Origin of the sequence: Collinsella sp. HCP3S3_D1 (genome assembly GCF_052064015.1) — a bacterium.
Classification (GTDB): Bacteria; Actinomycetota; Coriobacteriia; order Coriobacteriales; family Coriobacteriaceae; genus Collinsella.
The window spans coordinates 57,672-107,950 of sequence record NZ_JBQHWK010000008.1 but is presented as its reverse complement, the minus strand read 5'-3'; the positions used below and the strand labels follow the sequence as shown (position 1 = coordinate 107,950).

The 50,279-nt window shown below is 59.4% G+C and carries 48 protein-coding genes and 1 tRNA gene; 23 read left to right on the top strand and 26 right to left on the bottom strand.

Annotation, left to right across the window (positions count from 1 at the left end; translation table 11 throughout):
• Positions 1–303 precede the first annotated feature (303 nt).
• The 15 genes from ACTNDJ_RS04290 to hflX all read left to right on the top strand — a co-directional run bounded on the left by ACTNDJ_RS04290 (position 304) and on the right by hflX (position 18,399).
• Complete coding sequence (locus ACTNDJ_RS04290) at positions 304–1,974, top strand: ribonuclease J (RefSeq protein WP_117654800.1); 1,671 nt, start codon at positions 304–306, stop codon at positions 1,972–1,974.
• 1 nt (position 1,975) lies between these two features.
• Positions 1,976–4,756 carry a DNA translocase FtsK 4TM domain-containing protein gene (locus tag ACTNDJ_RS04285; protein WP_441063543.1) on the top strand — a complete coding sequence of 927 codons (2,781 nt, stop codon included), beginning with the start codon at positions 1,976–1,978 and terminating at the stop codon, positions 4,754–4,756.
• Positions 4,756–6,246, top strand: a complete 1,491-nt coding sequence (locus ACTNDJ_RS04280) for a RodZ domain-containing protein (RefSeq protein WP_441063544.1) — start codon at positions 4,756–4,758, stop codon at positions 6,244–6,246. Before ACTNDJ_RS04285 ends, ACTNDJ_RS04280 begins: the two co-directional genes overlap by 1 nt.
• Before the next feature lie 26 nt (positions 6,247–6,272).
• The gene (locus ACTNDJ_RS04275; protein WP_118079877.1) at positions 6,273–6,770 is read left to right on the top strand and encodes a YajQ family cyclic di-GMP-binding protein; all 498 of its coding nucleotides are present in this window, start codon (positions 6,273–6,275) and stop codon (positions 6,768–6,770) included.
• Between the two features lie 26 nt (positions 6,771–6,796).
• A complete protein-coding gene (gene rimO, locus ACTNDJ_RS04270) occupies positions 6,797–8,146 on the top strand; it encodes a 30S ribosomal protein S12 methylthiotransferase RimO (RefSeq protein WP_427748025.1) in 1,350 nt (449 codons plus the stop codon).
• A gap of 99 nt (positions 8,147–8,245) precedes the next feature.
• A complete protein-coding gene (pgsA, locus tag ACTNDJ_RS04265; protein WP_229770672.1) occupies positions 8,246–8,794 on the top strand; it encodes a CDP-diacylglycerol--glycerol-3-phosphate 3-phosphatidyltransferase in 549 nt (182 codons plus the stop codon).
• 27 nt (positions 8,795–8,821) lie between these two features.
• Positions 8,822–9,337, top strand: coding sequence for a CinA family protein (locus tag ACTNDJ_RS04260; protein ID WP_441063545.1), 516 nt, complete (start codon positions 8,822–8,824; stop codon positions 9,335–9,337).
• Positions 9,338–9,594: 257 nt separating this feature from the next.
• Positions 9,595–10,743, top strand: coding sequence for a recombinase RecA (gene recA, locus ACTNDJ_RS04255; RefSeq protein ID WP_154516331.1), 1,149 nt, complete (start codon positions 9,595–9,597; stop codon positions 10,741–10,743).
• Positions 10,744–10,754: 11 nt separating this feature from the next.
• Positions 10,755–11,447 carry a regulatory protein RecX gene (locus ACTNDJ_RS04250; protein WP_154516334.1) on the top strand — a complete coding sequence of 231 codons (693 nt, stop codon included), beginning with the start codon at positions 10,755–10,757 and terminating at the stop codon, positions 11,445–11,447.
• Between the two features lie 257 nt (positions 11,448–11,704).
• Positions 11,705–13,258, top strand: coding sequence for a ribonuclease Y (gene rny / locus ACTNDJ_RS04245; RefSeq protein ID WP_427726813.1), 1,554 nt, complete (start codon positions 11,705–11,707; stop codon positions 13,256–13,258).
• 1 nt (position 13,259) lies between these two features.
• Positions 13,260–14,345 carry an ATP-binding protein gene (locus ACTNDJ_RS04240; protein WP_441063548.1) on the top strand — a complete coding sequence of 362 codons (1,086 nt, stop codon included), beginning with the start codon at positions 13,260–13,262 and terminating at the stop codon, positions 14,343–14,345.
• Positions 14,346–14,419: 74 nt separating this feature from the next.
• On the top strand, positions 14,420–14,737 hold the full coding sequence (locus ACTNDJ_RS04235) for a stage V sporulation protein S (RefSeq protein WP_118079896.1): 318 nt from the start codon (positions 14,420–14,422) through the stop codon (positions 14,735–14,737).
• A gap of 64 nt (positions 14,738–14,801) precedes the next feature.
• Positions 14,802–16,172, top strand: a complete 1,371-nt coding sequence (miaB, locus tag ACTNDJ_RS04230; RefSeq protein WP_427717472.1) for a tRNA (N6-isopentenyl adenosine(37)-C2)-methylthiotransferase MiaB — start codon at positions 14,802–14,804, stop codon at positions 16,170–16,172.
• Entirely contained in the window at positions 16,172–17,110 is a 939-nt protein-coding gene (miaA, locus tag ACTNDJ_RS04225) for a tRNA (adenosine(37)-N6)-dimethylallyltransferase MiaA (RefSeq protein WP_441063549.1), read from the top strand. The genes miaB and miaA overlap by 1 nt, the downstream gene beginning before the upstream one ends.
• A complete protein-coding gene (gene hflX, locus ACTNDJ_RS04220; protein ID WP_427748031.1) occupies positions 17,110–18,399 on the top strand; it encodes a GTPase HflX in 1,290 nt (429 codons plus the stop codon). Before miaA ends, hflX begins: the two co-directional genes overlap by 1 nt.
• Here hflX and ACTNDJ_RS04215 read toward each other — a convergent pair.
• Both ACTNDJ_RS04215 and lexA read right to left on the bottom strand, forming a co-directional pair.
• Positions 18,384–19,088: a heparan-alpha-glucosaminide N-acetyltransferase gene (locus ACTNDJ_RS04215; protein ID WP_427748033.1), complete on the bottom strand. Its 705-nt coding sequence runs from the start codon at positions 19,086–19,088 to the stop codon at positions 18,384–18,386. The two genes, hflX and ACTNDJ_RS04215, sit on opposite strands and share 16 nt — an antisense overlap.
• Positions 19,088–19,732 carry a transcriptional repressor LexA gene (lexA, locus tag ACTNDJ_RS04210; RefSeq protein WP_427794759.1) on the bottom strand — a complete coding sequence of 215 codons (645 nt, stop codon included), beginning with the start codon at positions 19,730–19,732 and terminating at the stop codon, positions 19,088–19,090. The genes ACTNDJ_RS04215 and lexA overlap by 1 nt, the downstream gene beginning before the upstream one ends.
• A 163-nt stretch (positions 19,733–19,895) precedes the next feature.
• On the opposite strand from lexA, the gene ACTNDJ_RS04205 reads away from it, so the two are divergent.
• From ACTNDJ_RS04205 to dut, 3 genes are read left to right on the top strand one after another with little or no spacing between them, the layout of a single operon-like run.
• Positions 19,896–20,345, top strand: coding sequence for a LysM peptidoglycan-binding domain-containing protein (locus tag ACTNDJ_RS04205; RefSeq protein WP_427717462.1), 450 nt, complete (start codon positions 19,896–19,898; stop codon positions 20,343–20,345).
• A gap of 51 nt (positions 20,346–20,396) precedes the next feature.
• Positions 20,397–20,840 (top strand): transcriptional regulator NrdR, encoded by a 444-nt coding sequence (gene nrdR / locus ACTNDJ_RS04200; RefSeq protein ID WP_427717459.1) that lies wholly within the window; start codon positions 20,397–20,399, stop codon positions 20,838–20,840.
• A 4-nt stretch (positions 20,841–20,844) separates the two neighbouring features.
• On the top strand, positions 20,845–21,288 hold the full coding sequence (gene dut / locus ACTNDJ_RS04195; protein ID WP_427717456.1) for a dUTP diphosphatase: 444 nt from the start codon (positions 20,845–20,847) through the stop codon (positions 21,286–21,288).
• A 463-nt stretch (positions 21,289–21,751) separates the two neighbouring features.
• On the opposite strand, the gene ACTNDJ_RS04190 is transcribed toward dut, so the two are convergent.
• A complete protein-coding gene (locus ACTNDJ_RS04190) occupies positions 21,752–23,053 on the bottom strand; it encodes an MGDG synthase family glycosyltransferase (RefSeq protein ID WP_441063550.1) in 1,302 nt (433 codons plus the stop codon).
• A gap of 117 nt (positions 23,054–23,170) precedes the next feature.
• Here ACTNDJ_RS04190 and ACTNDJ_RS04185 point away from each other — a divergent pair, with 117 nt between their 5' ends.
• Together ACTNDJ_RS04185 and ACTNDJ_RS04180 are read left to right on the top strand one after the other, a co-directional pair.
• Positions 23,171–24,109, top strand: coding sequence for an NAD(P)/FAD-dependent oxidoreductase (locus tag ACTNDJ_RS04185; RefSeq protein WP_441063551.1), 939 nt, complete (start codon positions 23,171–23,173; stop codon positions 24,107–24,109).
• Positions 24,110–24,263: 154 nt separating this feature from the next.
• A complete protein-coding gene (locus ACTNDJ_RS04180; protein WP_441063552.1) occupies positions 24,264–24,875 on the top strand; it encodes a DUF1836 domain-containing protein in 612 nt (203 codons plus the stop codon).
• Between the two features lie 73 nt (positions 24,876–24,948).
• Here ACTNDJ_RS04180 and ACTNDJ_RS04175 read toward each other — a convergent pair whose 3' ends face one another.
• From ACTNDJ_RS04175 to ACTNDJ_RS04145, 7 genes are all read right to left on the bottom strand, one after another.
• Positions 24,949–25,815, bottom strand: coding sequence for a DegV family protein (locus tag ACTNDJ_RS04175; RefSeq protein ID WP_441063554.1), 867 nt, complete (start codon positions 25,813–25,815; stop codon positions 24,949–24,951).
• Between the two features lie 177 nt (positions 25,816–25,992).
• On the bottom strand, positions 25,993–27,114 hold the full coding sequence (locus ACTNDJ_RS04170) for a coiled-coil domain-containing protein (protein WP_441063555.1): 1,122 nt from the start codon (positions 27,112–27,114) through the stop codon (positions 25,993–25,995).
• 32 nt (positions 27,115–27,146) lie between these two features.
• A complete protein-coding gene (locus tag ACTNDJ_RS04165) occupies positions 27,147–27,677 on the bottom strand; it encodes an adenine phosphoribosyltransferase (protein ID WP_195838556.1) in 531 nt (176 codons plus the stop codon).
• Positions 27,678–27,715: 38 nt separating this feature from the next.
• Positions 27,716–28,600, bottom strand: coding sequence for a transcriptional regulator FtsR (gene ftsR, locus ACTNDJ_RS04160; RefSeq protein ID WP_154516382.1), 885 nt, complete (start codon positions 28,598–28,600; stop codon positions 27,716–27,718).
• 3 nt (positions 28,601–28,603) lie between these two features.
• A complete protein-coding gene (locus ACTNDJ_RS04155; RefSeq protein WP_195838557.1) occupies positions 28,604–29,038 on the bottom strand; it encodes an FHA domain-containing protein in 435 nt (144 codons plus the stop codon).
• Positions 29,039–29,104: 66 nt separating this feature from the next.
• On the bottom strand, positions 29,105–29,809 hold the full coding sequence (locus tag ACTNDJ_RS04150) for a CDP-alcohol phosphatidyltransferase family protein (RefSeq protein WP_441063557.1): 705 nt from the start codon (positions 29,807–29,809) through the stop codon (positions 29,105–29,107).
• A gap of 148 nt (positions 29,810–29,957) precedes the next feature.
• Positions 29,958–30,107, bottom strand: coding sequence for a hypothetical protein (locus tag ACTNDJ_RS04145; protein WP_441015440.1), 150 nt, complete (start codon positions 30,105–30,107; stop codon positions 29,958–29,960).
• Positions 30,108–30,448: 341 nt separating this feature from the next.
• Here ACTNDJ_RS04145 and ACTNDJ_RS04140 point away from each other — a divergent pair, with 341 nt between their 5' ends.
• The 3 genes from ACTNDJ_RS04140 (at position 30,449) to ACTNDJ_RS04130 (ending at position 35,265) form a co-directional block, all read left to right on the top strand.
• Entirely contained in the window at positions 30,449–31,240 is a 792-nt protein-coding gene (locus ACTNDJ_RS04140) for a 7beta-hydroxysteroid dehydrogenase (protein WP_154516391.1), read from the top strand.
• Between the two features lie 688 nt (positions 31,241–31,928).
• Entirely contained in the window at positions 31,929–32,894 is a 966-nt protein-coding gene (locus ACTNDJ_RS04135; protein WP_441063559.1) for a hypothetical protein, read from the top strand.
• A gap of 349 nt (positions 32,895–33,243) precedes the next feature.
• The gene (locus ACTNDJ_RS04130) at positions 33,244–35,265 is read left to right on the top strand and encodes a gamma-glutamylcyclotransferase family protein (RefSeq protein WP_441083409.1); all 2,022 of its coding nucleotides are present in this window, start codon (positions 33,244–33,246) and stop codon (positions 35,263–35,265) included.
• Between the two features lie 862 nt (positions 35,266–36,127).
• On the opposite strand, the gene ACTNDJ_RS04125 is transcribed toward ACTNDJ_RS04130, so the two are convergent.
• From ACTNDJ_RS04125 to ACTNDJ_RS04050, 16 genes are all read right to left on the bottom strand, one after another.
• Positions 36,128–36,204: transfer RNA gene (locus ACTNDJ_RS04125), tRNA-Pro, on the bottom strand.
• 80 nt (positions 36,205–36,284) lie between these two features.
• Positions 36,285–37,499, bottom strand: a complete 1,215-nt coding sequence (gene coaBC, locus ACTNDJ_RS04120; protein ID WP_441083408.1) for a bifunctional phosphopantothenoylcysteine decarboxylase/phosphopantothenate--cysteine ligase CoaBC — start codon at positions 37,497–37,499, stop codon at positions 36,285–36,287.
• 2 nt (positions 37,500–37,501) lie between these two features.
• On the bottom strand, positions 37,502–38,221 hold the full coding sequence (locus ACTNDJ_RS04115; RefSeq protein WP_427748044.1) for a zinc ribbon domain-containing protein: 720 nt from the start codon (positions 38,219–38,221) through the stop codon (positions 37,502–37,504).
• A complete protein-coding gene (locus ACTNDJ_RS04110) occupies positions 38,218–39,027 on the bottom strand; it encodes a Nif3-like dinuclear metal center hexameric protein (RefSeq protein WP_441083407.1) in 810 nt (269 codons plus the stop codon). Before ACTNDJ_RS04110 ends, ACTNDJ_RS04115 begins: the two co-directional genes overlap by 4 nt.
• Complete coding sequence (locus ACTNDJ_RS04105; RefSeq protein WP_441083406.1) at positions 39,024–40,202, bottom strand: cysteine desulfurase family protein; 1,179 nt, start codon at positions 40,200–40,202, stop codon at positions 39,024–39,026. The genes ACTNDJ_RS04110 and ACTNDJ_RS04105 overlap by 4 nt, the downstream gene beginning before the upstream one ends.
• 6 nt (positions 40,203–40,208) lie before the next feature.
• Entirely contained in the window at positions 40,209–40,880 is a 672-nt protein-coding gene (gene rpe / locus ACTNDJ_RS04100; protein WP_427748047.1) for a ribulose-phosphate 3-epimerase, read from the bottom strand.
• An 18-nt stretch (positions 40,881–40,898) separates the two neighbouring features.
• Positions 40,899–41,906: an NAD(P)H-dependent glycerol-3-phosphate dehydrogenase gene (locus ACTNDJ_RS04095; protein WP_441083405.1), complete on the bottom strand. Its 1,008-nt coding sequence runs from the start codon at positions 41,904–41,906 to the stop codon at positions 40,899–40,901.
• Positions 41,907–41,915: 9 nt separating this feature from the next.
• Entirely contained in the window at positions 41,916–42,599 is a 684-nt protein-coding gene (plsY, locus tag ACTNDJ_RS04090) for a glycerol-3-phosphate 1-O-acyltransferase PlsY (RefSeq protein ID WP_427748049.1), read from the bottom strand.
• Positions 42,592–43,926: a ribosome biogenesis GTPase Der gene (gene der, locus ACTNDJ_RS04085; RefSeq protein ID WP_427748050.1), complete on the bottom strand. Its 1,335-nt coding sequence runs from the start codon at positions 43,924–43,926 to the stop codon at positions 42,592–42,594. The genes plsY and der overlap by 8 nt, the downstream gene beginning before the upstream one ends.
• Before the next feature lie 10 nt (positions 43,927–43,936).
• Complete coding sequence (locus ACTNDJ_RS04080; protein ID WP_441083404.1) at positions 43,937–45,379, bottom strand: DUF512 domain-containing protein; 1,443 nt, start codon at positions 45,377–45,379, stop codon at positions 43,937–43,939.
• 2 nt (positions 45,380–45,381) lie between these two features.
• Positions 45,382–46,278 carry a 4-hydroxy-3-methylbut-2-enyl diphosphate reductase gene (locus ACTNDJ_RS04075; RefSeq protein ID WP_441083403.1) on the bottom strand — a complete coding sequence of 299 codons (897 nt, stop codon included), beginning with the start codon at positions 46,276–46,278 and terminating at the stop codon, positions 45,382–45,384.
• 2 nt (positions 46,279–46,280) lie between these two features.
• Complete coding sequence (locus ACTNDJ_RS04070; RefSeq protein WP_427748053.1) at positions 46,281–47,009, bottom strand: lysophospholipid acyltransferase family protein; 729 nt, start codon at positions 47,007–47,009, stop codon at positions 46,281–46,283.
• Between the two features lie 3 nt (positions 47,010–47,012).
• A complete protein-coding gene (gene cmk, locus ACTNDJ_RS04065) occupies positions 47,013–47,699 on the bottom strand; it encodes a (d)CMP kinase (RefSeq protein ID WP_441083402.1) in 687 nt (228 codons plus the stop codon).
• Between the two features lie 66 nt (positions 47,700–47,765).
• Entirely contained in the window at positions 47,766–48,731 is a 966-nt protein-coding gene (locus ACTNDJ_RS04060) for a pseudouridine synthase (RefSeq protein WP_441083401.1), read from the bottom strand.
• On the bottom strand, positions 48,718–49,446 hold the full coding sequence (gene scpB, locus ACTNDJ_RS04055; protein ID WP_441083400.1) for an SMC-Scp complex subunit ScpB: 729 nt from the start codon (positions 49,444–49,446) through the stop codon (positions 48,718–48,720). The genes ACTNDJ_RS04060 and scpB overlap by 14 nt, the downstream gene beginning before the upstream one ends.
• An 11-nt stretch (positions 49,447–49,457) precedes the next feature.
• Entirely contained in the window at positions 49,458–50,267 is an 810-nt protein-coding gene (locus ACTNDJ_RS04050; protein WP_441083399.1) for a segregation and condensation protein A, read from the bottom strand.
• Positions 50,268–50,279: the final 12 nt, after the last annotated feature.

Genomic DNA, 50,279 nt, shown 5'->3' with positions numbered 1-50,279 from the left:
GTTAAGTTTGTCGCGAGTTCCGCACGCAAAGGAAAGCACTTAATGTGCTTTCCGTCTTGCGCAGGACTGTAGAGCAGCAAACTTAACCCGCCCCGGCCCCCGATGGCCCCAGACCGGCGGGATAGACCGGTTTGGATGGGGCTTTGATGCATGGGTGGTCTGTTGGTGGGCAAATGGGTATCATAATGCGGTTACTGCATCGACTCCGTGATGCATGTTTGTACGTTCCCGGCGGTCGGTTTGCCAGAAGCGCCCCGTCGGTTGTTCCAGACCCGTTTCGAAGAAAGGAAACCGCACGAACCTATGGCAGCTAAAAAATCATCTCCCTTGAAGATCATTCCGCTCGGAGGCCTTGACGGCATCGGCAAGAATATGACGGTCTTCGAGTGCGGCGACGACATGGTGCTCGTCGACGCCGGCCTTATGTTCCCCGACGACTCCCAGCCCGGTATCGATTTGGTGCTCCCCGACTACACCTATGTTCTGGAGAACGAGGAGAAGCTCCGCGGCATCATCGTCACCCACGGCCACGAGGACCATACCGGTTCGCTTCCGTACCTGCTGCAGGACCTCAACAACAAGGTGCCCATCTTCTCGAGCAAGCTGACGCTTGGTTTCATCGAGGGCAAGCTTTCCGAGTTCCGCATCCGCGCGCCCAAGTTCCGCGAGGTCAAGGGCGGTAGCCATGTCAATCTTGGTGGCATTTCGCTCGACTTCTTCTCTATGACGCACTCAATTCCGGGCGCTTTGGGCGTATTCATTCGCACCAACCAGGGCACCGTTATGCACACGGGCGACTTTAAGCTCGACCAGACGCCCATCGATGGCGTCACGCCCGATTATGCCGCCATCAGTCGCTTTGCCAAGCAGGGCATCGACCTGTTGCTTTCCGACTCCACCAACGCCACGGTTCCGGGCTTTACCAAGTCCGAGGCCGAAGTCGGCCCCAACTTGCTGCACGCCATCAAGAATGCCCCGGGCCGCGTGTTCGTCGCGTCGTTCTCGAGCCATATCCATCGCCTGCAGCAGATTTGCGACGCCGCCCGCAAGTGCGGCCGCAAGGTCGTCGTGACCGGACGTTCCATGCTCACCAACACCCGCGTGGCGCGCGAGCTGGGCTACCTCAACATCGACGATGCCGATATCATCGATGCCTTCGATATCGATAACCTGCCTGACGACAAGATCGTCGTCATGTGCACCGGCTCTCAGGGCGAGCCGCTGTCGGCGCTGTCCCGCATGGCCAACGGCGAGCACAAGACGCTCTCCATCCACGAGGGCGATACCGTCATCCTCTCGGCGACCCCTGTTCCCGGCAACGAGAAGGCCGTCCAGCAGGTCGTCAACAGCCTGGCCAAGCTTGGCTGCGACGTGTGGGATAAGAATCGCGCCCTCGTCCATGTCTCGGGTCACGGCAGCCAAGAGGAGCTCAAGCTTCTGATGGCCATGGCCAAGCCCACCTACTTTATGCCGGTTCACGGCGAGGCCGTGCACCTGCGTGCCCATGCCCAGCTTGCCCGTAAGATGGGTATTAAGGATGATCACATCTTTATCCTCGATAACGGCGACACGCTCGAGATGCGCGGTGGTATTGTCAAGCGCGGCACGCCCGTCGAGTCCGGCGTCGTCTACGTCGACGGCCTGCGCATCGGTGATACCGACCCCATCGTCCTGCGCGATCGTCAGAAGCTCGCCAATGACGGTATGGTCACAGCCGTCGCCATCGTTTCGCTCAAGCATAAGAAGATCGAGGCTATTGAGTTCTCGGGCCGTGGCGTTTCATTTGCCATCGACGATCAGTTCTCCGAGGATGCCTCCGCATCCATCATGAAGACGATCGAGAAGGGCAAGTTTAGCTTTACGAGCAGTGGCTCCGATGCCATTCGCAAGGCCGTGCGCGATTCGCTCTCCAACTTCATTTGGAGCCGTACGCGCACCCGTCCGATGATCATCCCGGTCGTCATGGAGGTTTAGTTTGGCGCGCGGATCTGCACAAAACGCCAAAGGCAATAAAGCCAACAACCAACCGGCATCTGCTAAGGGTGCCGGTTCCCATCTTCGTGCCAATAAGGGCCACGAGGCCGAGTTCGACGATGTTGAGCCCCTGGTCGAGCCTTCGGCCAACCGCGATATCGCCGGCGTGGTTATTGCCGTTTTGGCGATTGCGTCTTTCATTGCCGTGATTTCTCCGGCAACGGCACCCGTGACGGCAGTGGTTGCCGGTTTCTACCATCTTGGCTTTGGCCTGGGCGCCTACGTGCTGCCGATCGTCATTTTGCTGTTTGCCGCCACGCTCTTTTTGGGTGAGGACTCGCCGCTCAACATTCGCTCGGTCGCGGGTGGCGCCGTTGTCTTTATCGCCGTCGTCTCCATTCTTTCGTTGATGGTGCCGGGCACGAGCGATTCGTGCGACCTCATGTTTGTGCCGCAAAACCTGTCCGCTTCGGGCGGCTACATCGGTGCGTTTATTGCGAGTGCGCTGCAGAATGCCCTGGGTAAACCTATCGCGATGGTGGTCCTGTTGGGTTTGGCCGTCGTTGGCTTTGTTATCATCGGCTTTTCGGTGGGTGGCGTTTTGCGCTCTGCGCGCGATCGCGCTGCCGATTTTGCCGAGCGCCGTCGTGCCGATGTCAATGCGAGCCCGTGGGGCGACGAAGAGGCCCTGTCGGTTCCCGGCGTCGCCCGTCCGCACCTGAGCATTCTTCGTCAGAAGGGCTCCGATATGGCCGTGACCACGGTCATGGGCAATGACGCGGACCCTGTTCTGGACGATGATGACGAGGACGATGATCCGTTTGTCGACGTGTCCGAGGCTGTGGAGGCCGAGCGCGCCAAGACCACGCTGCTGCCGCGTCGCCATGCCAACAAGGGCAAGGCCGCGCCCAAGCTCAACACGAGTGAGCCCGACCCGTCTTGGTCCGATAGCGAAATCGAACTCACCGCGGGCGATGACGAGGATGACGAGTGTCCGCTCGAGACCGCCAAGACAACTTTGCTGCCGCGTCGCCAAGACAGGCGAGGACAGGTCACCGGACAGCTTTCGATGGAAGACGACCCGGACAAGGTCGACGAGTCCGAGCCGCCGTTTGCCGTGAACCCCGTGTCTGCTGCCCCGCAGATCCCCGATTTCCTGAAGCATCCCAAGGTTGCCGACGCCTCCACCCCAACGGCTTCCGCTGCTCCTGTTGCAGCCGGCGATGGGGGAGCTGACGGCACTGCTGCCGATGTCGAGGGCGAGCAAGAGGATGGCCTCAAACTCCCGCCGCTCGAAATCCTGCACGCCAACCCGCAGTCGGCGTCCGCCGCGTCTTCTGACAAGGAGTTGGAGCAGACGGCCGAGTCGCTGCAGTCCACGTTGCTGGAGTTTGGCCGTAGCGCTCGCGTCGTCGGCTGGATTGCCGGTCCCACGGTGACGACCTTTAAGCTGCAGCCCGGCGAGGGCGAGCGCGTGAGCAAGATTTCGAGCCTCGAGGACGATATCGCGCTTTCGCTTGCCGCCCAGTCGGTGCGTATCTTTGCGCCGATTCCCGGCACCTCGCTTGTGGGTATCGAGATTCCCAATCGCAAGCGCCAGAACGTTAACCTGGGCGACGTGCTTCCCTATGTGAAGGGCGGTCCGCTCGAGCTGGCCATCGGCCGCGATGCCGAGGGTACGCCGGTTGTCGCCGACCTCGCCAAGATGCCCCACCTGCTTATTGCCGGTACCACCGGTTCCGGTAAGTCGGTCATGATCAACTCCATCATCACGACCCTGCTCATGCGCGCGCTTCCCGAGGACGTTCGCTTGATCATGGTCGACCCCAAGCGCGTTGAGCTTGCCGGCTATAACGGCCTGCCCCATCTCTATGTGCCCGTGGTGACCGAACCCAAGCAGGCTGCGAGTGCCTTGCAATGGGCTGTTTCCGAGATGGAGCGTCGCCTGAAGGTGTTCGAGCGCCTCAACGTTCGCAAGATCTCGACGTATAACGAAAAGCAGGCCGCCGGCGAGTTCGAACACTACGATAACCCGCCGCAAAAGATGCCCTATCTGGTCATTATCATCGACGAGCTATCGGACCTGATGATGGTTGCCGGCAAGGATGTCGAGGCCTCGATCGTTCGTATCGCCCAGCTGGGCCGTGCCGCCGGTATTCACCTTATCGTGGCTACGCAGCGCCCCAGCTCCAACGTGGTGACGGGCCTCATTAAGGCCAACATCACCAATCGTATCGCCTTTAACGTGGCCACGGGCATCGATTCCCGCGTCATTATCGACCAGATGGGCGCCGAAAAGCTCACCGGTTTGGGCGACATGCTGTTCTCCAAGGTCGACTGGGGCAAGCCCCGCCGTATCCAGGGCTGTTTTGTCTCGGATGATGAGATCAACGAGATCGTCGAGTTCGTTAAGTCGCAAAGCGAGCCCGACTACCACGAGGAGATTCTGTCTGCCGTGGCGCCTGCTTCCATGTCCATGGCTGGTGGCGGCATTGTTCGCACGGGCGTTGCCGAGCCGCAGGATGATGACCCGCTTATCTGGGAGGCCGCCCATATTGTGGTGGAATCGCAGCTGGGCTCCACATCTGGCCTGCAACGCCGCCTCAAGGTTGGCTATGCGCGCGCCGGGCGTATTATGGACATGCTGGAAGAAAAGGGCGTCGTCGGCCCGCCCGACGGTTCCAAGCCGCGCGAGGTCCTGCTGGATGACGAAGGGCTCGCCGCGCTGGAGTCTGTCGACGCCGAGATGGTACGTGAAGATCGTGAGTTTGGAGGATTCTGATGGCTGCACGCTTTGGTGACATGCTGCTCGAGCAGCGTCGCCGGATGGGCCTTTCCATCCAGCAGGTCGCCAACACCATCAAAATCAGGCCGCAGATCATCGAGTTTTTCGAGACTGGTAACTTTGCATCGATGCCCCCGCGTGGCTATGCGCAGGGCATGATTTCGAGCTACGCTCGCTTTTTGGGGCTTAACCCGCGCGAGGTCGTCAACGCTTATTTTGACGACCTCATGGCATATGAACGCGATACCTCGCAGCAGGGCGGTCGTTTTCAGGATGCTGCCGGCTACGTTAACTCGCGTTCTTCGGTCGATAACGGTCGTTTTTTGATGGTTCAGGGTGGTCGTACGACACGGTACGGCCAGCGCCCTCCGCAGGCGGGCTATATCACCGAGACGGGCTCCAGCGAGGAAATTCGTTCTCAGCGAGATCGTTTTCGCAGTACGCCCCTGCCAGATGACCGTGCGCTTCCCGCCGCTCGCGGGTTGAGTCGCGATCCTCGCGCCGGTTACGGCGACGGCGGATACTCCGGTCGTAGCTATCGCGGAGTATCCGCCGGGCGTTCCCGCGATGGCTATTCCGACGCCGATACCACGCAGGTGACGCCGCGCCTCCGTTCGCAATCCCAGCCCTATGGGCAGCGCTCTTCGGCGCCTCGCTCTGGCCAGCGCGGCTATCAGGGCCGTGGCGAGCTTGCGCCGCGTCCGGGCCGGCGGGGTTCGCAGCGCCAGAGTAGCTATCGTGGTCGTCCCGATAGCGGTCGCGGCCGCATACCGCAGGGTAATGGTCGTGGTAGCTCCAATCGCGGACGCGGCGTTGGGCGCGCCTCTCAATACAACACGATCGATCCGCGCATTATTTACGTCGGCATCGGTGCCGTGGTGCTACTGTTGATTTTGCTCATCGTGGTACTCCTGCGTGGTTGCGGCTCTGCTGCACCCGAGTCGACGCCCGAGACACCCGTGGCTACCAAGACGACGACTAAGAACTCTTCCAAGAAGACCGAATCCACTGACGAGGACGAAGACGCCGACGAGGCGACGGATGCGGCCGGTTCCGATGCCGCCAAGGCGACGGTGGAAACGGAAGAGGACGAGGTCACCAAGGTCAAGGTCTCTGTTGCCAAGGGCAAGACCGCCTGGATCGAGGTCAAGGTCGACGGTAAATCGGTCTATGGCGCTCAAGCGACCGGTCCTTTTGAGCAGGAGTACACGCCCGAGTCCTCGATTGAGATCACCACGTCCAAGCCCTCCGATGTCACGGTCACCAAGAATGGTGAAAAGGTTCGCTATGACACCAAGACATCGGGTGTGGCGCGCGTGACCATTACCGTTCCTAAGAAGGAGAACGCTGACTCCGCGAACGGCGATAATGCCGACGGTACCGATAATGCCGACGGCACCGATGCCCAGTCTACCGTCGGCACCGACACGGCATCCGACGGCCAGACAGTGAACGATTCAGATGACTATTCGTACGACAGCTACTAAGGCTCCCCGTACCGAAAGGAAGAACCATGGCTAAAGATTCCAGCTTCGACGTTGTGTCCGAGGTTAACATGCAGGAGGTCGATAACGCCTTCCAGCAGACCGCCCGCGAGATTTCCCAGCGCTATGACCTTAAAGACTCCGGCGCCACCATCGAGCTTTCGAAGGGCGACAAGCTCTTTACGATTAACGCTCCGGCCGATTTTGTCTCCAAGCAGATCATCGATGTTTTGAGCTCCAAGCTCATCAAGCGCGGTATCGACCTCAAGGCTGTCTCTTGGGACGCCCCGCAGGCGGCTTCGGGCGGTACCGTGCGCGTGCTCGGTCATATCGTCGAGGGCATCGACCAGGCGACCGCAAAGAAGATCAATAAAGACATCAAGGATCAAAAGCTTAAGGTCAAGGTGACCATCGAGGCCGATAAGCTGCGCGTTTCCTCGGCTTCTAAGGACGCTTTACAGACGGTGATTCAGTTCCTGCGCGACCAGGACTACGGCCAGCCGCTGCAGTTTACCAACTACCGCTAAATTACTCGAAAGGACCGCTCTCCAACATGGATACTCCGTTGGGTTCCGTACTCTATATCACGCTTGGCTGCGCCAAGAACGAGGTCGATACCGACCGCATGCGTTCGCTGCTGGCCGCTGCGGGCTACGAGGAGGCATTCGATCCTCAGGATGCCGATATCGCCATTGTCAATACGTGCTCGTTTCTTACCTCGGCGACGTCTGAGAGCATCGAGACCACGCTCGAGCTCGCTAACGAGGTGCAGGACGGCGTTCGCTCCTGCCCCATTGTCATGTGCGGTTGCGTGCCGTCTCGTTACGGCGACGACCTGCCCGACGAGCTGCCCGAGGTCGCGGCATTTGTGAAGGCCGATGAGGAAGACGGTATCGTCTCTGTCATCGATGGCGTTCTTGGTGTGGAGCGTGAAATCGCTGCCTATATCCCGCAGGTCAAGCGTACCGTCGAGGGCGCTGTCGCCTACGTCAAGATCTCCGATGGCTGCAATCGTTTTTGCAGCTTCTGCATGATTCCCTACATTCGCGGTCGCTATCATTCGCGCAATGCCGAAAGCATTATCTCCGAGGTGCGCGACCTGGTTGCCGGCGGTGTGCGCGAGATCGTGCTGATCGGCCAGGACACGGGCATTTGGGGCACCGACTTTGCCGATGAGGACGCCGCTGAGGCTTCACCGCGCAATCTGGCGCAGCTGCTGCGCGCCGTCGCCGAGGCTGTACGCCCGCACAACGTCTGGGTTCGTGTGCTCTATCTGCAGCCCGAGGGCATGACCGACGAGCTTATCGAGACGATTCGCGATACGCCCGAGGTATTGCCGTATATCGATATCCCCGTGCAGCACTGCGACGCGCGCATCCTCAAGGCCATGCGTCGCTCCGGTTCGCGTCAGGAGCTCGAGGAACTGTTCCGCGATCTCCGTGATCGTATTCCCGGCATCGTGATTCGCTCCACGGCCATGGTCGGCTTTCCGACCGAGACCGACGACGAGTTCCGTGATCTTATCGACTTTATGGACACCGTCGGCTTTGACTATACGAGCGTCTTTGCCTACTCGCGGGAGGAGGGCAGCCTGGCCGCCAATATGGAGGGCCAGGTCGATGAGGAGGTCAAGCTCGAGCGCGCCCAAGAGGCCATGGATCTGGCCGAGTCGCTGGGTTTTGCCGCCACGGCAGCCCATGTGGGCGAGCGCGCCCAGGTAATCGTCGACGGTATCGAGGAGACCGAGGACGGCGCCGAGCTGATCGGTCATGCCTGGTTCCAGGCGCCCGATTCCGATGGCGCGGTGCATCTGGACGCCAGCGAGGCGTCCGTGGGCGATATTTTGACCGTCGAGTTTACCGATAGCTTCTGCTATGAGCTTATCGGCCATGTTGTGGAGTAGGAGAGCGTCGTGGCAAACGAGAGCAATAAGGAACTGACGAGCGTTTGGACGCCCGCCAACATCGTGACGTGCGTTCGCATCGTCTTTATTCCGGTGTTCATGATCGTCTCGGCCCTGTCTCACGCGAGCGTTGCCGGTACGGACTGGAGCACCTTCGACGGCCCGCTCGCCGCCGCTGCCTTCATTCTGTATGTGATCCTGTCGTGCACCGATAAGGTCGACGGCTATCTGGCGCGCTCACGCAACGAGATCACCGATTTCGGCAAGTTCTTGGACCCCATCGCCGACAAGTTGCTGGTGTTCTCGGCCTTGCTGCTGTTCTTGGATTTTGGCGCGGTGACCGTGTGGTCCGTGTTCATTATCCTGTTCCGCGAGCTGTTGGTGAGCGCACTTCGCATGGTCGCGAGTGCTGCCGGTGTGGTCGTTGCCGCCGATAAGCTCGGCAAGTACAAGACGGCGACCACGATGGTCTCCATCTGTGGTTATCTGTGCGTCTTTGCGATGGCCGGTCTTCAGCTGGGGCCGGCATCGTTGCTGCTCGGTGTCTATTCGGTGTCGCGCTTCCTGTACGTCATCGCTGTCATTTTGACCATTATCTCGGGTGCCCAGTACTTCTGGAACTGCCGTAAGATCGTCTTTTCGGTCTAGGTCCTGGTGGGCATGACGGAGCCTTATTTGCAGATCGCCGCAAACAACGAGGAGCTGGCGCGCGATATTGTCGAGCGCGCGAGTGCCCGTGGCGTGACGGTGTCGACGGCGGAGTCGCTGACGGCGGGCATGATCGCCTCGACGATTGCCGATATCCCGGGTGCCTCGGCGGTGCTTCGTGGCGGTGCGGTGACCTACTGCGATGAGATCAAACATCGCGTGCTCGGCGTCGAGCAGGAAACGCTCGATCGGTTTAGCGCCGTGTCGCATCAGACGGCGCGTGAGATGGCCGCGGGCTCGCTGGACCTCTATCAGAGCGATGTCGCCGTGAGCGCAACGGGCTACGCTGGGCCCGGCGGCGGTACCGAGCAAGACCCCGCTGGCACGTTCTATATCGGCTGGGCGTATCGTGCGGCCGATGGGGGAGCGACGGTCGTTGAGTCTGCGCGCTGTCACTACGATAGTGATCGGTCGTGCGTCCGTGCCTATGCGGTCGCTGAGGCTTTGGAACGCATTGTCCGCGTGCTCAATTCCATGGAATAGACGTGTTTTAAGGGGCCTTAGGGCCCCTTAATTGTGGAGATAGGGACCTTTGGCAAGGAATGCGCTTGCGCTGGCACATGTCTTTAATTTGTACGAACACTCGTATTTGCGATTGGCATGGTCAAGCGTTTGGTCGGTGATTGGTCGGCGTTTGGTCGGGTTTTGGAATGGACGGGTGCATATGATGAACCTGAACGGTTGACCACGAACAGCCGTTCGTTTATCATCGATTCAGGTTGTTAAGAGGAGGGCTATTCATGGCCAAGAATTCAGGTCCCGTACGTACCGTTCATACGCGCACGACGGGTAAAGAGCGCGACGAGATGATCGCCACTACCAAGGCCGAGATCGAGAAGAAGTTCGGCCAGGGTTCTATTATGAGGTATGGCGACGGCGGTCCCGAGCTCGAGGTCGAGGCTATTCCGACGGGCTCTCTGGCGCTCGATGCCGCCTTGGGTATCGGCGGCGTGCCGCGCGGCCGTATCGTTGAGATTTATGGCCCCGAGTCCTCCGGTAAGACAACGCTTTCGCTCGAGATTCTTGCAGAGGCGCAGGCCATGGGCGGTGTCGTGGCTTTTATCGACGCTGAGCATGCGCTTGATCCCACCTACGCCGCGCGCATCGGCGTCGATATCGACGAGGTGCTGATTTCCCAGCCCGATACGGGTGAACAGGCGCTCGAGATCGTTGACATGCTTGTGCGTTCCGGTGCCATCGACGCCATCGTCGTCGACTCTGTTGCCGCTTTGACTCCGCGTGCCGAAATCGAGGGCGAGATCGGTGACACGACGGTGGGTCTGCAGGCTCGCTTGATGAGTCAGGCGCTCCGCAAGCTCGCCGGCTCGCTTGCCAAGTCCAACACAACCTGCATCTTCATTAACCAATTGCGCGAGAAGATCGGCGTCATGTTCGGCAACCCCGAGACCACCACAGGCGGCCGCGCACTCAAGTTTTTCTCTTCCGTGCGTATCGATATTCGCAAAATCGATACCATCAAGCTCAAGGACGAGGTTATCGGCAATCGCGTACGTGCCAAGGTCGTTAAGAACAAGGTGGCTGCTCCGTTCCGCTCGGCCGAATTTGACATCATGTATGGCACCGGCATTTCTAAAGAGGGCTCGATTCTGGATATGGCTGTCGAGTGCGGCATATGCAAAAAGATGGGGTCTTGGTTTGCCTATGGTGAGGACAAACTCGGCAACGGTCGCGAGGCCGCTAAGACGTTCCTGCGCGAGCATCCCGATTGCGCCGACGAGATCGAGCACAAGGTTCGCCTTGCCTGCGGTCTTGAATATGACGATGATGCCCCCTCCGAGGTTGAGTTGACCGATCAGCCCGCCCCCGAGGAGTTTGACGAGCTGTATGCCATCGATGGCTCCGCGATGCTCGACGATGACGACGAGTAACGGATGGCGACATGTCGTATACGGTGACCGAGGCTAGGGTCGTTTTTCCGGATAAGAAGACGGCCTCCTCGTTCTCGAGCGGTTATGCGTCTAAAAAGCCCTGTGCACATATCGATTGCGATCTGGAGGGCGGTTTTGAACGATCCATTTGGATTCCCGTGCGTGTGGCACGTGTGTACGTTCAGAACCGTCTCGATCTTCCCTGCGACTGGGATGACTTTCGCGAGGCGGTACAGCTTATCGAATGCAAATGTGCGCTCACCATGGTGACCGAGATGCTTTCGCGTCGCGATCATGCTACGGGCGAGGTGCGCGATAAGTTGGCGCGCTATGGCTTTCGTCAGCCCGCGATCGACTTTGCCGTCAATCGTGCCATCGAGTATCGTTTTTTAGATGAGAACCGCTTTTGCTCGTACTTTATCGAGGAGCGTAAGCGTCGTGGTTGGGGACAGCGCAAAATCGAGACTGAACTCAAGCGTCGCCATGTTGCACTTGATGAGATTCCAGGGTATCCCGAGGCTTATTTTGCCGAGGATGACGACTTGGCTCGCGCATCGGCTTTGCTCGCTAAGCGTCGCGTTCCCGAGGCACGTGCATTCGAAAAGCTCGTCAGATTTTTGATGGGCAAGGGCTTTTCCTATCACATTGCCGCGGATGCCGTTAAGGCGCGCCTCGATGCCTTAAGCGAGAAATGCGACGTTTAAGCATGCGCACGTTACGCTCCTGCCGTTCACCGCTCGATAGGCGCCGTGCTGGGTGCGTTGATTTGACAGTTGTTGCGGTTCAACGTAGGATAATTACTGTCATTTGCATTGTGATATGTGCTCATCTGCGATGAGTTTGTTTATATGTTTATCTGTATCCGACCCGCATAAGCTGCGCCCATATTACTCAAATGTCGCGAGCCGTTCGTATGGACGGTTCGCTTTGTTGTGTAACGATTCCATAAAAAGGAGTGAGCATGCCGCTTATCATTGCAGCGCTCGTTGGCATTGTTTTGGGTGCCATCGTCGCCATTGCCTACATGCGCACCGCCAAGCAGGGTAGTCTTCACGAGGCCGAAGAAAAGATTCAGTCGGCACACGCGCAGGCAGAGTCCCTGATCGGTGATGCTAAGCGTCAGGCCGAGACCCTCAAAAAAGAGGCTCTGCTCGAGGCTAAGGAAGAGATCATCAAGAACAAACAGGCCGCCGAGGCTGAGGACAAGCAGCGTAAGAGCGAGATTCGCGCGCTCGAAAATCGCGTGATGCAGCGCGAGGAATCGCTCGACCGACGCAACGATGCGCTCGATAAGCGCGAGCATCAGCTGTCCAGCCAGGCCGGTCAGGTCGAGAAGCGCTCTCGCGAACTTGAGGAGCTTTGCGCCAAGCAGACCTCCGAGCTCGAGCGTATTGCCGACCTTACGCGCGAGGATGCTCACAAGGAGCTGCTCGACAAGGTCCGCGGCGAGGTTACCCATGAGGCGGCCACCATTATCCGTGAGTCCGAGCAACAGGTCCGCGCCGAGTGCCACAAGACCGCTCAGGAGATTCTCTCCCTGGCGATCCAGCGCTGTGCTGCCGACCATACCGCCGAGGTCACCGTCACGTCCGTTCATATTCCCTCCGATGACCTTAAGGGCCGCATCATCGGTCGCGAGGGTCGTAACATCCGTACTTTCGAGCAGGTTTCCGGCGTCAACCTTGTGATCGACGACACCCCCGAGACTGTCGTGCTTTCGAGCTTTGATCCGGTCCGTCGTGAGACCGCCCGCGTGGCGCTCGAGAACCTCATTGCCGACGGTCGTATTCACCCCGCCCGCATCGAGGAGATGTACCACAAGGCCGCTGACTTGGTTCAGCAGCGTGTGCTCGAAGCCGGCGAGCAGGCCGCCTTCGATACCGGTATCCACGACCTGCATCCCGAGATCGTCAAAACCCTGGGTGCTCTGCGTTACCGCACCTCGTTTGGTCAGAACGTGCTACAGCACTCGCTTGAGGTCTCCGACCTGTGCGGCATCATGGCCTCCGAGCTTGGTCTGGATGTTGTGACCGCCAAGCGTGCGGGTCTTCTGCATGACCTGGGCAAGGCCATCGACCACGACGTTGAGGGTCCGCATGCTGTGATTGGCGCCGAGCTTGCCCGCCGTTATGGCGAGAAGCCCGTTATCGTCCACGCAATCGAGGCCCATCATGCCGATGTCGACCCCAACACGGTGCTCGACGTTCTGGTCCAGGCTGCCGATGCTGTTTCCGCTTCTCGTCCCGGCGCCCGTCGCGAGTCGGCCGAGAGCTACATCAAGCGCCTTGAGAAGCTCGAGGAGATCGCCAACTCTCATGACGGCGTCGAGCGTACCTATGCTATGCAGGCCGGTCGCGAGGTCCATGTCATGGTTCAGCCGGATAAGATTTCCGATGCCCAGTCCACGGTGCTTGCGCACGATATCGCCCATCAGATCGAGGAAGAGATGGAGTATCCCGGTCAGGTGCGCGTTGTCGTGATTCGCGAGAGCCGTGCCGTCGATATCGCTAAATAACATGAACGACGCGAACGAGCTCATCTCATTTATCGCGTCGATGTCGGGGGAGGGCAACCTTCGCGTCGAGGAAAACCTTGGCGAGGGGTATGTCCGCCTCCGCGTTTCGGAGGCCGAGCGCCGTCAGGCCAAGCATGACATTCAGCATGTAGAGGACATTGTCATCGAGATGCTGCGTAATGCTCGCGATGCCGGAGCCGATAAGGTCTATCTAGCCACGACCAAGGAGGAGGGTGTTCGTACCCTCCTTTTCCTGGATAACGGTTCGGGTGTGCCGCAGGATATGCAGGAGCGTATCTTTGATGCCCGTGTCACCTCCAAGCTCGAGAGCATGAAGATGGACCGTTGGGGTGTTCACGGTCGTGGTATGGCGCTGTTCTCTATCAAGCAGAACACCGATGAGGCACGCGTTGTTACATCGGGCGTCGATTTGGGCTCAGCGTTTAAGGTGTGCGTTGATACCGATCGCTTGGCTGAGCGCGCCGACCAGTCGAGCTGGCCTCAGGCGGTTAAAGACGAAGACGGCCGCTATGTATGCGCTCGTGGTCCTCACAATATCATTCGCGCAGCCTGCGAGTTTGCCCTTGAGGAGCTGCGCGACTGCGACGTGTATCTGGGCTCTCCGTCCGAGATCGCTGCGACCCTGTATGCCCAGGCTTCCAGTCGTCTCGATACGTCACGCCTGCTCTTTATCGATGACGAGTGTGAGCTTCCGGTTATCGATCGTTTAGGTCTTGCCTCGGATGCCGAGGATTTTATCCGGATTTGCTCCGGGCTGGGTCTCGAGATGTCCGAGCGTACTGCCCACCGTATTCTGTCAGGACAGATTAAGCCCGTTCGCGGCGTGTGTGCGCGTCTGCTGCGCGAGCGCGATTCCACCACGCATTTGCCAGCTCCAGTCGATCTTGCCAAGGACCGTCGAGGCCTTCGCATTGCCAAGGATGACATGGCGCAGTTTTCGCGTGCTGTTGAGCGCGACTTCAATGACCTCGCCGCCCGGTATTACCTCAATCTGTGCGGCGACCCTAAGATTCGCGTTTCACGTGATCGCATCACCGTGACGTTCGATCTTGCCAAAGAGGAGTAGCATCTTTACCGAGTCCGCTCGGTACGATACAGTTATTGCAGTTAAAACGTACTTTTAAACGCAGGAGTTTCTTCATGGATTGCCTGAAGGTATCAAGCAAATCATCGCCCGCGTCCGTTGCCGGCGCCATTGCCGGTATGGTCAAAGATGGCGTTCCCGTCAACATTCAGTGCGTCGGTGCCGGCGCCGTCAACCAGGCCATAAAGGCCGTTGCCATTGCGCGAGGTTTTCTGATTCCGACTGGCTTTGATGTCTCTTGTGCGCCGGTGTTCTCTGACATCCTCATTAACGGGGAGTCTCGCACGGCAATCCGTCTCTCTATCTACGTTCACCAGATTAATCGGGCTGCTATGGACAATGTCGTCATGGACGACGTTAAGCCTGTTGCGTAAGCGAGTTTTCGCACGTTTGTAGCACCTTTGTGCCCCGTCGATATCATCGTTAGGATGTAAGCTCATGGACCAGCGTTTCGTACGCGATATTCTTGCCGGTAAAACCTATTTTATCCGCACATTCGGCTGCCAGATGAATCAGCACGACTCCGAGCGCGTGAGCGGTTTGCTCGATTCCTATGGCTGTCTTATGGCGCTCGATCCGGAGCATGCCGATATTGTCGTATTCATGACGTGCTGTGTGCGCGAGGCTGCCGATACGCGCCTGTACGGTCAGTGCAATTCCTGCAAGAGTCTTCCCCCTTCTCCTTCGGGCAAGCGTGTGGTCGCCGTGGGTGGCTGCATCGCTCAGCGCGATGGCGAGGGCTTGCTCACCAACGTCGATAACGTCAACGTTATTTTTGGTACGCATTCGATTGCGCACGTGGCGGAGCTTATCGCCGAGGCGTTTATGGATGGCAAGCGCCATATCCGCACGAATGAGCATGAAGATACGGACGCCATGAGTATGCCGTGGCATCGCGAGACGCAGTATCATGCATGGGTGCCCATCATGACGGGCTGCAACAACTTCTGCACGTACTGCATCGTGCCGTACGTCCGTGGTCGCGAGAAGAGCCGCCCCTTCGAGGAGATTGTCGACGAGGTGACGGGTCTGGTGCGTCAGGGTGTGCGCGAGATTACGCTGCTGGGGCAAAACGTAAACTCCTACGGTCGCGATCTCTTTGGCAAGCCGCGCTTTGCCGATCTGCTGCGCGCCGTGGGTGATACGGGCGTCGAGCGTATCTTCTTTACTTCTTCGCACCCCAAGGATTTGCTTCCCGAGACCATCGATGCTATGGCCGAGACACCTGCCGTTATGCCGCAGCTTCACCTAGCCGTTCAGTCGGGTTCCACGCGCATCCTTAAAGAGATGAATCGTCGGTACACGCGCGAGGATTATCTGGGGCTGGTCGATCGCATTCGTAACCGTATGCCCGAAATTGCGCTTTCGACCGACATCATTGTGGGCTTCCCGGGCGAGACCGAGGAAGACTTTGAGCAGACGCTCTCGCTTGCCGAGACGGTTCGCTATGCCCAGGCCTACACGTTTATTTACTCCAAGCGCGCCGGTACCCCGGCAGCTGAGATCTATGATCCCACCCCGCATGAGGTTATCCTTGAGCGTTTTAACCGTCTGGTTAAGGTTATCGAGACGACGGCATACGAGTATAACCAGGGCGAGCTTCACACCGTGGTGCCTGCGCTTATTGAGGGCACGAGCAAGAAAAACGACGCTGTCCTTCTTGGTAAAAGTCCTAAGAATCAGACAGTGCATGCGCCGATTCCCGCTGGCTATAGCATCGATCAGCTTATCGGCAAAATTGTCGACGTCGATGTGGATGTCGCCAAGACGTGGTATCTGTCTGGCTCCGTTGTGGGTGAGCCTCGCTAATGGTTTCCCCCGGCACAAACCTTTCTGCCGTAGCGATCGTCGGTCCGACGGCGGTCGGCAAGAGTGATGTTGCCGACCGCCTGGCCTCTCGTCTGTCGTCTGAAGTGTTATCGTGTGACGCGATGCAGATCTATCGCGGTATGGATATCGGTACGGCCAAGATGATGCCCGAGGAGTGCTCGGTGCCCCTGCGCCTTGTCGATATCGTGGACCCGGGCGTCGCGTATTCTGCTGCGCTCTATCAGTCTGATGCCCGGGCGCATATCGAGCGTTTGCTTGGTGAGCAACGGCTTCCGGTCTTTTGCGGCGGCACGGGCTTGTATCTTAAGGCTGCACTCGATGAAATGGATTTTCCTTCGGGAGAGCTCGAGGACGAACGTCGCACGGGTTATCAGGAGCTTGCCGAGCGTATTGGCGAGAAAGCTATGCATGCCCTGCTTGCCGAGCGTGATCCGGAATCGGCTGCCGTGATTCATCCTCATAACGTGCGTCGCGTGATCCGTGCGCTCGAGATGCACGATGACGGTGTGTCGTATGCCCAGCAGAAGTCCAAATTCAGCGTTCCACGTGAGCGTTATCATGCCTTGTGGTTTGGTCTGACGCGTAGCCGTGAAGTGCTGTATGAGCGCATTAACCTGCGTGTCGACCTTATGTTTGAGCAAGGGCTGGTTGATGAGGTCCGTGGCCTTATGGACCAGGGCCTGGGTGATGCACTCACGTCGATGCAGGCAATCGGTTACAAAGAGATTATTGATGCCTTGCGAGGCGCTATTACCATGGATGAGGCCCGCGAGCTTATTAAGATGCGCTCACGTCGCTATGCCAAGCGCCAACTTTCCTGGTTTAAGCGTGACGATCGCATCGTGTGGTTCGATATGGATGAGTTTACGATCGATGAGGTCGTCGATGATATCTACCGTCGTATCGAGGCTGCCTAATGGCACGTTTTCCCTTGGTTCCCACGGCACCTGAACCTGAGCGTGCCGTCTTGGTTGGTGTTGAGTGGCGCGATAACGCCTGGCCGCTCGACCGTTCGCTCGACGAGCTCGAGCGCTTGGCTCACACTGCTGGAGCCCAATGCGTGGCACGCTTGTCTCAGCGTCTGGTCAAACCTTATCCCAAATCGTTTATCGGCTCCGGTAAGGTCGAGGAGCTATGCGGTTTGGTGCATCGTATGGATGCGGATGTTGTAATCTTCGACGACGACTTGACTCCTTCACAGCAGTCCTATCTTGAGAAAGCCGTGGGCGAACCGGTCAAGATTATTGACCGTACGGCGTTGATTTTGGATATCTTTGGCCTGCATGCCCAGACGCGTGAGGGTCGCTTACAGGTGCAGCTGGCTCAGTTGCAGTATCTGCTGCCCCGTCTGCGAGGTATGTGGAGCCACCTTGCTAAGGAACAGACGCGTGGCGGCATTGGATCGCGTTTTGGCCAGGGCGAAAGCCAGCTCGAGGTCGACCGTCGCCTGATTCGCGATAAGATCGCAGCTCTTCGCCGCGAATTGAAACAGGTTGAACAACGTCGTGATGTGCAATCGAAAAGCCGTATTGAATCGCCGGCGTTTCGCGTAGCGTTGGCTGGCTACACCAATGCCGGTAAGTCGACGTTGCTTAATCGATTGACGGGATCCACGGTACTTTCGCAGGATAAGCTGTTTGCCACGCTCGATCCTACGACGCGCTCGTATCGTTTACCCGGTGGCCGTGGCATGACGATCACTGATACCGTTGGCTTTATTCAAAAGCTGCCCCATGGCCTGGTCGACGCGTTTAAATCTACGCTTTCCGAGGTGCTCGGCGCCGATTTAGTTCTTAAAGTTGTGGATGCTTCCGATGAGGATTACGAGCGTCAGCTTGAGGCGGTTGATCGTGTCCTTGACGAGATTGGTGCCGGTGAGCGCCTGACGCTTACCGTGTTCAATAAAATCGATCTGCTCGATAGCGTCGACCGCTTGAGCTTTCGCCGGCGCTATCCCGAGGCGGTATTGTTCTCGGCTCAGACGGGTGAGGGCCTTGATGACTTAGTCGATCGCATCGCTCGTGAAGCGGCCGCTACGGACGTGTTGCTCTCGGCCGATATCCCGTATCGAGAGGGCGCGTTAATCACGCTCGTGCACGAACAGGGAACCCTTCTGCACGAGGAATACCTCGAGGACGGCGTTCGTATTGTGGCAAAGCTTCCAGCCCGTATCGCACCGCGTCTCGAGCGTTATCGAACAGAGTAAATCAGCTCCAGTACACCCAAGATAACCGGTTGATGAAGCAGGTAGAACGGCAGCGCATGGCGCCCGAGACTTGCGAGCGCCGGGATGGGATTCGCATAGGCCCATCCCGGCGCCTCATAGTTTGCTTCCTGAGTCGTGTGGGCGGCAAAGAAGCCTGCAAGGTACATAAATAAGAATGGTATGACTGGATAGTAATCACCAGAGACAAAGTCTGGACTTGGGAAACCCAGCCAAGCTAAATAGGGGATAGGATAAACCGTTTTAGGAATGCTCCAGGTAAGGGTAAAAAGTGTGAGGCAAATTGCTATACCCCATACCGACGGCACTTTAACGATCACCGGACGAGCGAGCGCGACAATGGCGGTGCAGGCCGCCATGCAGAACATGATGCCGAAGTTCACCGAGTCATCGACTGAGACGAGCGTAGTCGCGACCCATACGACAAAAGCGGCAGCGGCATATTTGACGGCACGCTTGATGTTGTTGCGCGAGAGGGTGCACATCCAGCCGGCAATAAACAAAAATACCCAACTGATGCTGGCACGCCAGATGTCTTGGAAGATGGTCTGAGTAAACCAGGGCATATCCCAACCATAAAGATAGGCAAGATCGTAGCAAGCATGAAATCCTGCCATCGACAGCATGGTAAATCCGCGAATGGTATCAAAGACCGTGATGCGGTTTTGCATTACGAGAACCGGCGCATCAATCCAACGACCTTGCCCAGGATCGTCGGATTTGTCGCATAGATGGGCTCCATGGTGTCGTTTTCGGGCTGCAAGCGAACTCGTCCCTGCTCCTTGTAGAACGTTTTGACCGTTGCGGAGCCATCGATCATGGCCACAACGATCTCGCCATTCATGGCACTCTTCTGTTCGCGAACGATGATATAGTCGCCGTTAAGGATACCGACGTTAATCATCGAATTGCCGTGGACCTCGAGGATAAAAGACCCCTGGTCCGTTGCGATCTCGGTCGGGATGGTAAAGGTGTCCTCGATATTCTGCTCGGCAAGGATGGGGATCCCTGCGGCGACACGGCCCACGAGGGGTAGCGATACGGTTCCGCGGGGTGCCGCGGGCTCATCGGACTTTGAGATGGAGACGGAGGCTCCGTCCTCGTCAAAGAGTTCTAGGGCACGAGGTTTGGTGGCGTCACGTTTGAGCAGGCCGCGTGCTTCCAGTGCGGAGAGATGTGCATGTACGGTGCTAGGGGAGGAAAGACCCACAGCCGAAGCCATCTCACGCACGCTGGGCGGATAGCCCTTTTCCTGCTGATACTCCTTGATGAAGTCGTAAATCTGCTGCTGTCGCTTGGTAATTTTGCGAGCCATCAGGGATTCCTCTCTACCTAAACCAAACAAATGTTCTATGTTTGCTTGACAGGAACAACTGTTCGAAGATAATAATAACCGAACACTCGTTCCCGCGCTAGACTTTTTTGTCCTCGCGGCTTGATAAAACAGTTCTCGTCAAAAAACGCGAGAGGAGAACATGATGAATGCAACGGATATGGTCCAGGGAAACCTCGCCCTTAAGCTCGAGACGCCTGCGGCGCCGGCTTTCACGGTTGTCAAAGGCGGCCGATCTGGTTTTCAAACACTGCCTGGCAAGCCCGTCCGCAGCCAGTGCGTCGCCACGACTTCGGCCCCCGTTGCTCTGAAGGCCTCGACGATTGTCGCCCTGGCCGTTGCGCTCACGCTCTTCTTTGTACTTGCTACCTCGATCTTCAGCGCTCGTCACGCCGCATATGCCGAGTCGGCATCTAACGTTACCTATGAGACCGTCCGTGTTCAGTCTGGCGATTCCTTGTGGTCGCTTGCTCAGGAGCATTCTGTTGACGGTCTTTCTACGCAGGAGACTTCTGACATAATTCGCAGTGTCAATCATCTGGAGCATGGGTCACTCGATGCGGGTGACGTTCTTAAAGTTCCTGCGCGTTCGTAAGATTTAAACTCCGGCACATGGTACCCTTGTTATCGTTTTGGAGGTGGTACCATGCGCTGTCCCAGATGCGGCAATGCACATACCCGTGTTGTCGATTCCCGTATGCAGGAATCTAATAACACCATTAAACGCCGTCGTGAATGTTGTTCGTGCAACTATCGCTTCACAACATTCGAGCGATGCGAAGACCCCATCGAGGTCATCAAATCTGACGGGTCAAGGCAGCGGTTCGATCGCAATAAGCTGCTGGTCGGCCTAATGCGCGCTACGATTAAGCGCGACATCGACACGAAAAAGCTCAATGAGCTCATCGATGACATCGAGGTGGAGCTGCGTTCCCGTACGCTGACGGCTGTTACGTCCCACGACCTGGGCGACATGGTGCTTAAGCGCTTGGCCAAGATCGACAAGGTGGCCTACATTCGCTTTGCCTCGGTCTATCGCGATTTCAAAGACATCGATGAGTTTTTGCAAGAGCTCGACAAGCTAAGGTGATTTTATGTCCAACATTACAGTCAACATTAAGCGTCTCGACCCTACGATCGAGCTTCCCAAATACGCCCATCCCACAGATGCCGGTTTGGACCTCCGTGCCAATGAGGACTGTACCCTTAAGCCCTTCGAGCGACGCTTGGTCTCTACTGGCCTTGCGATCGCGCTGCCCGATGGATACGCTGGCTTCGTTCAGCCTCGCAGTGGCCTGGCTATTAAGCAGGGTCTGTCTATAGTCAACACGCCCGGTCTTATAGACGCCCACTATCGAGGTGAGCTTAAAGTCATCCTTATCAACCTGGATCCATCCAATGAAATCCAGATCAACAAGGGTGACCGAATCGCTCAACTCGTCATCCAAGAAGTTCCCACGGTCAATCTCGTGGAGGTAGACGAACTAGACGAAACCGACCGAGGAGCCGGCGGTTTCGGTTCTAGCGGCGTCGCTTAGTCGTTTACGTACTGTCCGCTGACCAGCCCGACCCGCCTATATATCATCCCATGCTCAAACATTCTCGCGGGGGCGCTCGTATCCCTCCCGCCCGCCTCTCACACATATCATTCCATGCTCAAACATTCTCGCTTCGCTTCGCTCGCTGCGAAACTGCGCGTGGAACGATATGTGTGAGAGGCGGGCGGGCGGCTACTCGCTTGAAAAATATTTACATTCTAGTAAGCCAATGCGACAAAGGAACAGTCCCTTTGTCGCATTGGCTTACTACATTTGAATTTTCCGGTTTCGCCTTTGCAGATTCTAATGGTGGGGAATCTGGCATAGCTGCTAGCACGTAAACGTAGCTGCTCGGCGGGAGCCGCCCATATATCGTTCCACGCGCAGTTTCGCAGCGCAGCGAGAATGTTTGAGCATGGAATGATATATGGGCGGCTCCCGCCGAGCAGCGGACGTTAAGACGCTAGCGGATGTGCGCAGGCTTATCGCCCCAGTAGAAGCGGCAGAAGGCTCGTTTGCGCTTTTGGGGCTTGCCTACAAGTTCCATGGTTGCGATGGCGATGTCCTCGGCCGCGTGTGGACGGCGTAGCACTTCGCCATTGATGAGCAGTGCCTTGAGCGACTCGGGATGATCGTGGAGATGGCGCAGCGTCACGATGAGCTCGCGTGCGGTGGTGACATGCATGCTGGCGCCCAAGTCGGTGAGCATGGTGGTGTTGGCCTTTTCCTGGCCATAGGACTTGCCCAGCAGAATCATCGGCAGGTGTGCACACAGGCATTCGGTAACAGTGAGTCCACCCGATTTGAGAATTGCCAGATCGCAGCCGTGCATGAGCGCTGCCATGTCATCGACATAGTCAAGGACCGTGACGTTTTCGAGTTTCATGGCTTCGAAGAGCGTTTTCAGGCGCGTGGCGTATTCCGTGTCCTTGCCCGGCAAAAAGACAAAGTGCATATCCTCGAAGCTACGGAGGAAGGGGAGGGTGTGGTCCATCGCCGCGCGAAAGCGAACGTACGGTTGAGGCAAACTGGCGCCGGCCATTACCAGCACAATGGTCTTGTCGATAGGGAGATTGAACTTCTCGAGTTCTTCCTCACGATTGTAATCCGTGTCAAATCCAGCGCGAATGGGGATGCCCGTAATGCGAATCTTTGCCTCGGGAACCTTGCGTGGGCGGAGCGTCTCGGCCATAAACTCGTTTGCCACGCAGAATAAGTCAGTGTCCTTATGGGGCCACCAGCCCTCGACTTCGTAATCGGTCGGCACGCAAATGACGGGATAGTCGATGCCCGTAATGACGCGCGCACCAACCGCAACGTTGGCTGCCGTGATATGTGTGGCGACCACGGCAATAGGCCTACGAGTGCGAACGTATTCGTTAAATGCGGGAAACATAATGCGCGACCATGCCGTGCCGCCGCCCCAAAGCAGGTGTCCGGTAAGGGTATATCGCCAGGTCAAGTCATAAATTGGGCGTGTGGCGCCGGTAAACGATGCGGCCGTTTTGTTGCCGTCGAATTTTATGCGTCCAAAATCGAGGATATCCAAGACCTCAATCTCGACATCCTGCGGTATGCCCTTGGTGCCGCGTATAAGCTCGAATGCTTGTGCGATAGCGTTTGCTGCCGCTTTGTGTCCCGAACCAACCGATGCGTGGACAATGGTCACTAAGGGCTTTTGTCCGGGTGACGGCTTCAATTGTTCCGATTGAGGGGCGCTTTGCGTGGGCAGGGGAGCGTCATTGCCCATCTGCGTTTGATCCATCGATAACTCCCCTTCATCGTTGTTTCGCAAAGAATCATTGTAGTGCATGACTGTCATGTTCTCCTAAATTTGGGTATGAGCGCAAAGAACGCCAATGTTTCGATGAGAGGACACTCCATGACTACCAATCAGCCGATCGATGTTGCGATTATCGGCGGCGGCCCAGCGGGCTATGCTGCAGCCATTTATGCGTCGCGCTCCAACCTAACGACGACCGTGATTGAGCAAGGCATGTCGGGAGGACAGATCGCCACAACCAATGAGGTCGAAAACTATCCGGGCATTCCGCTCTTGAGCGGTGCCGAACTCGGCGAGCGTTTTCAGCAGCATGCAGAGGGCCTGGGTGCGCAGGTCGTATGGAGCATGGTGACTGGTATCGATTACGATGCGGATGCGGCGCTGTTTACGGTGCATCACGATACGGGCGACACGGTGGCCTCAAGCGTTATTGCTTGCATGGGTGCCACGCCGCGATCTGCTGGTTTTGTTGGCGAGGATACGTATCGCGGTCGCGGCGTTTCGTATTGCGCCACGTGCGACGGCATGTTCTTTCGTGGCAAACAGGTCTTTGTCATTGGCGGCGGTAATGCTGCCTGCGAGGAAGCCCTGTTCTTATCAGAAATTGCCAGCAGCGTGACCATCGTCTTGCGCCGCGATCAGTTCCGTGCTCCCGATGGCGTGGTTCAAAAGGTGCTCTCTAAAGATAATATTTCTGTTAGGTACCAAACTAGTATTGTGGAGCTATCGGGCGAGGCCATGCCTACAACTATCACGTTTAAGGACAACGCCACTGGTGATACCTATTCCGAGTCCTTCGATCCTGGCTCGTTTGGCATCTTTGTCTTTGCCGGAACACAGCCCCATACTGAGCTTGTACAGCATCTGGTGGATCTGGCGCCTGACGGCGGTATCGTTACCGACGACTCGATGGCCACGCGCACGCCGGGCTTGTTTGCTGCCGGCGATATCCGTTCCAAGCGTTTACGCCAGGTTGTGACTGCCGTTTCGGACGGAGCCATAGCGGCTACCAGCGCATACGCCTTCTTACGAGGATAAGTACGATAATATATCTTATGTAAGGTTGCTATCTTTTTGCAAAGTGGTTGGACGGTGCGCCAATGTGCTGTCCAACCACTTTTACTTAGCGGCTATGTGGTATGCAAAACTAGATAATCTAGAATACAATATAGAAAACGAACGGAGGCCTCTTATGAACCACGTCAAACATGTTATCCCGATGTCCGATACATCGGTCAGCATTAAGCCGGAGGATATTCAGCCGACGGTGCTGCCGGATGCATTTATTCAGTCCGATATGGCGGGTAAACTCAATGCGTTGAGCCTGCCACGCTATGACCAGCTGCCCAACGTAACGCTCTATCGCGATCAGGTTATTGAATATGTTGCACTGTGGATGGAGCCGCTTTCGATTTGCGTAGAGCAGCCCGTTATTACGCCTTCGATGATCAATAACTACGTAAAGGTCGGCCTCGTTCCTGCTCCGGTTAAAAAGCAGTATGGCCGTGAGCAGATTGCGCGTCTCATCGCCATTTGTATCTTTAAGCAGGTGCTGCCCATCGCTGCGGTTCAGGCGCTCTTTAATATTCAGCGCTTGAGCTACGACGCTCCGACGGCCTTCGATTATGTAGTCGATCAACTTGAGGCATCGATTCGTGCGGCTTTTTCCCTTGAGCAGACTCCCGTGCCCGATACCGCACATCAGGTTACGCGCGAGTCATTGCTCGTACGCAGTGCGGTTTCGTCCTTTGTATCGAAGGCGTACCTGATGAGCTACCTCAAGTTCAATGGGTTTAATAGCTAGGCGACGTATAACGCGGGCGGGACAAAGAGCCATCAGTCACTTTGTCCCGCCCGCGTTTTTGCTTGGTTGAGCTTTATTGGCCCGAAGCCACGCCCATGCCGTAGCCGATGATGAGACCATGCATCTCGGCGTAATAGGAATCTAGGCCGTTGCAGGGCATGATGATAGTCTTGGAGCCCGGCCAGTGCTCCACAATGCGGTCGGCAAGCGCCTGGGCTCCAGCTTCGTTCTCAACGTGATCGATGATGACCTCGCCGCCCGTGAAACCCTCGGCCTCCATGGTGTCGACAATCTTGGTGAGCATCTTCTTTTCGCCACGCGTATGCCCAACGAGTTCAATTTCGCCCGCTTCGCTCGCCGTGCCCAAAATGCGGATGTTGAGCTTGTTGGCAATAACACCGGCCGCCTTAGGGATACGTCCGGCCTTCGCAAGGTTTTCGTAATTGCATAAACTAAAGAGGATCTTGCTGTTCTGCTCCAAGCTATCGAAGTAGGCGCAGGCTTCCTCAAAGGAGGCATCCGGTTTACTTGCAAGATAGCGATCAAACAGTAAGAAGATCAGGTCCATCTTGCCGCCTGCTGCGCGCGAATTAACCAGGTGAATCTTACGATTGGGCTCTTCGGCAAGCACCATGTCACGCGCAGTGGCCGCGGCATTGTAGCTTCCCGAGACGCCCTCGGAGATGGGCATGCAGATCGTCTTGTCGGCGAGCTTAAAGAGCTCAGCCCACTCCCCTACGCTTGGGCAGGAGCTCGATGATGCGCTGGATTCCGATTGAATGGCAACATTAAGCTCGTGAACATCGAGCGAGTGATCGTCGACAAATTCACGCTCCCCCACTCGGATCTTAAGGGGTGCAAATGCAAAGGTGGTATGAGGTGCGGTTGGTTGCCAATCGCGAAGATTGCAGCTCGAATCTGAGATGAGTGCCCAGCTCATTGAGGGTCCTTTCTAGTTGTTCCTCAACAATTATAGCTATCTTTTGGACAGATGCTGCGCATATCTAGTATTCAAAACTAGATTGTAGTTTACACACAAAATGGGCGGTCGAGATAAAACAATGGACCTCGCTCCCAAAGGATACGAGGTCCACTTTCGTTAGCTGAGTTAAAACACTTAATAGCGAACGAAAATATAATTGTTGTTCATGCCAGCGGCAACGGAGCTGATGATAACGCCCGTGCTGTAGTCGGAAGCATGGATCATCTGGCCGTTACCAATGTAGATGCCGGTGTGGTAAGAGTTAACAACGACGTCGCCCGGCTGAGGATCAGAAACACGGGGCCAACCCATGAAGGTGCCGGTAGTGCCCAGGCGGCAGTAGCGACCGGTGAGGCAGTAGCTTACAAAGCCGGAGCAGTCAAAGCTGTTCGGGCCAATACCGCCCCAGGAATAAGCGCAACCAAGCTTGCTATAAGCGCGAGAGACAACGCTGCCGCCGTCAACGGACTGGCTCGGCGCGGAAGGGGCCGGTGCCGGGGCGGGCGTCGAGGGCTGCGGCGTGGGAGCAGGAGCGGGCGCGGGCGCAGGTGTGTTACCGCCGCCATTGTTGGTCGTACCGCCACTATTGTTGGTGTTCTCGGTCGTACCGGCGGTGTCGTTGCTCACCGTGGCCTTTTCGGCGGTGCTGGCATTTATGCCAGCCTGCAGCGCGGCGTTCGCCTCGGCCTCGGCAGCAAGCTCGGCTTGCAGCTGTGAATCCAGGGAGTTTACGACACTCTGGGCCTCAGCCTGCTGGGCGTTGAGTTCGTCGACCTTCTTCTGCGTCGCGGCGACGTTCTTCTCCTGCTCGGCCTGCTTATCGGTGAGCTGCTGCTTAAGGTCCTTGACCTCCTGAATGGTCTGGGCCTGCTTGTCGGAGACCTTGCCGTAGTAGAACAAACGGTTGAGCATATCGCCCAGATCGTCGACGCCCGTCAGAACCTGAAGGAGACTCAGACCGCCGGTCTTGTACTCACCGGCAACGTAGCTCGAAAGCTTTGCCTGGCCCTCGGCAATCTCTTGCTGCTTTTGCGTGATCTCGCCTGCAGTCTGATCAAGCTCCTGCGTCTGAGCGGAGAGTTCTTCATGAATTTGCTGGGTTTGCGTACCGATCTGCTCGAGTTTGGTACGAGCGGCGGCAAGATCGGACGCGGTATCGGCATAGGCAGGAGCCGCGAGGCCCAAGCCCAAAACACAAGCGAGGGTTGCCGTAGCTGCGCAGCGTGCCATGTTTTTGTGCGTGTTTGCTGTGCGCATGGAGCTTCCTTTCCGGTATCTAAGGGTAGCGGCTAGTCCACCGTTACCAGGCTAAAGAGCTCAACGTCCTCGTTAGAAGGCGTGAGCTTCTTGCGCGGATTAAGAAACGCAAGCTCAAGGATACAACCATAACCTACGAGCTTTGCGCCCATATCTCGCACCAGTTTACCTGTTGCCTCGACGGTTCCGCCCGTCGCGACCAAGTCGTCCAGAATCAACACGGTATCTTTAGAGCTGATGGCATCGACGTGAATCTCAATCGAATCGGTTCCATACTCGAGCTCGTATTCCTGGCTAACGGTCTTACGTGGCAGTTTTCCCGGTTTACGTGCAGGAACAAAGCCCGCGCCGAGTGCCACGGCAACAGGCACGCCTACCATAAAACCGCGAGCCTCGGGTCCTACAACCTTAGTGATGCCCATACCGGAGAAATGCTCCGCTAGCGCGTCGACCATGGCTTTAAGTGCTTCGGGATTGCTAAAGAGCGGCGTGATGTCCTTAAAGACGACTCCGGGCTCGGGATAGTCGGGGATGTCGACGATGTGAGATTCGAAGTCGTACATGGTGTGACCTTTCATGGGAGGCTGGTTTGTAGAAGCATTTATTTGTCCGCGCTGGCGGTGCCGGTGTGCGAGGGGGCGACAACCTTAAGCGGCTGCACGAGGGATTCCTCGCGCACGGGGACCGCGGAGGCAGATGCCTCTTCGCTTTTGGCCTTGGTTGATTCGGAGCGTGCGATCTCCTCATCGAGGGCATCGATATCGGCGTCCTCGACTACGGCGTTGAGTGACTCAAATACGCGGTTCTTGAGCAGCGCAGTATGCACGCCCTCGGTGAGGTCATGTAACTTCTTAAACGCGCGTTCGAGCTTGGCATCACGTTCGTCATCTGAGGTGTCCATGCCAAGCATACTCACGAGCACTTGCTCGAACATCGAAGACTCGCGGTTGGCGGATGATACGTACTGACGAAGGTTTCGCGGCTCGATATGAAAGCGTGACAGCTCAGAACAGTAGCGGATAATCGGAAAATCGCGCCCGTCGACGAGCTCACGGTTTTGCGGACTCTTGATAATGCGAATAAGGTCGTTTTCGGCCAAGGAGCGAATAAACGAGATCTCGACGCCCAACATATCCGGAATGGTCTCGATGGGGTGCAGTTTCTGCTTGGTTTCCTTTGGTTCCGTCTTGAGCGGAACATCGGACAGCAGACCCACCTCGTAGGCAAGCGTGGAGAGATCTGTAGCGTTTTCCAGACGTTGCTTAATCACGTTGAGCGGCATGTAGCGCGTCTTCTGCAGGTGCAGAATGACCTCTAGACGGTCAACGTCCTCCTTGGAGTATTGGCGATACCCCTTAGGCGTACGATGAGGGGTGATGAGCCCCTCATCTTCTAGAAATCTAATTTTTGAGTTCGAAAGATCGGGGTATGCGCCTCGAAGTAAATTGACGACCTGGCCGATACTCAGATAGTTGCGTTCGGCCATGCCCTACTCACCGGTTTCGATGCGCTCCGGCGTGCTCTCGTGGTAGATGAGCGTGAACGTACCGATCTGGACGGAAGATCCGTCGTGCAGCGGGGCGGCATTGACGATGGCGCCATCAACCCACGTGCCGTTGAGCGAGCCTAAGTCCTCGATGCGAGCAGCCAGACCCTCGCGAATAATGCGTGCGTGGCTACGCGATACGGTCATGTCATTGAGGAAAATGCCGTTTGCCGGATCGCGGCCAATGGTGGTCACATCATCCTCGAGTTCAAAGGCAGCACCGGTCTGCGGCCCCTTGACAATAGACAGAACGGGGGCAGTGATGCGAACGTTCGCCATAAGATCGGGAACGGTAACGTCGCTCGAAGGCACACGGAAGACGCAGGTTGCGTCGGCAGTCTTATCGTTTTGAGGCATATTGTTAACCATGTTGTCCATGACAACCCCTAACTTAACGCGGACATGCCGCAAAGAATGAACTGTACGTAATAATACCCCAATGGCTTAGTCTTCGATTTCGGGGTTAAGAAAGTCGACGTCTTCGTCCTCTGGATGCGCAACAGCCTGTTTAATGGCCGCTCCACCCTTAATGGAATAGATTACAGCGGTGAGCATGGAGAAGATGACGCCGCCATACACAAAGAAGATGCCGAGCGGTACCGGGCTGCCGTTGAGGCCCGGGAAGGCCGTGAACGTGGCGGGCAGCAGATGCCAGCCGTCCACGGTGGGAAAGCCCAGCAGCATGAGCGAGAAGCCGGTCATGAGCAGCGCCGTGGCAATCTTGCCGGGAAATACTACGTCGATGGGGCGGCGGTGGTAGTGGCGCACGATGAGCGTGCCGATGCCTAGGTAGATATCGCGCCCAATGATGAGCACGCAGACCCAGATGGGAAGCTCGCCGCGAACCACGAGACCTAAAACGCCTGTAAATAGCAGCGCACGGTCGCAGATGGGATCCATAACCTTGCCGAGCCACGAGACCGTTTTAGTCATACGGGCAATCTGACCGTCCATCCAGTCGGTGGAGGCCGCGATGGCATAGATGACAATGGCGACGACACGGTTGTTGTCCGTCACAAACAGGTACAGGAAGACCAGCGTGAGGACCAGGCGCGTGAAGGTAATGAAATTGGAGATCGTGAAAATCTTATTCGACGGGTAATCGGAGGTGCCGATAAGCTCCTTTTTGATCTTCTTTTTGATGCCCACAGGACTCCCCCGCTGGTAAACGACAAAACTCTCGATACTATACCCGTTCTGGCGATGTCTATCCAGCGTAAGCATAGAGAGTCCAGACATGTGGAGGACGCTGCTGGGTGCCACGAGGACTCTCGCGCAGTTGCTTTAACAAAAACTCTCACAGGAAGTAGCCGCGAGGGCTATGTTGGTAGTTGCAGCTACAGTTATTGTTGAGGGTGAGCAGCGCGTCGCGCACGCCGTAGAGGTAGCCGCTGATGAGCGCCCAGCGCACGCGCTCGTCGAGCACCGGCGCAGAATAGCGATGCATCCCTTTGTACATGGGCACACAAGTGGATACAGCAAAGGCGACCGGAGGTCGCAATGCCCTCCTGGTGAATAGCTACCAAGGTGGGTAAAACCACATCGAACGCCGCTCACGCCAGGGCGGCGTTCACCTTTTGGTTCCACCCGCCAGCACCTCCCCTCTTGATACTGCAAGGGTTTCATTGTGGTGATAGACCGACACCGTTCATCGTTGTTTCGGGCTCGTTCGCAAAGTCGTGAACGCACTCCCCTCTTGTTCAGCGCATAATGGCGCACCGTATGCGGCTGAGCGGCCGCACGCTAAAGGAGAGGTGCCCGCATGGGCATCGAGAGAGAGGATGCAGTATGAACCTGAGGGAAAAGTACGGTGAGTGGGGCCTGATCCTGGGCGCGACCGAGGGCGTCGGCAAGGCGTTCTGCGAGAAGATCGCCGCCGGCGGCATGAATGTCGTCATGGTCGGCCGTCGCGAGGAGAAGCTGAACGTGCTCGCCGGCGAGATCCGTGAGACCTACGGCGTGGAGACCAAGGTCGTGCGCGCCGACTTTAGCCAGCCCGACGCTGCCGAGACCGTCTTCGCCGCGACCGAGGGCCTGGACATGGGCTTCATGAGCTACGTGGCCTGCCTGCACAGCTTCGGCAAGATCCAGGACACTCCCTGGGAGAAGCACGAGGCCATGATCAACGTCAACGTCGTGACCTTCCTCAAGTGCTTCCACCACTACATGCGGATCTTTGCCGCCCAGGACCGCGGCGCCGTGATCAACGTCTCGTCGATGACCGGCATCAGCTCCAGCCCCTGGAACGGCCAGTACGGCGCGGGCAAGGCCTTCATCCTCAAGATGACCGAGGCCGTGGCCTGCGAGTGCGAGGGCACCGGTGTCGACGTCGAGGTCATCACCCTCGGCACCACCCTAACCCCCAGCCTGCTGTCCAACCTCCCCGGCGGCCCGCAGGGCGAGGCCGTCATGAAGATCGCCCTCACCCCCGAGGAGTGCGTCGACGAGGCCTTTGAGAAGCTGGGTAAGGAGCTCTCCGTCATCGCCGGCCAGCGCAACAAGGACTCCGTCCACGACTGGAAGGCCAACCACACCGAGGACGAGTACATCCGCTACATGGGCTCGTTCTACCGCGACTAGCAGCTGCCGCGGCGCGTGCGCGAGGGCGCGTGCGGGTTCGCAGGTAGAGATGCGAGTGCGAGGGTTTCTTTGCGGGGGCGTGCGGATGCGGCGCCCGCAAAGAAACCCTCTTTTCATGGGTGGGCGCGACGGCACCTCGGCGCTCACCGTCTAGGGCGACCTGCCCGGCTCCCCCGCGATCTCCCTGCACGGGACCCTGCGCTCCGGCATCCTCTGGACCGTGTCCCGCTCGTGCCTAGTGGGCCGGCCGATCCGGCCCTCAGGGTATCGGATTCCCGCATTCATCCGTACATGTTCGTGTGAATGCGGGAGGTGTTCGGATGAGGTTGATATTCAAGGTGTAGACCGTTTTCTTGGTACTCCTCAAATGCGGCAGGGTTTTTCGAGTTTGTAGATGCTAATATAACCCTGCTCTCGAAAGAGGGCTCAGTCCCGGCTGGTAAACCTGACGTTTGGCGTGGTGTGCGTGACACGCATAGCGGGCATGGCCGCGATAGAATTTTCCATGCGGAGGGGCTCGACCCCATAGCGCCCCGAGGGTTTCGGGGAGGGCGAACTGGCAGGCAGGGAACCGGGATACAGGCTGTCCGGAAGGAGGGGTGTAATGCCTCTTCTTCTTTTTTGCCACATCAATCTTCTGGCTTGATAGGTTTTTCGTGCGTGTGATTGGGTTGCGGAAGGGATTGGCATGAGAGTTGCGGAAATTGCGGAAAGGGTCGGTTGCGATCCTGAGTCTGCGTATGCGAAATTCGCCGACACACGTGAAGGCACACGCTTTCACAACATGCAGTGGCCCACTTTCGTCACTGACGAAAACTATCGCTCGTTTTGCAAGGCGCTGGCAGATTATGCCAACTCAGAGGAAGGCCCCCAAAGCAACGGCCGCCATGAATTGTTCCTGAGCGTGCACGAGCTGTTCGAAAAGGGCAACGAGATTGGCGGCGCCCCAAAAAAGCGCCACTACAACTTGGACAAATCGTTCATAGGCACGGACGAGGCAAATCTCATGCTGCTCAAAGCGGCGCATAAGGGAATGACCCAGCAAGCGATCGCCGCGTACCTGGGCTGCTCGCGCACGGCGGTGCAAAAACGCCTGAGCGCCCTGGCAGGCGGCGTGCGTTTTGGCGACTCCTACATCAAGGCCGAGCCGACAAGCCGCGGCGGCCTGAAGTCGACGGCTCACCCGATCTTCCTGCCGCTGCGATTGCATGAGGTGTACCTGATGCTGTCGGCATTAGGCGAGTTTCGAGCGGAACGGTCAGGCGGGGACCCAGAGCGCGTCTTGGCCGATGATCTCGCTGGCAGAATCTATTCCCAGCTGAGCGACTACGCAAAGGGCGGGATCGACAGGGCATTGACTGAACGAGGGATTCGCCGCGGTGGGCAAAGGCCCGACTTCGACTCAAGCAAGGGCGTGGACGATTCGGATCGTATCGTTATGTATGAGAAGATGGGTCTCAATCTTGAAGTCGTGCTTGTAAATGGAGATAAGCTCGACGGCCGCTACGCGCGCCACGCCGATCTTCAGAAATGCGTAAACGCCGCCGAAATAAGCAAAGACGGCAGCTATATCGTGTTTAAACTTTTGGATGGCAGATACTGGGCGGTCGACGATTCTCAAGTAGTGAGCGTAGCAGCCGCACCCGGGGATTAGGTTGCGGCCAAGTCCCTCGTCCGCCCTCCCAGGCGGTACCGCTGCGGCCGATTTCATGTTTGCTTACAGGCGAAACAGCCGCCCTTGCGTTTTTCTAAACGCAACCTCTTCGTGCGCTCGTAAAAAATCGAATCGATAAAAACTGGCAACAACCCTTCTGAACGGGTATCCTTTCGCAGGATGCGCCTCGAACAGCACTTTCTGCCTGCGCGATTTCGTGCATGGCCGTCCTTTTCGTTCTATTTCTTAAAATGACAATCTCAGGTTTTCACGCCTTTTCGGCTTCAGACTGTATGCTGCAATCAGCTCGAGCGACCGAAGCCCATCACAACACCGAAAGGCGTGAACCATGAAGTACAACGAGAAGCGCAACAACGCCTCAGCCCGTCACCCCGAGACTGCACCCTCGATCATCAACTTCGCGTACGGTAGCAACCTTGATATCCATCAAGTTGAAACCCGCTGCCCCGGCGCGGTGCTGCTGGGCAAAGCGACCCTGAACGGCTATGAGCTGGCGTTCGATACCGCCGGATACCTCACCATCACCAAGCGCGAGGGGTCGCATGTGCAAGGCGCGCTGTGGGCGCTCGATAGCTCTCACGTGGCGTCTCTCGACCGCTACGAAGGCGTTGCATCTGGTTGCTACCGCAAGGAAACCGTGACCGTCGGGCGCGAAGGCGATGTGGTTCCCGCAACCCTTGAGGCGATGGTCTACATCTCTGAGCGCACCCCGCTGCGCAGGTACACCGAAAAGTACGATTACATCGACCGCGTGGTCGAAGCCGGCCGCGTGATGCAGCTTGATGAGGCAACCTTGGCGCAGATGTCCGACATGCGCGCCGACAGCCTGGACCGCTTGCGCGCGCAAGAAGAGTCGGCGGCGTATGGCGCAGCCAAGATCGACCTCCCCGCTGCACGCGAATACGCCGACTTCGTGTGCGGTGAAGGTCACCAGATCGCCGATTGCACATGCCGTTACACCGGTTACTACGCATGCCGTTTCCCCCGTGGCCTTCAGCAGCATGGACGCATCCTGCGCTCTAAGCGCTACCAGGTGATGGAAGCGAGTGAGGCCACCTTCTGCGGGTCGCACCGCATCTACTTGGCAATCAAGACCCCAGGCGAGTTCGGTTACAAGATTGACGTCCCCGAAGGGTTCCGCGCAGTGCGCAGCAGCGACCCTGCGCTGCAGGCAGACCTTAGTTACTCCCTTACGCTGGATGAGTTCGAAAAGCAGCGCAAGGCCCTGCTGCGCACCCTGCTCGGCTGGTGCAACAGCCTGCCTGAGTTTGACGTGCACAACTTTAATCGTCCCTCTGTCCCGGTGTTCAGCGCGCGCGAACACTCCGCCGACACCCGCGAGTATGCGGAAACCCCGTACTTCGCATATGGATTTGACATCAGCCATGACCGCATTGCCAAAAAGCTCGAGGGCGGTCACCATGTTTATGCAACCAAGGCGAAGCTCTATGGCTACACGCTGGCGTGCGACGCGAAGGGCCGTCCCACCATCATGCGCATGGAAGGATCGTTTGTGGAAGGCGTGCTGTGGCATGGTCTCACGCGGGGCGAGGTCCAGACGCTGGACAAAGCGAATGGCGTGCAGTACGGCACCTATGCAAAAGCCGGCGTCACGGTGAAGATTGAGGGCGAACCCGCTGCGAGGGAAAAGAACGCATTCGTGTACATCTCTCGGCGAACCCCGCTTTCTGCAGTTACGAAAGACATCGAAGCGTTTGGCGCGATGCGCGACGAAGCCATCGCCCTGAAAATGGAGCGCACCACCGTGGCTCGCATCGACGCAATTCTGCGCGCAAGCGGCTGCCCCTGCGTGCAGCCCGAAGCCCCTGCGGCAGAAATCGCAGCCCTGGGAATCAGGGAGCTCACGCCCGAGCAAACCATGAAGTGCATGCTGTTCGTGTGCCCGAAGTGCTTTAAGCCCTTGAGCGAATGCGAATGCGGCAAGCGCCCTGATCACCTGGTAGCGATCGACCACGAGCTGCAGCCCCATGTGCGCATACTGAACGATAAGGGTTATAAAACGCAGACCTGTTGTGCCGGGCATGCAGACGAGGGCTGCCACGGTTACCTGAGATTTAGGCGCCGCTTCCGCGCACTAGAGGAGGTATGCGGCGGTCAGCTGCCCAACGAGTCTCTTACGGAGGCGCCGCAACGCATTCGCAGCACGCGCCATGTAGCGCTGAACCTGCCCGGCGCCCCCGAAAGCTATGACGTATACCTGGACAACAGGGGTTACGTCATTCGCTTTGAGCCGCGCCGCGGTGTGAGGCGTGAACAGTTCGTGCAAGACAAGCCCGCTATGTTGAGCGCATTGCTGCAGTGGTGCGAGTCTCTCCCGCAGCGCGAATAGCCTGCAAGCCGTCTGAACTGGTAAGAATCGCCAAGCGCGTGGGTCGATGTTCGAATCCTGACCCGCGACTTCCGAGCCCCCTTCTAGTCCCAAGCCCCGATCCTCAAGCCCTCAGCCCTGCCCCTCAATGCGCCCTTGAGCGTGCGCATGCGGCGTCTATGAAGTTCCTCCAGCGCTTCGGGGCGTTCTCGACGATGAAGTCGATGACGGTGGCGAGCTCGCCCTAGTCGAGCCCGCGCCGACGCACTCTCTTGAGGTCGCACGAGAATGACGGCGCGAACGCCGCCCTGAGCCGCACGCTCACGCCGTCGCCTAGGACTTCGCCGGCATGGCGGCCCAGATGGCGGACTCTGGGGCGATTACGCCGCAGGTGCCCGCAGCGATGGCCGGTGGCACCGTAGCGGTGTCGGCTTAATACCCGCGGCGTTAGCTTTTTGGAGCGCAGTGCCTTGTTTCGGCAGGCACGGAAGCCTTCCTCTCGCTGCCGAAAGAAATCGAAAAAGTATCGCGGCCCTTGGGCGGTGTCGGGGTTCCGTGCGAACGTGCGGGGAATTAGTGAAGCAGGGCGGGACAGTTGGCTTGGATGTCGTAGCCGCAGTAGCTAGGCACAGGTAGGTGATTTTCGCGTATGTAGAAAAATTTAGGCTAGATAGACTACAAATGTGGAATCAAAACGAATCAGTGAATTCAACAAATATGGAAAGAAAGTGAAGGGGGGATCCATTAAAACCGAGATTCTACAAAAGTGCAGGTAGAAGGGCGTGTCTTTATTGGCTAAAAAACAGCCGGTGATTCTCCGGTGATTCCCTGATGATTCCTGATAAAAAAAGGTCAGGCACTAGGTGCCTGACCTGCAAACTTCTGGTCGGGACGACTGGATTCGAACCAGCGACCCCTTGACCCCCAGTCAAGTGCGCTACCAAGCTGCGCCACGTCCCGAAGCATTTGTTTGTTGCTCTGCTCTCGCTCGCAACAGGGAGTATAGTAACCCGAAACTTTGTCCTTGTGCAAGAACTTTTTTACAAATTTTGAAGCAAGTCTAAAATTGTATCTGCGAGCTGGGGTTTTGTTAGTACGGGAAGTTCTTGCGTGCCCGCTGTGCTCACTATCCAGGCCTTGTTGGTATCGGTCCCAAAGCCCGAATCGGCGCGCGAGACATCGTTGGCGATAATGGCATCGCAACCCTTGCGCACGAGTTTGCGCTGCGCGTACTCCACGACGTTATCGGTCTCGGCCGCAAAGCCGATCACACGGCGATCGCCCTTTTGGCGTGAGAGTTCGGCCAGGATGTCAACGGTCTCGACGAGCTCAATTCGATCCAGGCGCTCGTTGGCCTTTTTGAGTTTATGGTTCGCCGGGGCTGCAGGCGTGTAGTCGGCAACGGCGGCGGCACAAATGGCCGCGTCGGCCGTCTGGAAGGCGCTCAGCGCAGCCTGGAGCATTTCCGCGGCGGTTTGTACGCGCACGCACTCTACGCCGCAGGGAACGTCGAGCGATGTCGGTCCCAGCACGAGCGTGACGGCGGCACCGCGGCGCGCGGCCTCCCCCGCCAGGGCGATGCCCATCTTGCCCGATGACCGGTTGCCAATGAAGCGCACGGGGTCGATCGGTTCGTGCGTGGGGCCGGCGGTGATCACGATGCGCTTGCCCACAAGGTCCTGAGGAGCGGGGTCGAGCAGCTTGCAGACGGCCTCAACGATGTCCTCGGGCTCGCTCATGCGTCCCGTGTCCACATCGCCGCAGGCAAGGTAGCCGCTACCCGGACCCACAACGTGGACGCCGCGCTCGCGCAGCGTGGTCATGTTGGCCTGCGTGGCCGGCGCCTTCCACATGCCATTGTTCATGGCCGGCGCGACCACGATAGGACGCGGCGTGGCAAGCAGCGTGGTGGAGATGAGGTCATCGGCGATGCCGTTGGCCATCTTGGCGATGATATTGGCCGTCGCGGGCGCCACGACCACCAAGTCGGGCTCCTGCGCCAGCGAAATATGGTGGATGGGGTCGGAGGGGTCGTCGAACAGACCTACAGCGACCGGCTCGCCCGTGAGCGCGCGAAAGGTGAGCGGGCCTACAAACTCGGTGGCATGCTCGCTCATAACGACCTTGACGCGTGCGCCGCGCTTTTGCAGCAGGCGCACGATATTGCACGACTTATAGGCGGCGATCCCGCCGGTAATGCCCAACAGGATCGTTTTTCCCTCAAGTTGCATTGAATTGTCGGGTGCCGTCGTCATTGTTAGGCTTCCTTGTTGGGGAGCACGAGCAGGCGGTGGCAGTACGGGCAGTGCGTGATCTCACTACCGTCGTGGTTGAGGTCGCTCATGGACGATGCTTGCAGCGCGGTGTGGCAGACCGTGGGGATGTTGCCCTTGATGGTCTCGACGGCCAGGCCACGGAACTGCTTGAGCAAACGCTCGTAGTCGGTGAGCACGTCGGTCGGCAGCGTGGCGGCGAGCGCGGTGCGCTCCTTGGTGGCGGCATCAATCTGGGCCTGCAGGTCGGCGGCCTTGGCGCGGGCGGCCTTGGTGTCGGCCTTCACGCCCTCCTCGAATTTGGCGATGATGGCCTGCGCGCGAGCCTCACGGTCGAGCGCCTCCTTGTGGGCGACAACGACATCCTTGCGGGTGTGCTCAATCTTATCCAGGCGCTTGGCCAGGGTGGCGAGCTCGTTTTCCAGATCCTGTACCTCGCGGTAGTCTGAGCCGTCGACGTGGCGTTTCTTGGCGGCCTCGATGGCGTTGTTGGTCTGGATCTCGGTGGTGTTGAGATCGTCCAGCTCAATGTCGAGGTCCTTGCGCTGAGCATAGAGCTTGGTCATTTCGGACTTAAGCTTTACATAGGTTTTGCGCTTTGAAGCGAGCTCCTTGAGCTCCGGCATATTGGCAAGTTCGCTCTTGTTGCGGGCGAGCTCCAAATCGATCTGTTGCAGCTTGAGTAGCGTAGCGCCGGCGCTCATAAGTTCTCTCCTTTTGTCACAGTCCACCATTGGCAAGGGTTCAGTATTTTAATCGCATGACGGGGGTCGACCCCGGCGTCAACCGCAGAGTTCATCAAGATATCCACGAACGGCTCCTCGGAGCGGTCGTGGCCGAGCAAGATCACGCTCAGCCCGCGCAAGGCAAGGTCTTGCGCCACGTGATAGCCCGCCTCGCCCGTCACGATGACATCCGCACCGGCAGCGATGGCAAGCTCGCCAAAGTCGCCGAGGGAGCCGCCCAGAATGGCGACGGTGCGGCACGGGCGCTCGGCATCGCCCCATACGCGTGGGTCGCTGCCAAAGGCCGTGGCAGCACGGGCGGCAAGATCACGCAGCGTGCACGGGTCGTTGAGTGTTGCAAAAACTCCCAGGCCGCAGGCCTCGGGGTCGTCCACGTGCTCCAACGAGCTTGCAGGCGCCGCGTCCAACAGCTTACTTAGGCAGATGCGTGCCTCGTGCGAGCGGTCCAGGTTGGTGTGGAGCGAGATAATGCTCACCCCGCAGCGGGCCGCCTCGTAGAGCGCCGCGCTGCATTGGGGGCGCGTTGCGCTGGGCGGGCAAAACGACTCGGGCGCCTTGATGTAGACGGGATGATGCGTGAGCAACACGTTGGCTCCGGCTTCCAAGGCGCGCTGCACGTTGTCCCTGGTAGCGTCAAGCGCGCAGGCAACGCCGCGGATCTCGTCGTCAGGGTCGCCAACGGATAAGCCCACGTGGTCCCAGGGCTCGGCGTCCGTTTTGGGATAGCGTGCCAGCAGGGCGCGCTCGAGTTCGGCGACGATCATGCGGCACCTACGATCGTGAGCAGCGTCTGGGCAAAGTCGTCCAGATCGCTCGGATTCACGCGGTCATCGAAGGAGATGCGCAGTGCGCCCAGCGCCTGCTCGCGACCAATGCCCATGGCGCTGAGCACGTGGCTCGGGTCCATGCTGCCGCTCGAGCAAGCCGATCCGGCCGACACCTCAAAACCGGCGGCGTCGAGCTTGATGATGAGCTCCTCGGAGTCCATGCCGTCAATATAGATCGATACCATGCCGGGCAGACGGTCGGCCTGCGTGTAGTCGCCCATGGTGGCGTGAATGCGCGGATGGGCCGTGAGCGTGGCGTAGAGCTTGTCGGAAAGGGCTTGCAGCTTCTCGCGCTCCTGAGCCACATGGGGCGCCAGAGACGAGGCCGCAGCGGCAAAGGCCAGCTGCGTGCGCAGGTCCTGCGTGCCGGCACGACGTCCGGCTTCCTGTCCTCCGCCAAAGATGCGGGGGCGCAGCGGCGTGCGGCTTTTTAGGTATAACGCGCCGGAGGCTACGGGGCCGCCAATCTTGTGTGCTGCAACGGTCATAGCATCGACGCCCAGCTCGGTCACATCGAGCGGAATATGCAGATAGCCCTGGATGGCATCGGTGTGGAACAGGGCGCCCGCGGTATGCGCAGCCGCGGCAAGCTCGCGGATAGGCTGTACCACACCGGTCTCGTTGTTGGCGGCCATGATGCTCACGAGCGCGACGTCGTCGCCCAACAAGTCGCTCAGCTCGGCAGGCTCGATGTAGCCCGCACGGCAGGGCTGCACCAGGTCGACGGTAAAGCCGGCGGCACGCAGCAGCGGCAGGTTGTCCAGAATCGAATCGTGCTCGATCGCAGACACGATCACGCGCTCGCGCTTTCGATCGCGCTGACGAGCACCCTCGGCAAGTCCGAGGAGCGCCAGCTGGTTGGCCTCGGTACCGCCGTTGGTTAGGATGATCTCGGACGGGCGAACGCGCGCGCCAAAGCTGCGGGCGATCTCGCGGCGTGCAACCTCCAGACGTGCGGCAGCCTTGCGGCCGAGCGAGTGCAGCGAGTTGGGGTTGACGCCTGCAAGCTCGCTTTCGTCGTACTCGCGCTGCGCAAGGAGCGCCTCGGCGCGCATGGGCGTCGAGGCGGCATAGTCAAGATTCACGGGTATGCGGTTTTGACCTGCGGTCATAAGGGTTTATGCCTCCTGTGCGGCCTCGTTGCCCAGCTTCTGCAGCAGCGCAACCTCGGCGGCGGGATCTTCGGACTTAAATACGGCGGAGCCGGCTACCAGGACATCGGCACCGGCCTTGACGACCTCGGCGATGTTTTTGGAAGAGATGCCGCCGTCGACCTCGATCATGGGCGACACACCGTGGCGCTCGCACATGGCCTTGAGCTCGTGGAGCTTATGCAGCGTGCCCGGGATAAAGCTCTGGCCGCCAAAGCCGGGGTTCACGCTCATGAGCAGCACGATGTCGACGACCTCGATGATGCTCTCGAGCACGCAGACGGGCGTGGCGGGGTTGAGCACCACGCCGGCCTTGACGCCGCGTTGCTGCAGGTGCGTGAGCGTGCGGTGCAGGTGCGTGGAGGCCTCGTAGTGCACGGTGATCATATCGGCGCCGGCGTCGGCATACCAATCGACGGTCTCGTCGGGGTTCGACACCATCAGGTGCGCGTCGACCGGCACCTTGGTGGAGCGCTTGACGGCCTTGAGGATTTCGACGCCAAAGGTGAGGTTGCCGGTAAAGTGACCGTCCATGACGTCGAAGTGCACATAGTCGGCGCCGGCGATCTTGTCGAGCTCGCCCTTGAGGTTGGCCATGTCAGCCGAAAGGACGGACGGAGCGATTTTGATGGAACCCATGGTAGTAGCCTTTCTGCGCTAGTCGGTGAGTCCGTAGAACTCTTGAGAGGGGACGCGGTCGGTAAGGATCTCGAGCGCCCTATCCAAAGTAACACCGTTGTAGAGCGTTTGCTCCACGGCAAAGGTGAGCGGAATGTCTACGCCCAGCGAACGGGCGAGCTCGCTAACGCTGCGGGCGGCGACGGCGCCCTCGACCACCATATGCGTGCGCGCCTGATACTCGTCGAGCGATACGCCGTGGGCAAACTCGTAGCCGAAGGTGCGGTTGCGCGAATGCTCGGAGGTGCAGGTGGCGATGAGGTCGCCCATGCCGGCAAGACCCATGCAGGTCATGGCCTGGCCGCCGCAGGCGTGCACCAGTCGGCTGATTTCTGCCAGGCCGCGCGTCATGATAAGGGCGAGCGTGTTGTCGCCCGCGCCGGTACCGGCGGAGATACCGCACACGATGGCGATGACGTTTTTCATGGCGCCGCAAACCTCAACGCCGGTCATGTCCTGCGACAGGTAGATGCGGAAGGCCGTGGATAGGAGCAGGTCCTTAAAGGTCTCCCCTACCTGCGAGTCTTTGCTGGCGATGACGGCGGCGGAAAGTCCGCCGCGGCATATCTCCTCGGCATGGTTGGGACCCGAGAGCGCCGCCACACGTGCCTCGTTGCCGATCTCGCTGGCAATAACCTCGCTCATGAGCATGCCGGACTCGGGCTCGATGCCCTTGGTGAGGCACAGGACCGGCGTCTCGTCTGCGATGAACGGCGCCGCCTGGTGGCAGACGCCACGCAGGTGCTTCGAAGGCACGGCAAAGATGATCGAATCGGCACCGTCGAGCGCCTGGGCCAGGTCCGTCGTGGCGACAACGTTTTCCGGCAGCACGTAGTCCACCAGATAGCGCGGGTTGCGGTGCTCGCCGTTAATGCCGGCGGCCGTCTGCTCGCTGTGGGCCCACATGGTCACGCGCTCTGCTCGCGCGGCGGCAAGGCCGGCGACGGCGGTTCCCCAGGAGCCGGAGCCAATCAGCGCAACATTCATGACTCTCTCCTACTTATCGTCGGGCTCGGTGACGCGCTTGGTAAACGAGAGCTTGGATTCCTTACCCGTCATGAGCTTTTTGATGTTCGCGCGATGGGCCCACACCACGGTGATGCCGATCATCGCCATGCAAAACTTGAGGCCCAGGCTGCTGTACGGAAAGACCGCGCAGGCGGCGATGGGAAGACCGATGGCCGCGGCAAGCGAGCCCACCGACACATACTTGGTGATGGCGACGGCCACGATAAACATGCCCAGTAGCGAAAGTCCGATGGGCCAGTACCAGGCCAGTATGACGCCCAGCCCCACGGCAATGCCCTTGCCGCCACGGAAGTTGAGGTAGGGCGAGAATATGTGGCCCCACACGGCAGCCAGGCAAATGACGCCGAGCATCCAGTCGCCGGCGGCACCGGGAGCCATGATGCTCACCGGGAAGCCATAGCCCACGCTCGCGATGAGCGGACGCGCGATAAGGACGCAGATGGCGCCCTTCAAGCAGTCGAGCAGCAGCGTGAGCGCGGCGACCTTGGGGCCGGCTACGCGCAGGGCGTTGGTGGTGCCGATGTTGCCGGATCCCGCCTTGCGAATATCCGTGTGGTTGAACACGCGGCCCAGGATCAGGCCAAACGGAATCGCTCCGATAAAGAACGAGACCACGGCGCAGATGGCGGTCAGCAGAATCGGATTATGCATCCTTTTGCTCCTTCTTCCTAAAGAAGAGTCGAATGGGCGTGCCGGAAAAGTCGAAGGTCGAGCGCATACGGTTCTCCACGTAGCGCTGGTAGGTGTCGTTGACCAGGTCGCTGTGGTTGACGAAGAACGTAAACGTCGGCGGGTTGACGCCCGTCTGGGTCACGTAGTGCATGCGCAGGCGACGCTTGCCGTCCACCACGGTGTGGCCAAACTCGCGCAGGTCGGTGAGGAAGGTGTTGAGGCGCGAGGTGGTGATCTTTTGCGAGCGCGTCTTCTCGGCGGCGTCGACCATCGCCCAGATCTTCTCGACGCTACGGCCGGTCAGGGCCGAGATGCGCAGGTACTGGGCCCAGGGAGCCATGACGCCCAGACGGCGGTCGACGGTCTCCATGCAGGCCTCGCGTTTGCGGTCGTCGTCGAGCAGATCCCACTTGTTAAGCAGTACGACGATGGCGCAGCCGCGTTCGATGGCCAAGCCCATGACCTTCTGGTCCTGCTCGGTAACGCCCACGGAGGCGTCGACGACGAGCAGTGCCACGTCAGCACGGTCGATGGCGCGCAGGCCGCGGACCATGGAGTAGTACTCGATGTTCTCGTACACGGTGCTCTTCTTGCGAATACCCGCGGTGTCGACCATGCGGTAGTGCTTGCCGTTGCGCTCCACGACGGTGTCGATGGCGTCGCGCGTCGTGCCGGCAATGTTTGACACGATAGAGCGGTCGGCACCCAGGATGCGGTTGAACAACGAGGACTTACCGGCATTGGGGCGGCCGATGATGGCGACGTTCAGCGCGTCGGGGAACTCATCGGCGACCTCGTCCTCCTCCTCGGGCAACAGGGCAACGATGTCGTCGAGCAGGTCGCCCGTGCCGTGGCCGTGCAGGGCCGAGAGTGGCGTTGGCTCGCCGATGCCGAGCGAATAAAACTCCCAGATGCTGTCGTTTTCGCGATCGGGGTTGTCGAGCTTGTTCACCAGCAGAAAGACCGGCTTGTCGCAGCGCTTGAGCATGCGGGCGACCGACTCGTCCTCCTCGGTGACGCCGGTGCGGCCGTCGACCACAAACAGGATGACGGCGGCTTCCTCGGCGGCGGCGAGGGCCTGGTCGCGGATGGACGTGGCGAAGACGTCATCGCTCTTGAGCGGCTCGATGCCGCCCGTGTCGACGATGGTGAACTCGCGGCCGTTCCAATCGGCCGTGTGGTAGGAGCGGTCGCGCGTTACGCCGCGGGACTCATGGACGATGGCGTCCGAGGTCTGGGCCAGGCGGTTAACGAGCGTGGACTTGCCCACGTTGGGGCGTCCGACGACGGCGACGATAGGTTTCATCTGCACTCCTTTAATGGGTAGGGTCAGCGGAATTAGTAGAGCCTGCGGGCACAATGCCAAGGATATGCTCCAGGGTATCGAGCAGCTCATGCGGCATGGTCGATACCACATGAACCTCGGCGCCGCGAGCTTCAAGGCTTGCGAGTAAATCGTCACGATGATACTCGTCAAGCGTCATGCCGTCAGCGTTGAACATGACCTTAGGCACAAAGAGTATAACCCCCGAGAGGTCCTGCGGCAGCTGCTCCAGAATGTCGCAGGCGACGATGAGGCCGGTCACATCCACGTTGCCGCCAAAGTAGCGGTTTTCGATAGCGGTGACGGTGCCGGCAAGGCCCCGTGGCGACTCCACAAAGCGCGCCACGGTGTCGCGCGCGCTGGCGCCGGAGAGGCACAGGAGGCGCTGGTTGCGCCCGGCGATGCCAGCGCGGACGCGGGCCAGACGCTCGGCGTCGGCGGCAAGCACGTCGTCGGTCTCGTCCAAATAGGAGCGAATCATACCGATGCCGTCGTAATACTGCGGGTAGCCATCGTAAAAATCGGCCTGGGGTGGCTCGATGCCGGCGTCCAGATAGAACTCGTCGCTCATCTGGAAGGTGTGGCGGCCAAAGCGCTTGTAGGCACGATCCTGGAAGGGACGGATCATGGCAATGGTTTCGCGCGCGAGCTCAGGTTTGTCGCTGTATGACCAGGTAAAGCGCCTCTGATGCTTGGTAAAACCGAGCGGCACGATGCCCAGGCTCGTGATCTGCTCGTGCTCCTCGCAAAAGCGTAGGGTCTTTTGCAGCTCCTCGCCGTCGTTCATGCCGGGACACAGCACAATCTGCGCGTGGATCTCGATGCCGGCGGCCATGATGGCCTCGAGCACGTCCATGCCGCGCTGGGCGTTGCGGCCCATCATGCGGCGGCGGACGTCGGGGCTTACGGCATGGACCGACACGTTCATCGGACTCATGTTGCGGTCGATAACGTTTTGCACGTCCTCGTCGGAAAGGTTCGTGAGCGTGACAAAGTTGCCCTGCAAAAAGCTCAGGCGGTAGTCGTCATCGCGAATATACAGCGTGGAGCGGCCGCCCTTGGGCAGCATGGTCATAAAGCAGAACACGCAGGCGTTCACACAGGTACGCATGCCGTCAAAGATAGGGCCGTCGAACTCAAGGCCCCAGTCCTCGCCGGGAAAGCGGTCGAGCTCAACGGGGGTGACGCTGTTGTCGCGCGGGTCGAGAACCTCAAGTTCGACGGTGTCCTCGTCGGCCTCCCAGAGCCACACGATCATGTCGGTGAGTGCCTCACCGTTGACCGTGAGCACGCGCATGCCCGGCTCGATACCCACATCCCATGCGGGCGATTCGGGACGCACGTTCTTTACGAGCGCGCCCTCACCCGGCTCGGGGTCGCGGCTGCGCCCGTAATCGGCCACCTCGGCGGCGTATGCGGGTACGGTCTGGTCCATGATTAGCGACAAAGCTCCTTGATGCGCGCAACGGCGCGTTCGATGTGTTCTTGCGGAGTTGAGGCTCCGGCGGTGATGCCGATGCGGCGCGCGTTGGCAAACCATGCGGCCTCAAGCTCGGAGGCTTCCTCGATGTGATGGGTGTGCTCACAGACATCGGCACAAATCTGTGCCAGGCGGCGCGTATTGCCCGAATTTTTGCCGCCCACGACGACCATGCAGTCGCAGCGGTTGGCAAGGGTTGCGGCCGCCTGCTGGCGCTCGCTCGTGGCAGCGCAGATGGTGTTGATCACGCGTAGTTCCTGCACACGCGGAGTGATGGAGGCCACGACCTCGGCCAGGTTCTGCGCGGTTTGGGTGGTCTGCACAACCAGGCCCACCTTGCCCTTGAGCGGCAGCGCGTCCGCATCGGCGGCGCAACTCACGACCTGCGCGTCATCGCCGGCGTGGCCCAGGATGCCCTCGACCTCGGGGTGGCCCGGCTCGCCCACGACGATCACACGGTAGCCCTCGCGCACCAGGCGCTCGGCCGCCACATGGACCTTCTTCACGTAGGGGCAGGTGGCATCGACCACGGTAAGGTCGCGCTCGTGAGCGGCCTCGATGACCTGCGGCACCACGCCGTGCGCGCGAATGACCACGGTGCCCGACGCGGCGTCGTCCAAGGTGTCTGCCAGACCGACGCCTGCCTCGGCGAGCTCGCGCACCACGATGGGGTTATGGATGAGCGGGCCCAGGGTGTGGACCTGAGCGCTCTCCCCTGCCTGCGGCGCGGCGGCCAGTGCCATGTCGAGTGCACGCTGCACGCCGTAGCAGGTGCCGGCATGCGCTGCGATTTCGATGGTGGGGACGACCTCCTCAGCGGCGGTCGCGGCGGTATTCATGACGTTCTCGCCCATGGCTAGAACCTGCCGGGGTGCTCGGCGCACAGGTCGTCGCGCATGGCGTAGACGCGGCTCATGGCCTCGGACTCAAACCATGCCAGGCGCTCCTTGCGCTTGAGCTCAGCCGGTGCATCGGATAGCGAGATGGCCTTGCCGGCGCGGATCCAGCACTTTTTGGGGCGCATGAGCTTTTTGCCCGCAGGCGTGATATCGGACCAGCCACAGATGGCGAGCGGGTTGACGGGTGCCTTGCCCATCTGGGCAATGAGCGCAAAGCCACCGTGGACCTCGGGCTTGATCTCGCGCGAGCGGATGCGCGTGCCCTCGGGGAAGATCAGGACGTCCTCGCCGCGCTGCAGTGCATGCTGGGCGGCGCGCAGGCACTTCATGTCGGCGGTGCCGCGCTCGACGGGAATGCCGCCCACGCGGCTAAAGGCCCAGCGCACGATCTTGCTCTTGGCAAACTCGGACTTAAAGATGGGGCGAACGCGGCGGCCGCCAAAGAATAGCGCCGTCTCTACAGCCAGGAGCTCGGCCATCGAGGTATGGTTGCAGATGACCACGCTGCCGCGGCCTTCCTGGCGCTCAAACAGCAGGTCGCTGTCCTCGACCTTCCAACGCCACATGAGCTTGGAGAAGACCCACAGGATGCCCATGACCACGAAGACGGTGCCACGGATGAGCACGGGGAACTCGGCATAAGGCGCGTTGTAGTAATCCTCGGGCGTCTGCTTAAACAGGCGCATGAGCTACCTCCTTTGGTTGATGAGGTCCTCGATTATCGAGACGACCTCGTCGATGGTATGTGCGGTGGAGTCGATATGCACGGCGTCCTCGGCAGGCACGAGCGGCGCGACCTCACGGCTGCTGTCGAGCTTGTCGCGCTGCTTGAGGGCGTCGAGGGTCTCGTCGACCTCGGCCTCGAGCTGCTCTTCGGTGGGCGGCTGGGTGTCGTTTTGGTGGCGCTGCAGCACGCGGCGACGGGCGCGCTCGCGCGGGTCGGCGGTCAGAAAGACCTTGACCTGCGCGTTGGGGAACACGACGGTGCCGATGTCGCGACCCTCGGCCACGATGTCGCGGTCCTCGGCGGCGCGACGCTGATGGATGAGCATGGCGGCGCGTACGCCCGGGTAGGCTGAGACCTTGGAGACGTTGGCGTCCACCTGCGGGGTGCGAATGGCAGCCGAGGCATCCGCACCGTCGATGGTCAGGCGCGTGTCCTCGCCGGTGCCGTTGGTAAAGCGGATCTCGATTTGCTCAGCGAGGGCGTCGATGGCAGCCTCGTCGTTCAGGTCGATGCCGCGGTCGAGCGCGGCGAAGGTGACGGCGCGATACATGGCGCCCGTGTCGAGCTTGTTAAAGCCCAGCTGGCGGGCGATCTCCTTGGCGATGGTGGACTTGCCGGAACCGGCGGGGCCGTCGATGGCGACGATCATGCAATGCTTCCTTTCGGTGGTTGACGTGCTGGTATGGGACGCGGGCGCTGCGGCTTGGCGGATTGGCTAGCCCGTGTAGCGCTCGCGGTAGGTGTTGCGCTTGGGCGCGGAGCCGTGGCTGCCGTGGTGGCGCGTGCGAGTCGCGGGGTTGGCCGCCGGCGCAGCGCCGCGCTTGGAGCTGGCCTGCTTGGGCGGGATGCCGCCGGCCTTGAGGATCTGCACCTCGCGGTCGGTGAGCTCGCGCCACGAGCCCTTGGCCACGTCCTTGAGCTCCAGGCCGGCAAAGTTGCAGCGGTGCAGGCGGATCACCGGGTGGTGGATCTTGCTCAGCATGCGCTTGACCTGGTTCTTGCGCCCCTCGCGGATAATGACCTCCACGGCGGTTGTGCCGGGCTTCACACCCTGCGGAGCCACCGCCTCGGCCTCGCGCGCGGTAATGACGCGGCAGATTGCCGGCTGGCACAGGCCGTCGTCGAGCTCGATGCCGCGGCGCAGCGGCTCCAAGTCGCGATCGGTCAGGTGGCCGTCCACGAGTGCCTGGTAGGTCTTGTAGACGTGCTTGCTGGGGTGTAGAAGGTCCTGCGACAGGTCGCCGTCGGTGGTAAAGAGCAAAAGGCCCGTGGTGTCGCGGTCCAGGCGACCCACCGGGAAGAGCCCCGGAAAGCGGTCGCGCGGGACCAGGTCGGCCACGCAGGGGCGCTCCTGCGGATCGCTCATGGTGGTGAGATAGCCGGTCGGCTTGTAGAGCATCAGGTACACGGCGCCCTGGTTGAGCTTGACGGGCATGCCGTCAACCTCGATATGGTCGCGGTCCACATCGACCTTGGTGCCCAGTTCGGTCGCGACCTGGCCGTTGACAGTCACGCGGCCGGCGGTCATCAGGTCCTCCGAGCCGCGGCGGCTCGCCACGCCCGCGCGCGCCAAAAAGCGCTGCAGGCGCATGGTGTGCGGGTAGACGGGCTGAGGGTCGGTCGCGGGCGCGTCCGTGGCACCGGCGGCGCGCGTCTCCCCTGCTTCGCTAGTCCTCGTCATGCATATCCTCCGCAGCGTCGTCGACGGCAAGTGTTTCCTCGCCACCGACTGCCTCGACATCCTCAACATCGGTATCCAGCAGCTCGCGCTCTTCGTCCAGGTCCTCGACCTGCTCCTCGAGCGTAGACTGAATGCTGCGGCCGCTCAGGCGCTCGCGGATAAACTGGCGCGACTGCTCGTCGGGGGCAAACTGCTCCAGATCGGGAAGGTCGCGGGTGGAGCGCAGACCGAACTTCTCCAAAAAGGCGTTGGTCGTGCCGTAAATGATGGCCTGACCGCGCTGGGGGTCGCGGCCGAGCTCGCGCACCAGACCCTTGTCAACGAGCGACGCGATGACGCCGTCGGAGTTGACGCCGCGGATGCCCTTGACCACCTCGCGCGTGACGGGCTGGTGGTAGGCGATCACGGCCAGGGTCTCGAGCGCCGCCTGCGACAGCTTTTGCGTGTCCCAGCTCAGCACATAGGACTCGACCACATCGTGGTAGGCGGGATGCGTAAACAGGCGCCAGCCGCCGGCGACCTCGCGCAGCTGAAAGCCGCGGTTGGCCTCCTCGTACTCAACTTTGAGCTCGGCCAAAAGCGACGCGCACTCGCCCGGGGCGATATCCAGCGCATCTGCCAGCGCGGGCGCGCTCACCGGATCGCTCGAAACCAGCAACAGCGCCTCGAGGGCGCCCTTGAGGCTGTTTGCCTCTAGCGTGGAAAGGGTTGACATGGTAGCCGCTCCTATTCGGTGAGCTCGGGGCCCTCGCCGGGCACGTAGGCCTCGGCGCCCTCGACGCGGTTGATACGGATGGTTCCAAAGATCTCGTCCTGGCTCAGGGTGAGCGAGCCGCGCTTGGCGAGTTCGAGCATGGCCAGGAAGGTGACGACGAGCTGCTCGGTGGTGGCGTCGCCGTCCAACAGCTCGCGGAAGGTGCAGGTTTGGTGCGCCATGGTAAAGCGGTCGACCGAGGCCACCGTCAAGTCGAGCGGCACGCGATGCGGCGCCACGTGCTCGGCCTCCAGCAGGAAGGTCTGGCACTTGCCGTCCAGGTCGGCGCAGATGACGGCGAGGCCGCGCAGGGTAATACCGGCCAGGTAGTCGGGCATAAGGCCCAAAAACTCGGGGTCGGGGCCGGCCACGCGCGGATGCATGCGGCTTTCGGCCTGCATGCGCGCGCCAAGAGCCGCCGCCGCACCCTTAAACTGCTTGTAGGCGATCAGGCGCTGGATCAGGACCTCGCGCAGGGCGTCGCCGTCGAGTGCGCTGAGTTCTTCGAGGTCTTCGTCAATCTCGTCATCGTCGTCGGCTTTGCTGGGGGCCTCCTGGGGCACCAGCGAGGCGGCCTTGATGTCCAAAAGGGTTGCCGCGACCAGTAAAAAGTCGCTCGCCACGTCCAGGTCCAGCGCCTCAATACGCTCGACCTCGGCCAGGTACTGCTCGGCCACCTCGCTGATCGAGATGGCGCCGATATCAACTTTTTGGCGGGTTACCAGCTGCAGCAGCAGGTCGAACGGTCCGCTGTAGACCTGCGTCGACACGCGATACGACATCTTCGACCTCCT

Excerpts from the sequence above, each read along its gene's own strand:
- ACTNDJ_RS04290 (WP_117654800.1), top strand. The coding sequence starts at position 304 with ATGGCAGCTAAAAAATCATCTCCCTTGAAGATCATTCCGCTCGGAGGC.
- ACTNDJ_RS04280 (WP_441063544.1), top strand. The coding sequence starts at position 4,756 with ATGGCTGCACGCTTTGGTGACATGCTGCTCGAGCAGCGTCGCCGGATG.
- ACTNDJ_RS04275 (WP_118079877.1), top strand. The coding sequence starts at position 6,273 with ATGGCTAAAGATTCCAGCTTCGACGTTGTGTCCGAGGTTAACATGCAG.
- rimO (WP_427748025.1), top strand. The coding sequence starts at position 6,797 with ATGGATACTCCGTTGGGTTCCGTACTCTATATCACGCTTGGCTGCGCC.
- pgsA (WP_229770672.1), top strand. The coding sequence starts at position 8,246 with ATGATCGTCTCGGCCCTGTCTCACGCGAGCGTTGCCGGTACGGACTGG.
- recA (WP_154516331.1), top strand. The coding sequence starts at position 9,595 with ATGGCCAAGAATTCAGGTCCCGTACGTACCGTTCATACGCGCACGACG.
- ACTNDJ_RS04250 (WP_154516334.1), top strand. The coding sequence starts at position 10,755 with ATGTCGTATACGGTGACCGAGGCTAGGGTCGTTTTTCCGGATAAGAAG.
- rny (WP_427726813.1), top strand. The coding sequence starts at position 11,705 with ATGCCGCTTATCATTGCAGCGCTCGTTGGCATTGTTTTGGGTGCCATC.
- ACTNDJ_RS04240 (WP_441063548.1), top strand. The coding sequence starts at position 13,260 with ATGAACGACGCGAACGAGCTCATCTCATTTATCGCGTCGATGTCGGGG.
- ACTNDJ_RS04235 (WP_118079896.1), top strand. The coding sequence starts at position 14,420 with ATGGATTGCCTGAAGGTATCAAGCAAATCATCGCCCGCGTCCGTTGCC.
- miaB (WP_427717472.1), top strand. The coding sequence starts at position 14,802 with ATGGACCAGCGTTTCGTACGCGATATTCTTGCCGGTAAAACCTATTTT.
- miaA (WP_441063549.1), top strand. The coding sequence starts at position 16,172 with ATGGTTTCCCCCGGCACAAACCTTTCTGCCGTAGCGATCGTCGGTCCG.
- hflX (WP_427748031.1), top strand. The coding sequence starts at position 17,110 with ATGGCACGTTTTCCCTTGGTTCCCACGGCACCTGAACCTGAGCGTGCC.
- ACTNDJ_RS04215 (WP_427748033.1), bottom strand. The coding sequence starts at position 19,088 with ATGCAAAACCGCATCACGGTCTTTGATACCATTCGCGGATTTACCATG.
- lexA (WP_427794759.1), bottom strand. The coding sequence starts at position 19,732 with ATGGCTCGCAAAATTACCAAGCGACAGCAGCAGATTTACGACTTCATC.
- ACTNDJ_RS04205 (WP_427717462.1), top strand. The coding sequence starts at position 19,896 with ATGAATGCAACGGATATGGTCCAGGGAAACCTCGCCCTTAAGCTCGAG.
- nrdR (WP_427717459.1), top strand. The coding sequence starts at position 20,397 with ATGCGCTGTCCCAGATGCGGCAATGCACATACCCGTGTTGTCGATTCC.
- dut (WP_427717456.1), top strand. The coding sequence starts at position 20,845 with ATGTCCAACATTACAGTCAACATTAAGCGTCTCGACCCTACGATCGAG.
- ACTNDJ_RS04190 (WP_441063550.1), bottom strand. The coding sequence starts at position 23,053 with ATGGATCAAACGCAGATGGGCAATGACGCTCCCCTGCCCACGCAAAGC.
- ACTNDJ_RS04185 (WP_441063551.1), top strand. The coding sequence starts at position 23,171 with ATGACTACCAATCAGCCGATCGATGTTGCGATTATCGGCGGCGGCCCA.
- ACTNDJ_RS04180 (WP_441063552.1), top strand. The coding sequence starts at position 24,264 with ATGAACCACGTCAAACATGTTATCCCGATGTCCGATACATCGGTCAGC.
- ACTNDJ_RS04175 (WP_441063554.1), bottom strand. The coding sequence starts at position 25,815 with ATGAGCTGGGCACTCATCTCAGATTCGAGCTGCAATCTTCGCGATTGG.
- ACTNDJ_RS04170 (WP_441063555.1), bottom strand. The coding sequence starts at position 27,114 with ATGCGCACAGCAAACACGCACAAAAACATGGCACGCTGCGCAGCTACG.
- ACTNDJ_RS04165 (WP_195838556.1), bottom strand. The coding sequence starts at position 27,677 with ATGTACGACTTCGAATCTCACATCGTCGACATCCCCGACTATCCCGAG.
- ftsR (WP_154516382.1), bottom strand. The coding sequence starts at position 28,600 with ATGGCCGAACGCAACTATCTGAGTATCGGCCAGGTCGTCAATTTACTT.
- ACTNDJ_RS04155 (WP_195838557.1), bottom strand. The coding sequence starts at position 29,038 with ATGGACAACATGGTTAACAATATGCCTCAAAACGATAAGACTGCCGAC.
- ACTNDJ_RS04145 (WP_441015440.1), bottom strand. The coding sequence starts at position 30,107 with ATGCATCGCTATTCTGCGCCGGTGCTCGACGAGCGCGTGCGCTGGGCG.
- ACTNDJ_RS04140 (WP_154516391.1), top strand. The coding sequence starts at position 30,449 with ATGAACCTGAGGGAAAAGTACGGTGAGTGGGGCCTGATCCTGGGCGCG.
- ACTNDJ_RS04135 (WP_441063559.1), top strand. The coding sequence starts at position 31,929 with ATGAGAGTTGCGGAAATTGCGGAAAGGGTCGGTTGCGATCCTGAGTCT.
- ACTNDJ_RS04130 (WP_441083409.1), top strand. The coding sequence starts at position 33,244 with ATGAAGTACAACGAGAAGCGCAACAACGCCTCAGCCCGTCACCCCGAG.
- coaBC (WP_441083408.1), bottom strand. The coding sequence starts at position 37,499 with ATGACGACGGCACCCGACAATTCAATGCAACTTGAGGGAAAAACGATC.
- ACTNDJ_RS04115 (WP_427748044.1), bottom strand. The coding sequence starts at position 38,221 with ATGAGCGCCGGCGCTACGCTACTCAAGCTGCAACAGATCGATTTGGAG.
- ACTNDJ_RS04110 (WP_441083407.1), bottom strand. The coding sequence starts at position 39,027 with ATGATCGTCGCCGAACTCGAGCGCGCCCTGCTGGCACGCTATCCCAAA.
- ACTNDJ_RS04105 (WP_441083406.1), bottom strand. The coding sequence starts at position 40,202 with ATGACCGCAGGTCAAAACCGCATACCCGTGAATCTTGACTATGCCGCC.
- rpe (WP_427748047.1), bottom strand. The coding sequence starts at position 40,880 with ATGGGTTCCATCAAAATCGCTCCGTCCGTCCTTTCGGCTGACATGGCC.
- ACTNDJ_RS04095 (WP_441083405.1), bottom strand. The coding sequence starts at position 41,906 with ATGAATGTTGCGCTGATTGGCTCCGGCTCCTGGGGAACCGCCGTCGCC.
- plsY (WP_427748049.1), bottom strand. The coding sequence starts at position 42,599 with ATGCATAATCCGATTCTGCTGACCGCCATCTGCGCCGTGGTCTCGTTC.
- der (WP_427748050.1), bottom strand. The coding sequence starts at position 43,926 with ATGAAACCTATCGTCGCCGTCGTCGGACGCCCCAACGTGGGCAAGTCC.
- ACTNDJ_RS04080 (WP_441083404.1), bottom strand. The coding sequence starts at position 45,379 with ATGGACCAGACCGTACCCGCATACGCCGCCGAGGTGGCCGATTACGGG.
- ACTNDJ_RS04075 (WP_441083403.1), bottom strand. The coding sequence starts at position 46,278 with ATGGGCGAGAACGTCATGAATACCGCCGCGACCGCCGCTGAGGAGGTC.
- ACTNDJ_RS04070 (WP_427748053.1), bottom strand. The coding sequence starts at position 47,009 with ATGCGCCTGTTTAAGCAGACGCCCGAGGATTACTACAACGCGCCTTAT.
- cmk (WP_441083402.1), bottom strand. The coding sequence starts at position 47,699 with ATGATCGTCGCCATCGACGGCCCCGCCGGTTCCGGCAAGTCCACCATC.
- ACTNDJ_RS04060 (WP_441083401.1), bottom strand. The coding sequence starts at position 48,731 with ATGACGAGGACTAGCGAAGCAGGGGAGACGCGCGCCGCCGGTGCCACG.
- scpB (WP_441083400.1), bottom strand. The coding sequence starts at position 49,446 with ATGTCAACCCTTTCCACGCTAGAGGCAAACAGCCTCAAGGGCGCCCTC.
- ACTNDJ_RS04050 (WP_441083399.1), bottom strand. The coding sequence starts at position 50,267 with ATGTCGTATCGCGTGTCGACGCAGGTCTACAGCGGACCGTTCGACCTG.